General features: G+C 60.3%; 54 protein-coding genes (2 of these 54 cut by a window edge). 32 read left to right on the forward strand and 22 right to left on the reverse strand.

Going from position 1 to position 55793, the window contains the following annotated elements; all coding sequences use genetic code 11:
- Together J3P92_RS09495 and J3P92_RS09500 are read left to right on the forward strand one after the other, a co-directional pair.
- Positions 1-297, forward strand: partial view of a DUF6586 family protein gene (locus tag J3P92_RS09495; RefSeq protein ID WP_434650526.1) — the 3' portion only. 228 nt of this gene lie to the left of the window's left edge; the window shows 297 of its 525 coding nt (coding positions 229-525); its start codon lies beyond the left edge, outside the window; its stop codon occupies positions 295-297.
- Between the two features lie 92 nt (positions 298-389).
- Positions 390-623, forward strand: a complete 234-nt coding sequence (locus tag J3P92_RS09500) for a hypothetical protein (protein WP_003183419.1) — start codon at positions 390-392, stop codon at positions 621-623.
- 67 nt (positions 624-690) lie between these two features.
- Here J3P92_RS09500 and sulA read toward each other — a convergent pair whose 3' ends face one another.
- Positions 691-1164, reverse strand: coding sequence for an SOS-induced cell division inhibitor SulA (gene sulA, locus J3P92_RS09505; RefSeq protein WP_434610571.1), 474 nt, complete (start codon positions 1162-1164; stop codon positions 691-693).
- Positions 1165-1174: 10 nt separating this feature from the next.
- A complete protein-coding gene (lexA, locus tag J3P92_RS09510) occupies positions 1175-1783 on the reverse strand; it encodes a transcriptional repressor LexA (RefSeq protein WP_420764680.1) in 609 nt (202 codons plus the stop codon).
- A gap of 240 nt (positions 1784-2023) precedes the next feature.
- Between lexA and J3P92_RS09515 the strand changes: the two genes are divergently transcribed.
- The 3 genes from J3P92_RS09515 (at position 2024) to J3P92_RS09525 (ending at position 4664) form a co-directional block, all read left to right on the forward strand.
- The gene (locus J3P92_RS09515) at positions 2024-2731 is read left to right on the forward strand and encodes a TetR/AcrR family transcriptional regulator (protein ID WP_420764679.1); all 708 of its coding nucleotides are present in this window, start codon (positions 2024-2026) and stop codon (positions 2729-2731) included.
- Between the two features lie 171 nt (positions 2732-2902).
- Positions 2903-3913 carry a beta-N-acetylhexosaminidase gene (nagZ, locus tag J3P92_RS09520; RefSeq protein ID WP_434650528.1) on the forward strand — a complete coding sequence of 337 codons (1011 nt, stop codon included), beginning with the start codon at positions 2903-2905 and terminating at the stop codon, positions 3911-3913.
- A gap of 10 nt (positions 3914-3923) precedes the next feature.
- Positions 3924-4664 carry an S-methyl-5'-thioinosine phosphorylase gene (locus J3P92_RS09525; RefSeq protein ID WP_420764677.1) on the forward strand — a complete coding sequence of 247 codons (741 nt, stop codon included), beginning with the start codon at positions 3924-3926 and terminating at the stop codon, positions 4662-4664.
- A 66-nt stretch (positions 4665-4730) separates the two neighbouring features.
- On the opposite strand, the gene J3P92_RS09530 is transcribed toward J3P92_RS09525, so the two are convergent.
- The 3 genes from J3P92_RS09530 to mfd are packed head-to-tail and all read right to left on the reverse strand — an operon-like array spanning position 4731 to position 11462.
- A complete protein-coding gene (locus J3P92_RS09530) occupies positions 4731-7424 on the reverse strand; it encodes a DEAD/DEAH box helicase (protein WP_434610580.1) in 2694 nt (897 codons plus the stop codon).
- A gap of 11 nt (positions 7425-7435) precedes the next feature.
- Positions 7436-8002, reverse strand: a complete 567-nt coding sequence (locus J3P92_RS09535) for a CsiV family protein (RefSeq protein WP_420764675.1) — start codon at positions 8000-8002, stop codon at positions 7436-7438.
- 10 nt (positions 8003-8012) lie between these two features.
- Positions 8013-11462, reverse strand: a complete 3450-nt coding sequence (mfd, locus tag J3P92_RS09540; protein ID WP_434650530.1) for a transcription-repair coupling factor — start codon at positions 11460-11462, stop codon at positions 8013-8015.
- A gap of 168 nt (positions 11463-11630) precedes the next feature.
- On the opposite strand from mfd, the gene J3P92_RS09545 reads away from it, so the two are divergent.
- Positions 11631-13094 carry a glyceraldehyde-3-phosphate dehydrogenase gene (locus tag J3P92_RS09545; protein ID WP_420764673.1) on the forward strand — a complete coding sequence of 488 codons (1464 nt, stop codon included), beginning with the start codon at positions 11631-11633 and terminating at the stop codon, positions 13092-13094.
- A gap of 59 nt (positions 13095-13153) precedes the next feature.
- Here J3P92_RS09545 and J3P92_RS09550 read toward each other — a convergent pair whose 3' ends face one another.
- Entirely contained in the window at positions 13154-14452 is a 1299-nt protein-coding gene (locus J3P92_RS09550; RefSeq protein ID WP_434650532.1) for an MFS transporter, read from the reverse strand.
- A 227-nt stretch (positions 14453-14679) separates the two neighbouring features.
- On the opposite strand from J3P92_RS09550, the gene J3P92_RS09555 reads away from it, so the two are divergent.
- Positions 14680-15666 (forward strand): FAD:protein FMN transferase, encoded by a 987-nt coding sequence (locus tag J3P92_RS09555; RefSeq protein WP_434651113.1) that lies wholly within the window; start codon positions 14680-14682, stop codon positions 15664-15666.
- A 415-nt stretch (positions 15667-16081) separates the two neighbouring features.
- Positions 16082-17476, forward strand: coding sequence for a Si-specific NAD(P)(+) transhydrogenase (gene sthA, locus J3P92_RS09560; protein ID WP_304553302.1), 1395 nt, complete (start codon positions 16082-16084; stop codon positions 17474-17476).
- A gap of 42 nt (positions 17477-17518) precedes the next feature.
- Here sthA and J3P92_RS09565 read toward each other — a convergent pair whose 3' ends face one another.
- Together J3P92_RS09565 and J3P92_RS09570 are read right to left on the reverse strand one after the other, a co-directional pair.
- Entirely contained in the window at positions 17519-18241 is a 723-nt protein-coding gene (locus tag J3P92_RS09565; protein ID WP_434563286.1) for a glycerophosphodiester phosphodiesterase, read from the reverse strand.
- Complete coding sequence (locus tag J3P92_RS09570) at positions 18238-18834, reverse strand: PilZ domain-containing protein (protein ID WP_434563288.1); 597 nt, start codon at positions 18832-18834, stop codon at positions 18238-18240. Before J3P92_RS09570 ends, J3P92_RS09565 begins: the two co-directional genes overlap by 4 nt.
- Before the next feature lie 94 nt (positions 18835-18928).
- On the opposite strand from J3P92_RS09570, the gene J3P92_RS09575 reads away from it, so the two are divergent.
- From J3P92_RS09575 to queF, 5 genes are all read left to right on the forward strand, one after another.
- Positions 18929-20179: a lipoprotein-releasing ABC transporter permease subunit gene (locus J3P92_RS09575; RefSeq protein ID WP_434563290.1), complete on the forward strand. Its 1251-nt coding sequence runs from the start codon at positions 18929-18931 to the stop codon at positions 20177-20179.
- 7 nt (positions 20180-20186) lie between these two features.
- Positions 20187-20870: a lipoprotein-releasing ABC transporter ATP-binding protein LolD gene (lolD, locus tag J3P92_RS09580; RefSeq protein WP_434563292.1), complete on the forward strand. Its 684-nt coding sequence runs from the start codon at positions 20187-20189 to the stop codon at positions 20868-20870.
- Between the two features lie 63 nt (positions 20871-20933).
- Positions 20934-22178 (forward strand): lipoprotein-releasing ABC transporter permease subunit, encoded by a 1245-nt coding sequence (locus J3P92_RS09585; protein ID WP_434628411.1) that lies wholly within the window; start codon positions 20934-20936, stop codon positions 22176-22178.
- 265 nt (positions 22179-22443) lie between these two features.
- On the forward strand, positions 22444-22965 hold the full coding sequence (copI, locus tag J3P92_RS09590) for a copper-resistant cuproprotein CopI (RefSeq protein ID WP_434650534.1): 522 nt from the start codon (positions 22444-22446) through the stop codon (positions 22963-22965).
- 61 nt (positions 22966-23026) lie between these two features.
- The gene (gene queF / locus J3P92_RS09595) at positions 23027-23857 is read left to right on the forward strand and encodes an NADPH-dependent 7-cyano-7-deazaguanine reductase QueF (RefSeq protein WP_420764666.1); all 831 of its coding nucleotides are present in this window, start codon (positions 23027-23029) and stop codon (positions 23855-23857) included.
- A gap of 84 nt (positions 23858-23941) precedes the next feature.
- Here the strand turns inward: queF and J3P92_RS09600 are convergent, their stop codons facing one another.
- Positions 23942-24208, reverse strand: a complete 267-nt coding sequence (locus J3P92_RS09600) for a DUF4404 family protein (RefSeq protein ID WP_420764665.1) — start codon at positions 24206-24208, stop codon at positions 23942-23944.
- 109 nt (positions 24209-24317) lie between these two features.
- Positions 24318-24938: an HAD family phosphatase gene (locus tag J3P92_RS09605; RefSeq protein ID WP_434650536.1), complete on the reverse strand. Its 621-nt coding sequence runs from the start codon at positions 24936-24938 to the stop codon at positions 24318-24320.
- A gap of 201 nt (positions 24939-25139) precedes the next feature.
- Between J3P92_RS09605 and J3P92_RS09610 the strand changes: the two genes are divergently transcribed.
- The 3 genes from J3P92_RS09610 (at position 25140) to rssC (ending at position 27834) form a co-directional block, all read left to right on the forward strand.
- Positions 25140-25829 (forward strand): MlaA family lipoprotein, encoded by a 690-nt coding sequence (locus tag J3P92_RS09610; RefSeq protein ID WP_420764663.1) that lies wholly within the window; start codon positions 25140-25142, stop codon positions 25827-25829.
- Between the two features lie 341 nt (positions 25830-26170).
- Positions 26171-27352, forward strand: a complete 1182-nt coding sequence (rssB, locus tag J3P92_RS09615) for a two-component system response regulator RssB (RefSeq protein WP_039589103.1) — start codon at positions 26171-26173, stop codon at positions 27350-27352.
- Positions 27352-27834: an anti-sigma factor antagonist RssC gene (gene rssC / locus J3P92_RS09620; RefSeq protein ID WP_420764662.1), complete on the forward strand. Its 483-nt coding sequence runs from the start codon at positions 27352-27354 to the stop codon at positions 27832-27834. The genes rssB and rssC overlap by 1 nt, the downstream gene beginning before the upstream one ends.
- Before the next feature lie 144 nt (positions 27835-27978).
- Here the strand turns inward: rssC and tal are convergent, their stop codons facing one another.
- The 5 genes from tal to J3P92_RS09645 all read right to left on the reverse strand — a co-directional run bounded on the left by tal (position 27979) and on the right by J3P92_RS09645 (position 31733).
- Complete coding sequence (tal, locus tag J3P92_RS09625) at positions 27979-28905, reverse strand: transaldolase (protein ID WP_420764661.1); 927 nt, start codon at positions 28903-28905, stop codon at positions 27979-27981.
- A 178-nt stretch (positions 28906-29083) separates the two neighbouring features.
- Positions 29084-30079 (reverse strand): tRNA dihydrouridine(20/20a) synthase DusA, encoded by a 996-nt coding sequence (dusA, locus tag J3P92_RS09630; protein WP_434650538.1) that lies wholly within the window; start codon positions 30077-30079, stop codon positions 29084-29086.
- Positions 30080-30170: 91 nt separating this feature from the next.
- Positions 30171-30893 carry a metallophosphoesterase gene (locus tag J3P92_RS09635; RefSeq protein WP_434650540.1) on the reverse strand — a complete coding sequence of 241 codons (723 nt, stop codon included), beginning with the start codon at positions 30891-30893 and terminating at the stop codon, positions 30171-30173.
- A 64-nt stretch (positions 30894-30957) separates the two neighbouring features.
- Positions 30958-31563: a putative adenosine monophosphate-protein transferase Fic gene (locus tag J3P92_RS09640; protein WP_434650542.1), complete on the reverse strand. Its 606-nt coding sequence runs from the start codon at positions 31561-31563 to the stop codon at positions 30958-30960.
- A complete protein-coding gene (locus J3P92_RS09645) occupies positions 31563-31733 on the reverse strand; it encodes a YhfG family protein (protein ID WP_085987050.1) in 171 nt (56 codons plus the stop codon). Before J3P92_RS09645 ends, J3P92_RS09640 begins: the two co-directional genes overlap by 1 nt.
- 161 nt (positions 31734-31894) lie before the next feature.
- On the opposite strand from J3P92_RS09645, the gene J3P92_RS09650 reads away from it, so the two are divergent.
- From J3P92_RS09650 to J3P92_RS09665, 4 genes are all read left to right on the forward strand, one after another.
- Complete coding sequence (locus J3P92_RS09650; RefSeq protein ID WP_434563302.1) at positions 31895-33115, forward strand: putative DNA modification/repair radical SAM protein; 1221 nt, start codon at positions 31895-31897, stop codon at positions 33113-33115.
- Positions 33106-33975: a TIGR03915 family putative DNA repair protein gene (locus J3P92_RS09655; protein ID WP_434610610.1), complete on the forward strand. Its 870-nt coding sequence runs from the start codon at positions 33106-33108 to the stop codon at positions 33973-33975. Before J3P92_RS09650 ends, J3P92_RS09655 begins: the two co-directional genes overlap by 10 nt.
- Before the next feature lie 122 nt (positions 33976-34097).
- Positions 34098-34784 (forward strand): cysteine hydrolase family protein, encoded by a 687-nt coding sequence (locus tag J3P92_RS09660; RefSeq protein WP_420764655.1) that lies wholly within the window; start codon positions 34098-34100, stop codon positions 34782-34784.
- A gap of 7 nt (positions 34785-34791) precedes the next feature.
- A complete protein-coding gene (locus J3P92_RS09665; protein ID WP_434650544.1) occupies positions 34792-35685 on the forward strand; it encodes a LysR family transcriptional regulator in 894 nt (297 codons plus the stop codon).
- A gap of 162 nt (positions 35686-35847) precedes the next feature.
- Here the strand turns inward: J3P92_RS09665 and J3P92_RS09670 are convergent, their stop codons facing one another.
- Complete coding sequence (locus J3P92_RS09670; protein WP_434650546.1) at positions 35848-36765, reverse strand: AraC family transcriptional regulator; 918 nt, start codon at positions 36763-36765, stop codon at positions 35848-35850.
- A gap of 258 nt (positions 36766-37023) precedes the next feature.
- Here J3P92_RS09670 and J3P92_RS09675 point away from each other — a divergent pair, with 258 nt between their 5' ends.
- Together J3P92_RS09675 and J3P92_RS09680 are read left to right on the forward strand one after the other, a co-directional pair.
- A complete protein-coding gene (locus J3P92_RS09675) occupies positions 37024-38247 on the forward strand; it encodes an MFS transporter (RefSeq protein WP_434650548.1) in 1224 nt (407 codons plus the stop codon).
- A gap of 109 nt (positions 38248-38356) precedes the next feature.
- Positions 38357-38599: a hypothetical protein gene (locus J3P92_RS09680; RefSeq protein ID WP_434610621.1), complete on the forward strand. Its 243-nt coding sequence runs from the start codon at positions 38357-38359 to the stop codon at positions 38597-38599.
- A gap of 32 nt (positions 38600-38631) precedes the next feature.
- On the opposite strand, the gene J3P92_RS09685 is transcribed toward J3P92_RS09680, so the two are convergent.
- Positions 38632-39111 (reverse strand): hypothetical protein, encoded by a 480-nt coding sequence (locus J3P92_RS09685; RefSeq protein WP_420764651.1) that lies wholly within the window; start codon positions 39109-39111, stop codon positions 38632-38634.
- Positions 39112-39198: 87 nt separating this feature from the next.
- Positions 39199-40347 (reverse strand): mechanosensitive ion channel family protein, encoded by a 1149-nt coding sequence (locus tag J3P92_RS09690; RefSeq protein WP_434563318.1) that lies wholly within the window; start codon positions 40345-40347, stop codon positions 39199-39201.
- Between the two features lie 286 nt (positions 40348-40633).
- Between J3P92_RS09690 and J3P92_RS09695 the strand changes: the two genes are divergently transcribed.
- The 5 genes from J3P92_RS09695 to J3P92_RS09715 all read left to right on the forward strand — a co-directional run bounded on the left by J3P92_RS09695 (position 40634) and on the right by J3P92_RS09715 (position 48443).
- Positions 40634-42205, forward strand: coding sequence for a sensor domain-containing diguanylate cyclase (locus J3P92_RS09695; RefSeq protein WP_434610626.1), 1572 nt, complete (start codon positions 40634-40636; stop codon positions 42203-42205).
- A 199-nt stretch (positions 42206-42404) separates the two neighbouring features.
- Positions 42405-44981 carry a bifunctional diguanylate cyclase/phosphodiesterase gene (locus J3P92_RS09700; RefSeq protein ID WP_434650550.1) on the forward strand — a complete coding sequence of 859 codons (2577 nt, stop codon included), beginning with the start codon at positions 42405-42407 and terminating at the stop codon, positions 44979-44981.
- Between the two features lie 70 nt (positions 44982-45051).
- A complete protein-coding gene (gene xth / locus J3P92_RS09705) occupies positions 45052-45846 on the forward strand; it encodes an exodeoxyribonuclease III (protein ID WP_420764647.1) in 795 nt (264 codons plus the stop codon).
- Between the two features lie 115 nt (positions 45847-45961).
- Positions 45962-46792: an arylamine N-acetyltransferase family protein gene (locus J3P92_RS09710; RefSeq protein WP_434650552.1), complete on the forward strand. Its 831-nt coding sequence runs from the start codon at positions 45962-45964 to the stop codon at positions 46790-46792.
- Positions 46793-46922: 130 nt separating this feature from the next.
- Positions 46923-48443 carry a nucleobase:cation symporter-2 family protein gene (locus tag J3P92_RS09715; protein ID WP_420764645.1) on the forward strand — a complete coding sequence of 507 codons (1521 nt, stop codon included), beginning with the start codon at positions 46923-46925 and terminating at the stop codon, positions 48441-48443.
- A gap of 86 nt (positions 48444-48529) precedes the next feature.
- On the opposite strand, the gene J3P92_RS09720 is transcribed toward J3P92_RS09715, so the two are convergent.
- On the reverse strand, positions 48530-48880 hold the full coding sequence (locus tag J3P92_RS09720) for a hypothetical protein (RefSeq protein ID WP_039589121.1): 351 nt from the start codon (positions 48878-48880) through the stop codon (positions 48530-48532).
- A 245-nt stretch (positions 48881-49125) separates the two neighbouring features.
- Here J3P92_RS09720 and J3P92_RS09725 point away from each other — a divergent pair, with 245 nt between their 5' ends.
- Positions 49126-49947 carry a shikimate 5-dehydrogenase gene (locus J3P92_RS09725; protein ID WP_420764644.1) on the forward strand — a complete coding sequence of 274 codons (822 nt, stop codon included), beginning with the start codon at positions 49126-49128 and terminating at the stop codon, positions 49945-49947.
- 6 nt (positions 49948-49953) lie between these two features.
- Here the strand turns inward: J3P92_RS09725 and J3P92_RS09730 are convergent, their stop codons facing one another.
- Positions 49954-50601 carry a YceH family protein gene (locus J3P92_RS09730; RefSeq protein ID WP_420764643.1) on the reverse strand — a complete coding sequence of 216 codons (648 nt, stop codon included), beginning with the start codon at positions 50599-50601 and terminating at the stop codon, positions 49954-49956.
- Positions 50602-50730: 129 nt separating this feature from the next.
- Between J3P92_RS09730 and J3P92_RS09735 the strand changes: the two genes are divergently transcribed.
- Entirely contained in the window at positions 50731-51240 is a 510-nt protein-coding gene (locus J3P92_RS09735) for a DUF1993 domain-containing protein (protein WP_434650554.1), read from the forward strand.
- Positions 51241-51319: 79 nt separating this feature from the next.
- Here the strand turns inward: J3P92_RS09735 and sstT are convergent, their stop codons facing one another.
- The gene (gene sstT, locus J3P92_RS09740; RefSeq protein ID WP_420764641.1) at positions 51320-52552 is read right to left on the reverse strand and encodes a serine/threonine transporter SstT; all 1233 of its coding nucleotides are present in this window, start codon (positions 52550-52552) and stop codon (positions 51320-51322) included.
- 280 nt (positions 52553-52832) lie between these two features.
- Between sstT and J3P92_RS09745 the strand changes: the two genes are divergently transcribed.
- Positions 52833-53993: an MFS transporter gene (locus J3P92_RS09745; protein WP_434563331.1), complete on the forward strand. Its 1161-nt coding sequence runs from the start codon at positions 52833-52835 to the stop codon at positions 53991-53993.
- Here the strand turns inward: J3P92_RS09745 and nhaR are convergent.
- Entirely contained in the window at positions 53990-54886 is an 897-nt protein-coding gene (nhaR, locus tag J3P92_RS09750; RefSeq protein ID WP_420764639.1) for a transcriptional activator NhaR, read from the reverse strand. The two genes, J3P92_RS09745 and nhaR, sit on opposite strands and share 4 nt — an antisense overlap.
- A gap of 136 nt (positions 54887-55022) precedes the next feature.
- Between nhaR and J3P92_RS09755 the strand changes: the two genes are divergently transcribed.
- Both J3P92_RS09755 and J3P92_RS09760 read left to right on the forward strand, forming a co-directional pair.
- The gene (locus J3P92_RS09755; protein ID WP_434650556.1) at positions 55023-55286 is read left to right on the forward strand and encodes a hypothetical protein; all 264 of its coding nucleotides are present in this window, start codon (positions 55023-55025) and stop codon (positions 55284-55286) included.
- Between the two features lie 27 nt (positions 55287-55313).
- On the forward strand, positions 55314-55793 hold the 5' portion of the coding sequence (locus J3P92_RS09760; protein ID WP_434650558.1) for a TerC family protein. It continues 270 nt past the right edge of the window; only the first 480 of its 750 coding nucleotides appear in the window; it begins with the start codon at positions 55314-55316; its stop codon lies off the right edge, out of view.

The following is a 55793-nucleotide window of genomic DNA, read 5'->3' on the forward strand; positions in this document are numbered from 1 at the left end:
ATGCTGATGCCAGAAGTACTGGACAGCCTTGCGATTCCCGAGTTGGCGGAAATGGTCGAGTTGGCGCAGAACCGCGAGACCTGGCTGGCCAAGTTGCTGGCGGCTCATGCCGCGTTATTCCAGCCGCCACGGGCCCCCCGTAAACCGAAGGGTGATGTTACCCAGCCGTTGATTGTCGCGGTCAATCTTGACGAGCAGGAACCAGAGCCAGAGCTGAGTCGGGAAGAGTTGGAGAGCTGGCGTCAGAATCTCAAAAGCCTGGCGATTCGGTTCCGTGACGGCTTGAACGAATGCTGACGTGATGGCCGTCGGTAACGCTTGGTCAAGATCCTGAGCGAAGCTTGGCCGATGACTATATAATCCCCGCCTTTCGTGGAGAACAGACTTTTATGCCTACGTCCTTTCTAGAAATTGTCGAACTTCCTGATGGTCGCATTGAGCTGCGCCGGGCTGAAGACGAGGGTTCGCTGGTTACCCTGAACTTCTCCGAGGATGCCAAGGTGTTTCTTCAGGGCCAACATGTCGAGGTCGCCAAGGCGATGCTCAGCGTGGGTGTCCAGATGGCAGGTCGCCTGGTTGAAGGCGAATTCAACAAGGAAGAGGGGCCGCGGGTTCTACATTGATCCCCGTTTGTCGGCTTTTGAAGTAATGTGACTGGTCTGGCTTCTCTGTCCTGGAGAAGCCCTGCGTTTATCCCAATCGAATATTCAGGCTTTGTGCATCGCCGGTGCGCGCGGCGCTGATCAATTGCTGACGCGCGGTCGCGGTCAAGGGATTGAGCCAGCTGACCACCGTATGACTGCGCCCCAGGCGCAACGCTTCGCAGGTCAACTGCTGGGCGCTCTGGCTGCCGCGCGGCTGCAATAGCAGGATTCGCTCGCGATTGAGACCAGCGTCTCGCAACCAGGCCTGCGTTACGCTGGCCGGTGGTGCGATCAGCGTTAGCCAGCGAGCGTCCTGGTCCTGGCTCAGTTCTCTCAGGATCGGCGCTAGCAGGTTCAGGCAATTTCCCGCCGCACCACGCAACGACAGCTCGCTGAAGGCTTCGGGTTCGACGCTCCAGGGCGACTCGATGACCTCGTTCAGGACTGGAACCAGCGGTTGGGCCATGAATGCCTCGAACAGCGGAAGTTGTGTGTGCTGTGGTGTAAGAGGAAATTGCATAAAGCCTCCTTTAGCGGCGAATGACGCCAACGCTCAAGCCTTCGATAACCAGGTCCTGGTCTTTCAGGTCCACTTCGATGGGGGCGAATTCCGGGTTCTCGGCGATCAACCAGACCTTGCTGCCCTCGCGCTTGAAGCGCTTGACGGTGACTTCATCGCCGATCCGCGCCACCACGACCTGGCCGTTACGGGCTTCACGGGTGGTGTGGACAGCCAGGAGATCGCCATCGAAGATACCGATGTCCTTCATACTCATACCGTGCACGCGCAGAAGATAATCGGCCCTCGGGTGAAAGAATGAAGGATTGATGTTGCAAGACTCCTCGACGTGCTGCTGGGCGAGGATAGGCGCGCCGGCGGCCACGCGCCCGATGATAGGCAGGGTGGTGTCGTCGGCCTTGGCTTCGAAGCCGGGGATGCGAATCCCCCGGGATGCTCCGGGCGTCATTTCTATTGCACCCTTGCGGGCCAGCGCCTTGAGGTGCTCTTCAGCCGCGTTGGGGGATTTGAAACCCAGTTCCTGAGCGATTTCCGCACGGGTCGGCGGATAGCCGTTGTCTTCTAGGCAGCGTTTGATGAAGGCCAGAATCTCTGCTTGGCGTGGCGTCAGCTTTAGCATATCGATCGCTCTGTCTTTTTATACAGTGACTGGGATTATATACAGTACGAGTCAGTTGGCAATCCTCCTTTTTCGCCAGGCTGCCAGACGGTAGATGGAACCGCTGGCAGGGACTGTGCTACAGCTCGCCAAAGGTGTGGTTAAATACCTGACCGGACGTTCGCAAAATGCCCCGGCAGGCTTGACAAGCCCCAGGCTGAAACGTATGTTTCAAACAAGTGTTTGTCAGGCGGAGTAGCCATGGCCCAGTCGGAAACCGTTGAACGCATTCTCGATGCTGCCGAGCAATTGTTCGCGGAAAAAGGTTTCGCCGAAACCTCTTTGCGTCTGATTACCAGCAAGGCCGGGGTGAACCTGGCGGCGGTGAACTACCACTTCGGCTCGAAAAAAGCCCTGATCCAAGCGGTATTTTCGCGCTTCCTCGGGCCGTTCTGTATCAGCCTCGATCGCGAGCTGGAGCGTCGCCAGGCCAAGCCTGACGTCAAGCCCACTCTGGAAGAGCTGCTCGAGATCCTGGTCGAACAAGCCCTCGTGGTCCAGCCACGCAGCGGTAACGACCTCTCCATATTCATGCGTCTGCTGGGCCTGGCATTCAGCCAGAGCCAAGGGCACTTGCGGCGCTATCTCGAAGACATGTACGGCAAGGTGTTCCGTCGCTACATGCTGCTGGTCAACGAAGCCGCGCCGCGCATACCACCTATCGAATTGTTCTGGCGCGTGCATTTCATGCTTGGTGCCGCGGCATTCAGCATGTCGGGCATCAAGGCGCTGCGGGCTATCGCCGAGACCGACTTCGGCGTGAATACGTCGATCGAGCAGGTGATGCGCCTGATGGTGCCGTTCCTGGCAGCGGGCATGCGCGCCGAAAGCGGCGTCACCGATGAAGCAATGGCGGCCGCGCAGCTGCGTCCGCGCAGCAAATCGACGCCGGCGCTCGCCAAGGCATAGGCACACGGGTGGGCGCGGATGGCTACATCCGCTAAGCTAGCCGCCCATGCCGATTCTCCTTTTGAATTCGTCTCAATATTCTTCGCCCGCGCGGTCTGCCGGCCCTTCAGCCTGGCGGTGCCGGGGCGGATGCAGCATCGCGCGCGTCCCTCGTTATTAAAAGGAACTGTTATGACTGGTGCCCTTCAAGGCTCGTTGATGGTGGACGTCGCCGGAACCTGGCTGACGGCTGAAGATCGCCATCTGTTGCGTCAGCCCGAAGTGGGTGGATTGATCATTTTTGCCCGCAATATCGAGCATCCCCGCCAGGTGCGCGAGCTGAGCGCCTCGATCCGGGCCATTCGCCCCGATCTGTTGTTGGCTGTCGACCAGGAGGGCGGCCGGGTGCAACGCCTGCGCCAAGGCTTCGTGCGTCTGCCGGCGATGCGGGCCATAGCCGATAACCCGAACGCCGAGTACTTGGCCGAGCAGTGCGGCTGGATCATGGCCACCGAAGTGCTGGCGGTCGGCCTCGATTTGAGCTTCGCCCCCGTGCTGGACCTCGATTACCAACGCAGCGCGGTGGTAGGAAGTCGTGCCTTCGAAGGCGACCCCGAGCGCGCCACACTGCTGGCAGGTGCGTTTATCCGTGGCATGAACGCCGCGGGAATGGCGGCCACAGGCAAGCATTTTCCGGGGCATGGCTGGGCCGAGGCAGACTCCCATGTCGCCATTCCTACTGACGAACGCAGTCTCGAACAGATCCGAGCCTGCGACCTGGTACCGTTTACCAAGCTGAGCAAGAAGCTGGCGGCCGTCATGCCCGCCCATGTCATTTATCCCCAGGTGGATGCCAGCCCGGCAGGGTTCTCCCGTCGTTGGCTGCAAGACGTCCTGCGCGGCGAGTTGCAGTTTGATGGAGTGATCTTCAGCGATGATCTTTCGATGGCCGGCGCCCACGTGGTCGGCGATGCCGCCAGTCGGATCGAGGCTGCCTTGACCGCGGGCTGCGACATGGGGCTGGTCTGCAACGACCGCGCGGCCGCCGAGCTCGCCTTGAGCGCTGCCCAGCGCCTGAAGGTCACGCCGTCGGCGCGGATTGCCCGTATGCGTGGCCAGGCCTTCGCCAGTACCGAGTACCGTCAGGATCCGCGCTGGTTGACAGCGATCGGCGCGTTGAAAGCCGCTCAACTGATTGATTAAGGATGTTTCGATGACTGTTTACGCAATTATCGGCGGCACCGGCCTGACCCAGCTGGAAGGCCTGACCATTCGCCAATCCCTGGCGGTGGAGACGCCCTACGGCGCGCCATCAGCCGAGGTGCAGATCGGCGAATACGCCGGGCGTGAGGTGTTGTTTCTGGCACGCCATGGCCATCCCCACCGTTTCCCGCCGCATCAGGTCAACTATCGCGCCAATCTCTGGGCGCTGAAGCAGGCGGGCGCCGAGGCGGTCCTGGCGGTCAACGCCGTCGGCGGGATCCACGCCGCGATGGGTACCGGTCATTTTTGCGTGCCCCACCAGCTGATCGATTACACCAGCGGTCGCCAGCATACGTATTTCGCCGATGACCTGGAGGCGGTGACCCACATTGATTTCAGCTACCCCTACACGGAATCGCTGCGCCAGCAATTGATTGCGGCCCTGGCTGCCGAAGGCTGCGGCTATAGCAGTCACGGTGTCTATGCCTGCACGCAGGGGCCGCGCCTGGAAACCGTGGCCGAAATCGCCCGCCTGGAGCGCGATGGCTGCGATATCGTCGGTATGACGGGTATGCCGGAGGCGGCGCTGGCCCGTGAGCTGGAACTGGACTACGCCTGCCTGGCGCTGGTGGTGAACCCGGCGGCGGGCAAATCCACTGCGGTGATTACCATGGCGGAGATCGAGCAGGCCCTGCATGACGGAATGGGTAAAGTGAAGTCGACCCTGGCGCGGGTGTTGATGGCGGGCTAGAAAGTCCGGTTTATTGGAGAATGATCTTGTGGGAGCGAGCCTGCTCGCTCCCACAATCAAGGAGTTTCAGCGCTTCTCCAGCTTGTCCGGCAGCGGCGCAAATAGCGCCTCGATGTCTTCATTCTGCAGTTTCCAATCCCCAGCCACACGCCCATCCAGCACGCCGGCCGCCAAGTCAGACTTTTCTTTTTGCAGCAGCTGGATCTTTTCTTCCACCGTGCCGCGGGCAATCAGTTTGTACACGAACACCGGTTTTTCCTGGCCAATGCGATAGGCGCGGTCGGTTGCCTGGTTTTCGGTGGCGGGGTTCCACCAAGGATCGTAGTGAATCACCGTGTCCGCTTCTGTCAGGTTCAGGCCCACGCCGCCGGCCTTCAGGCTGATCAGAAAGATTTGACGCTTGCCGCTTTGGAATTCCTTCACTGGCGTGCGTCGGTCTCGGGTCTGGCCGGTGAGGATGGCGTAATCCACGCCGCGTTTTTTCAGTTCATCTTCAATCAGCGCCAACATGGAGGTGAACTGTGAAAACAGCAGCACCCGCCGACCTTCTTCGAACAATTCCTCAAGCATTTCCATCAGGCTGTCGAGCTTGCCCGAGGTGCTGCCGCGGGTGGGCAGGGTGGCATCACTGATCAGGCGCAAATCGCAGCACACCTGGCGCAGCTTGAGCAGCGCTTCCAGGATGATGATCTGGCTGCGCGCCACGCCTTTGCGGGTGATCTCGTCGCGCACCTTCTTGTCCATCGCCAGGCGCATCGTCTCGTAGACATCCCGCTGGGCGTCGCTGAGTTCCACCCAATGGATGATTTCGGTCTTGGGTGGCAGCTCCGTCGCCACTTGCTCTTTGGTACGGCGCAGCAAGAAGGGTTTTATCCGACCGTTCAGGTGTTGCAATCGTACGTCGCTGCCGCGCTTTTCGATCGGTACGCGGTAGTCGCGATTGAAGCTTTTGACGTCGCCAAGCCAGCCCGGCAGCAGGAAGTGAAACAGCGACCAGAGTTCACCAAGGTGGTTTTCCAGTGGTGTACCGGACAGGCACAACCGTTGCCTGGCATCGAGTTCCCGGGCGGCTTGGGCGGCTTTGCTGGTGGGGTTCTTGATGTACTGGGCTTCATCCAGGATCAGTACATGCAGCGGCTGCGCCTTGAGGCGTTCGACATCCTTGGGAAGCAGCGCATAGGTGGTCAGGATCAAGTCGTAATCGGCCAGGCGCTCGAAGTGTTTCTTGCGCCCGGCACCGTACAGCGCCAGTACCTTAAGCTGCGGAGTGAAATGCGAGGCTTCGTCGAGCCAGTTGGGAATCAGGCTCGTCGGCATCACCACCATGCACGGTCGGTCCAGGCGCCCAGCGTTTTTTTCGCTGAGAATGTGCGCCAGGGTCTGTAGGGTTTTGCCCAGTCCCATGTCGTCCGCGAGAATCCCGCCTACTTCCAGCTGTCGTAGCGATTGCATCCAGCTCAAACCTTCGAGCTGGTAGGGTCGCAGCGTGGCGTTCAAGCCCTGCGGGGCGGTGGCGGTGTAGTCCTTGATGTCCCGCAGGCGTTGGGCCAGGCTGCGTATGTGCTCGCCACCTTCCCAGCGCAGCGGCATGTCCTGCAATGGGTTCAGGCGCAGGGCATCGGCGCTGTTGAGGCGCAGTTTGGTGGTGCCGGGCTCTTGCAGGTAGAACTCGCCGAGGGTCGCCAGCACGGGCTTCAACCGCCCGTACGGCAGGGCAACTTGCTGAGGGCCGAATTCCGAGTTGGGCCGGTGCGGCAAGTTGACCAGGATAAGTTCGTCATCGCGGCGCCTGGCCAGTCGTTCCGGGTTGAATAGCTCGATATGCGAGCGCATCAGGTTCAACAGGATAGGCAGCAGGCTCAGTCGCTCGCCGTTGACGATGATGCCCAGCTCCAGGTCGAACCAGTCACGCTCCGGAGTCTCATCGACCGTGGCGTACCACTCATCCACCGCCGTCAGGTCGAAGCCGAAGTCTTCATCAATCTGCAATTCCCAACCCTGGGTGCGCAGCTTTGGCAGGTCATTGAGGGTAAAGGTCAGCCAGGCGCTGTCGTTGACCATTTCGTACAGTTCGCCAGCGCTCTCCGGTAGAGCCTTGCTTTGTCGGGTCGCAACCTTGAATCCAAGAATTCGCAACTGCTCGCGGTAGGACTGTTCCACTTCGATCTGGCGTTTTATCCGCAGCGTCTGGGTTTCCTGGCGAATCAGTACGTCGGTGTTGCGCTGGCCGCTGACGTACTCGTCCAGATAACTGAAGGACAAGGCGGCGCGGTGCTGGATATAACGCTGCATCTTGCCGTTGCGCGGCTCGAAGGCGCTGAACTCGACACTTGCCAGCCAAAGCCGTGGCACCGGCTGCACGTTTTCCACCAGGACTTGCGGCGGGGCCTTGGGGCTGCGGTTGTCCAGCACTGCCTGGAGCTTTTCCAGCAATTGCGCGTCTTTTTCGGCGGCCGGGTAGGCCAGGGTTTCCTGAACTTGCAGCAGCACCGCTGCGCAATGCTTGCAATTGATGCGCACCGGGCAGGAGCACGCGGCGTCTAGCAGGATCAATGTGCCTTTGGCTGACTCCTTGAGGCGAATGGTCTGACGGTAGACGCTGCCGCCCGAGCCTTCGCAGCTGGCGATGATGGTGCTGTCGCCGGCCTCGACGACCCTCACGCGGTTTTCCAGCGCGTATCGGCGCCCACGCTCCAGGCTTTGTTCCTTGAATCGATTGACCCAGGAAGGTGCCAGCGGTTTGCTCAGGGGCGAGGGCATGGGCGCGCCGATCAGTCTGGAATGACGTCAGGTGCCTGCCGAGGCGCAGGCGCAGTCAACGAGGTGATCTTGATCAACAAGCCAAGGTGGCCGTTATCGAGGAAGTTCAGCTGGCCGTTCTTGGTATGGCTCTGTTGTTTCAAGCGCTCGCTGGCCGTGACCAGCCCATTGGCGTCGATCTGGTTGATCCAGAAGTCGGCGTCTACGTCAGTGAAACGGCCCAGTTTCAGTTCCAGGGTGCCCTCGATGGGAAACTGGCCGAACTGCTCGGCGCCATCACTGACGGCAATCTTGCTGCCCTGTTCGCCCAGGTTCTGTTGCCAGGCCTTGTGCATCAGCACGGTGTATTGACCGCTGGCGTTGAGTTTCTCGACGATGTTGCCCATCGCCGGCGTGCGCTGGCTGTCCGCGCCCAGGCGTTGTGCGCCGGCGTCCCAGTCCTCCGGCGCGGCGCGGCTGATAATGGCCGGCTCGGCATTCTGGCGGACCAGAATCATTTCAACCTGGTACAAGTCGTCAGCAACCGCCAGGGGAGCGATCAGCGTCATCAACAACGTCAAGGAGCGAAACAGGCGCATTGGGCGTCCTTCAAGCAGTGGTCGGATTGAGGCGCTCGAACAGCGCCTCTACGGTGTTGAAGCGCTCTTCCGGGCGTTCCATGGGCACCATGAACTTGAACATCGTGGCGCCTTCGAATTTGTAGCGTTTGGGCTGGCCCTGGATCAGCTTGATCAGGACCAGCGGATCAACCGGGGTCTGCGCCTCGAACTCGATCCGGCCGCCGTTGGGGCCGCCGTCGACTTTCTTGATGCCCAATTGCTCGGCCTTGAGCTTGAGCAGCGTTGTGCGTATCAGGTTCTTGGTCGGCTCCGGAAGCAGGCCGAAGCGGTCGATCATCTCCACTTGCAGGTCCTTCAGGCCTTCCTCGTCGGTGGCCGAGGCGATGCGTTTGTAGAGGATCAGGCGTGCATGAACATCCGGCAGGTAATCCTCGGGGATCAGCGCTGGCACCCGCAGGTTGATTTCCGGGCCGCCGCCGAGGGGCTGGTCGAGGTTCGGTTGCTCGCCCTTGCGGATCGACTTGACCGCCCGTTCAAGCATTTCCATGTACAGAGTGAAACCCACTGCCTGGATCTGCCCGCTCTGGCCATCGCCAAGCAACTCGCCAGCGCCACGGATTTCAAGGTCATTGGTGGCCAGTACGAAGCCGGCGCCCAGGTCCTGGGTGTTGGCAATGGCTTCCAGGCGTTTTTCCGCGTCCGGGGTGATCTGCTGGCGCGGCGGTGTCAGCAGGTAGGCGTAGGCCTGGTGGTGACTGCGTCCGACCCGGCCACGCAATTGGTGCAACTGGGCCAGGCCGAATTTGTCGGCGCGCTCGATGATAATCGTGTTGGCGCTTGGCACGTCGATGCCGGTCTCGATGATGGTCGAGGCGATCAGCACGTTGAAGCGCTTGTGGTAGAAGTCGCTCATCACCTGTTCGAGCTCGCGCTCACGCATTTGTCCGTGGCCGATGCCGATGCGTGCTTCCGGCACCAACTCGGCCAGGTCGGCGGCGCATTTCTCGATGGTCTTCACGTCGTTGTGCAGGTAATAGACCTGGCCGCCGCGCAGCAGCTCGCGTAGCAAGGCCTCCTTGACCGTGCTCTTGTTCTGCTCCATGACGAATGTGCGCACCGACAGGCGCCGGGCCGGCGGCGTGGCGATGATCGACAGGTCGCGCATGCCTGAAACGGCCATGTTCAATGTGCGCGGGATCGGCGTGGCGGTCAGGGTCAGGATGTCGACTTCGCTGCGCAGGGCCTTGAGCTGTTCTTTCTGGCGTACGCCAAAACGGTGCTCTTCATCGATGATCACCAGCCCGAGGTTCTTGATCTTCACATCGTCCTGCAGCAGCTTGTGCGTGCCGATGACGATGTCGATCTTGCCTTCGGCCAGGTCGGCCACGGCGGCGTTTACTTCCTTGGCGGATTTGAAGCGGCTCATCACTTCCACGGTCACCGGCCAATCGGCGAAGCGGTCGCGGAAACTGTTGTAATGCTGTTGGGCGAGCAGGGTAGTCGGCACCAGGATCGCCACCTGCTTGCCGCCATGCACGGCAATGAACGCAGCACGCATCGCCACTTCGGTCTTGCCGAAACCCACGTCGCCACACACCAGCCGGTCCATGGGCTTGGGCGCGAGCATGTCGGCGCGCACGGCTTCGATGGTGGTCTGCTGGTCGACGGTTTCTTCGAAGGGGAAGCCGGCGCTGAAGGTTTCGTAGTCGGCTTTCGGGTCTGCGAATGCATAACCCTCGCGTGCGGCCCGGCGAGCATAGATATCCAGCAATTCCGCTGCCACGTCGCGGACCTGTTCGGCGGCCTTGCGCTTGGCTTTCTGCCAGGTTTCCGAGCCCAGGCGATGGAGCGGGGCCAAGGCGTCGTCGCTGCCGGTGTAGCGGGCGATGAGGTGCAGGTTGGCCACCGGCACGTACAGTTTCGCGCCCTCGGCGTATTCGAGGGTCAGGAACTCGGCGGCCTGGTTTTCGATCTCCAGGGTCGCCAAGCCCAGGTAGCGGCCCACGCCGTGGTCAATGTGCACCACCGGCGCGCCTTCACGTAGTTCCGTGAGGTTCTTGATAACTGCGTCGTTGGCTGCGTCGGCGCGTTTTTCGCGACGACGACGCTGCATGACACGCTGGCCGAACAATGGGCTTTCAGCCACCAGGCCCAAGGCCGGATCGTCAAGGATCAAGCCGTCGTTAAGCGGTGCGATGGTGATCGCCAGGCGATCCTTGCCCGCGACAAAGTCAGGCCAGCTGTCGACGGTCTTCGGACGCAACTTCAGGCGTTCGAGCAGCTCCAGCAACACTTCGCGGCGGCCCGCGGACTCGGCGGTAAACAGCACACGGCCAGGGAAACCGTCGAGGAAACCGGCCAGGGCCGCCAGCGGTTGCGTGGCCTTGGCTTCGATTGCCAGGTCCGGCAAAGGCTTGGCAGGGAAGCGTTCACGCCCGGCGCCGGTTTCCACGTCCTGCTGGCTCGCCACCACACGGGGCCAACTCTTGAGGCGGGCGAAGCAGTCTTCCACCGGCAAGAACAGCTCGGCAGGCGGCAACAAAGGGCGAGACGGATCGACGCGACGTTCTTCGTAGCGATTACGTACATCGTTCCAGAAGTTTTCCGCCGCCTGCTCGATGCCCGGAAGGGAAAACACCTGGGTGTCCTGGGGCAGATAATCGAACAGCGTGGACGTTTCTTCGAAGAACAGCGGCAAGTAATACTCGATGCCGGCCGGCGTGATTCCGCTGCTCAGGTCCTGGAAGATCGGGCAACGGCGGAAGTCCACGTCGAAACGCTCGCGAAAACGCGCTTTGAACCGGGTGACCGCGTCTTTTTGCAGCGGGAATTCCTTGGCGGGCAACAGGCGGATCGATTGGACCTTGTCGATGGAACGCTGGTTTTCTGGATCGAAAGTGCGCAGGGTCTCGATTTCGTCATCGAACAGGTCGATGCGATAGGGCAATTTGCTGCCCATCGGGAAGAGGTCGATCAGGGCGCCACGGACCGCGAATTCACCGTGCTCGTAAACGGTATCGACGTAGCGATAGCCACTGGCCTCGAGCCGGCTGCGCATCTGCTCGACGTCAAGCTTCTGGCCGATGTCCAGCACCAGGCTGCTGCCCAGCAGGAACTGAGTCGGTGCGAGGCGATGTAGGGCTGTAGTGATCGGCACTACCAAAACGCCATGACTGAGCTCCGGCAGCCGGTAGAGGCTAGCGATGCGCTGGGAAATGATGTCCTGGTGCGGCGAAAAAAGGTCGTAGGGCAGGGTTTCCCAGTCCGGGAAATGCAGCACTGGCAAATCCGGGGCGAAGAAACCCAGCTCCTGTTCCAGCCGCTCGGCGCTCTGGCTGTCGGCGGTCAACAACAGGGTGAAGCGCTTTGCAGCGCTGGCGGCCTCGGCGATAGCCAGGCTCAGGGCGGCACCGGGCAGGTTGCCCCAGTGCTGTTTACCTGCCGCGGCAGGGAGAAGCGGAAGACGCAGAACGGGCACGGAAGGTTGAGCTCCAGCGTTGCGACAAAGTCGACAATTGTAGCGGGGGAAGTGCCCGGCTGTCAGTCGCGGACTACTCTGTCAGAACGCAAAACCACGGCGCGACGGGCGCGCATTGCTCCGCAGAGGACTCGGCGGCATAATGTAGCCCCTTTTTTCAGCCCCTACATGTGGAAGGTTACCGTGACTCAGAAGCCCGACCAGTGTCTTGGTGAATGGATTGATCGTGAAGCACTCGCAGAAGCGATGATCCCTCTCATCGGTCAGCTCTACCGCAATAACAATGTGGTGAGCTCGATCTATGGCCGCAGCCTGATCAACCAGTCTGTCATCGCGATCCTCAAGGCCCACCGCTTTGCTCGCCACCGTTCTTCCGACGACAGCGAACTCTCCGTCCACGAAACATTCCCCCTGCTCAAGGCCATGAGCGAGCTCAAGCTCGGCGCGGCTTCGGTGGACCTGGGCAAGTTGGCGTTCAAATTCCGTAACGAAGGCAATGGCCGTAGCGCCGAGCAGTTCGTTCGCGAAGAGATGGCCGATGTGGTTGGTCAACAGAACGCTTCGCCGCGCAAAGGCACTGACGTCGTGCTCTACGGCTTTGGCCGTATCGGCCGTCTGCTGGCGCGCATCCTGATCGAGAAAACCGGTGGTGGCGACGGCCTGCGCCTGCGTGCCATCGTCGTGCGCAAAGGCGCCGAGAACGACCTGACCAAGCGCGCCAGCCTGCTGCGTCGCGATTCGGTCCACGGTTCGTTCAATGGCACCATTACCATCGACGAAGAAAACAACACCATCACCGCCAACGGCAACCTGATCCAGGTGATCTACGCGAAGAACCCGACCGAGGTGGATTACACCCAGTACGGCATCAAGGACGCGCTGCTGGTGGACAACACCGGCGTATGGCGTGACGCCGATGGCCTGGGCCAGCACCTGGCGTGCCCGGGTATCGACCGCGTTGTCCTGACCGCGCCTGGCAAGGGCAAGCTGAAGAACATCGTTCACGGTATCAACCACAACGAAATCACCGCTGACGACAAGATTGTGTCCGCCGCGTCCTGCACCACCAACGCCATCGTGCCGGTGCTCAAGGCCGTGAACGACAAGTTCGGCATCATCAACGGTCACGTCGAAACCGTTCACTCGTACACCAACGACCAGAACCTGATCGACAACTTCCACAAGGGCGATCGCCGTGGTCGTAGCGCCGCGCTGAACATGGTCATCACCGAGACCGGTGCCGCCACTGCTGCAGCCAAGGCCCTGCCTGAGCTGGCCGGCAAGCTGACCGGTAACGCGATCCGCGTGCCGACGCCGAACGTGTCGATGGCCATTCTCAACCTGAACCTTGAGAAAGCCGCGACTCGCGAAGAGATGAACGACTACCTGCGCTACATGGCGCTGCACTCCGATCTGCATAAGCAAATCGACTTCGTCAACTCGCAGGAAGTGGTGTCCACCGACTTCGTTGGCTCCCGCCACGCCGGTGTCGTCGACGCAGAAGCGACCATCGTCCAGGATAACCGTGTTGTCCTTTACGTCTGGTACGACAACGAGTTCGGTTACAGCTGCCAGGTGGTTCGCGTGATGGAAGACATGGCTGATGTGAATCCGCCTGCATTCCCGCGCTAAGCGTTAACTGCTTGTGAAAACGCCCCGACTTGTCGGGGCGTTTTTTTGCCTGGGATTTGTCAGGCGCCACTAACGGCAGAAGCTTGGGCGGTCCGCAGCTCATGCCGGTTACCCTTGAACAGCACCAAGGTCGCAATCAACCCCAACACCGCCGCGCCGCTGAGCCAGATTCCCGGTGCAGCCTTGTTGCCGAGCACGTGGATCAGGTAGGTGCAGGCCGCTGGGGTAAATCCGCCGAAGGTCGCGGTGGCGAGGCTATAGGCCAGGGAAAAACCAGTGGTACGCACCTCGACTGGCATGATTTCCGTCAAGGCCACGACCATTGCGCCGTTGTAGGATCCATACAGGAACGATAGCCACAACTCGACGATCAGCAGATGGCTGAAACTGGGGTTCGCCACCAGCCAGGACAGTGCTGGGTACGCGGTCAGGATCGCCAGGATCGTCGCACCGAGCAGTAGGGGTTTACGCCCGATCCTGTCGGAAAACGCGCCCATCACGGGCAGCCAGAAGAAGTTCGACAAGCCGATGCACACGGTGACTAATAGCGCGTCCAGGTCCGAAAGGTTCAACTCGGCCTTGCCGAAGGTCGGTGTGTAAGCCGTGATCAGGTAGAACGACACTGTGGTCATCACTACCAACGCCATGCCTGCCAATACGATGCCGAAGTTCTGACCGATGGAGCGGACAATTTCTGACAGGGTAGGGCGGTGTTTTCTGGCCTGGAATTCAGCCGTCTCCTCCAGGGAGCGGCGAATCACGAAGATGACCGGTACGATCAGACAGCCGACCAGGAACGGCACGCGCCAGCCCCATTCGCCCATCTCCTGGGGGCTCAACCAATGATTGAGACCGACCCCCAGCAGACCGGCGAACACCACCGCGGCCTGTTGGCTGGCGGACTGCCAACTGACGAAAAAGCCCTTGCGCCCTGGCGTGGAAATTTCCGCCAGGTACACCGACACCCCACCCAGCTCCACGCCAGCGGAAAAGCCTTGCAGCAATCGACCCAGCAACACCAGTAACGGTGCCGCCACGCCCAATGTGGCGTAGCCCGGAACGCAGGCGATCAGCACCGTGCCGGCGGCCATCATCGCCAGGGTGATGATCAGGCCTTTGCGGCGGCCGTGGCGGTCGATGTAGGCGCCGAGGAAAATCGCGCCCAGCGGACGCATCAGGAATCCCGCGCCGAACGTGGCCAGGGACAGCATCAGCGAGGCAAAGGCGCTGTCTGTTGGGAAAAATGTCTTGGCGATGGCCGTGGCGTAGAAGCCGTAGACCATGAAGTCGAACATCTCGAGGAAGTTGCCGCTGACGACGCGGAAAATCGCCTTGCCGTTGCTCGTGTTGGAAGACATGGTTAAGTACCCACTTTGGCAAATCTTGTATGAAAACGCTGCAGCCCCTGTGGGAGCGAGCTTGCTCGTAATAGCGGTGTGTCAGGTAGCGCATTGTCGATGAGCTCCCGCCGCCGCGAGCAAGCTCGCTCCCACAGGTTTTTTGCGCGTGTCTGTAGCCCATAATGGCTGGCGCGGTTTTGTCGGGAGATGAAGATTTGTTAACTGGACGATGGATAGGGGGTGTGATGCTTGCTGGCGTGTTATCCGCTTGCGGCAACGGCGACACCTTGGAGCGCTTCGACGGCCCGACCATGGGCAGCCGCTATTCCATCCAGTACGTCAGGCATGTCGCTACCCCCGGTCCGAAAGTGGTGCAGGGCGAGGTGGAAAAGATCCTGGCCGAAGTAGATAGACAGTTGTCCACCTATCGCAGTGACTCGGACATCGAGCGTTTCAATACGATGCCTGCTGATAGTTGCCGAGTGATGCCGGAGCCAGTGCTCGAGCTGATCCGAGCGGGCGAGCAACTCTCCTCGCAAAGCGCAGGTGCCTTCGATTTGACGGTTGAGCCTTTATTGAACCTGTGGGGGTTCGGTCCGCAGTCCCGGGAAGAACAGATGCCGAGCGCCGAGGCCCTGGCTGAAACTCGTCAGCGCGTAGGTCATAGACATCTGCGCATTGAGCGCGACCAACTGTGCAAGGACGCCGCGGTGGAAGTCGATTTCAACAGCATCGCGGCCGGTTACGCCGTCGACCGCATCGCCGCCAGGCTTCAGGCCCTGGGCATCGACAGCTACCTGGCCGAAGCCACCGGTGAACTCAAGGCTATCGGGCGCAAGCCGGATGGTTCGCCCTGGCGCATCGCTCTGGAAGAACCACGGGACGACCGGCAAGTGGCGGAGCGGGTCATCGAGGTCAACGGCTACGGGATTTCAACGTCAGGTGATTACCGAAAATACTTCGAGCAGGGCGGCAAGCGTTATTCCCACACCTTTGATGCGCGTACTGGTGCGCCGGTCCTACACAACCTGGCGTCCGTCACGGTGATTCATCCTTCGGCGATGATGGCCGATGGACTATCGACGCTGTTGCTGATTCTCGGTCCTGAACGAGGTTGGGACTATGCCCAGGAACAAGGCGTCGGGGTATTTTTCGTATTGCGGGATGGGGAGCGTTTCGTCAGCCGCACCAACGACATCTTTGAACGGATGACCCGTGGAAAAAACCAATGATCATTGAAGTGGAATTACCGTGGCGAGGGAGCTTGCTCCCGCTTGAGTGCGAAGCGCTCACAAAAATGGAGGGGGCGCTACGCACCCCAGCGGGAGCAAGCTCCCTCGCCACATGATCCAAGCGTACTTGAGATCAGTGTCATGCAATGACAGGGTGCTGAAAGGCTCCCGTGGCGAAATAGCGCAGGCAAAGGGGGCATTCTCAATTAATTTACCCACAACGCGGTGGGGAAACTAATTGAGAACGCCCCCTAGCCTACGACGCGACCAAGGGGTAATGTGCGCGGCGTTGACGCTTCTATAGACTGTGGCCGGGCGCGTGAACCGGCCCCAAATTGTTCCTTCATGTCGCCGGTCGGCATGATTTAGCCGTCGGTGCCAAGCGTGGCATCGCGGCCTGTTCTGAGGAGTACGCATGGCTGTCTACAACTACGACGTGGTAGTACTGGGTTCCGGCCCTGCCGGGGAAGGCGCGGCAATGAACGCTGCCAAGGCAGGGCGCAAAGTGGCGATGGTCGACAGCCGTCGGCAGGTCGGCGGCAACTGCACCCACTTGGGCACCATCCCGTCCAAGGCCTTGCGTCACTCGGTCCGGCAGATCATGCAGTTCAACACCAACCCGATGTTCCGGGCCATCGGCGAGCCGCGCTGGTTCTCCTTTCCGGACGTGCTCAAGAGCGCCGAGAAGGTGATCTCCAAGCAAGTGGCCTCGCGTACCGGCTACTACGCTCGCAACCGTGTCGATGTGTTCTTCGGCACTGGCAGCTTCGCCGACGAGCAGACTGTCGAAGTAGTCTGTGGCAATGGCGTGGTCGAGAAACTGGTGGCCAAGCACATCATCATCGCCACCGGTTCGCGCCCATATCGTCCGGCTGATATCGATTTCAACCACGCACGTATCTACGATAGCGACACTATCCTGAGCCTGGGTCACACCCCACGTAAGCTCATCGTCTACGGCGCCGGGGTGATCGGTTGCGAATACGCCTCGATCTTCAGCGGCCTGGGCGTGCTGGTGGAGCTGGTGGACAACCGCGGCCAGTTGCTGAGCTTCCTTGACTCGGAAATCTCCCAGGCCTTGAGCTACCACTTCAGCAACAACAACATTACCGTGCGCCACAACGAGGAATACGACCGCGTGGAAGGCGTCGACAACGGTGTGATCCTGCACCTCAAGTCTGGCAAGAAGATCAAGGCCGACGCCTTGCTCTGGTGCAACGGCCGTACCGGCAACACGGACACCCTGGGCCTGGAGAACATTGGCGTAAAGGTCAACAGCCGTGGCCAGATCGAGGTCGACGAGAACTACCGCACCTGCGTACCGAATATCTACGGTGCCGGTGATGTGATCGGATGGCCGAGCCTGGCCAGTGCCGCCCACGACCAGGGCCGTTCGGCCGCCGGCAGTATTGTCGACAACGGCAGCTGGCGCTTCGTCAACGATGTACCGACTGGCATCTACACCATTCCGGAGATCAGCTCGATCGGCAAGAACGAGCAGGAACTGACCCAGGCCAAGGTGCCTTATGAAGTGGGCAAGGCCTTTTTCAAGAGCATGGCGCGGGCACAGATCGCCGGCGAGCCGCAAGGCATGCTGAAGATCCTCTTCCATCGCGAGACGCTGGAAGTGCTCGGCGTGCACTGCTTCGGCTATCAGGCGTCGGAGATCGTTCACATCGGCCAGGCGATCATGAACCAGCCGGGCGAACTGAACACGTTGAAATACTTCGTGAACACCACGTTCAACTACCCGACCATGGCTGAAGCCTATCGGGTAGCCGCCTATGACGGGCTCAACCGGCTTTTTTGAGCGGCTCCGGCCGGTGGCCTGAGCCGGCCGGGGAGACCGATTTCAGCAATTCTCGAGGGTGGCAGTGGCCAAACCGGGAAAGTCTGTAATCAGGCTGTCAGCGCCAAAGTCGGCGAGCCTGCGCATGAGCGCGGGCTCGTTGACCGTCCACACCGACACATGCAGCCCCTGGCGCTGCGCCTTGATAAGGCGTTCCGGCGTGCACAGGGTCCAGTTCAGCGCCAGAATCTCGCAGCCATAACTCTGGGCGACCTTCAACGGGTCGAGCCAGGCGTATTCGGCCACCAGTCCGCGGGAAATGTCCGGGGTCAGGTCCAGGGCCGCCTTGAGCACTTCCCGGGAACTGGAGGTGATGGTGATCTTATCCAGCAGCCCGAAGCGTTGGGCCATCTCGCGAATGCCCAGCACGGTTGCGGCGGCGCGGGTGCGTGACGCGCTTTTCACTTCAAGTTGCCAGTGCTCGAAATCGCATTGCTCGAACAGCTCTTCCAGCCGTGGAATCGGGCACGGCTTGATCCAGCCTGGGCCACCTTTGCGCGCATCGTAGGTCACCAGTTCGGCGGCGGTGTGTTCGACGACCTTGCCCCGGCGATCTGTGGTGCGCTTGAGGGTCGGGTCGTGGATCACCATCAATTCGCCGTCCATGGACAGGTGCAAGTCCAGCTCGCAACGGCGCACGCCGTGCTTGAGGCATTCCTGGAACCCGGTGAGGGTATTTTCCGGTGCTTCGCCCTTGGCGCCGCGGTGGCCATAGATGAGGGTCACGGTTCTTCCTTATTGATGCCAGATTCGTTCAGTTCCCGCGCCAGGCGCCGTTCTTGCGCCTGTTTTTGCAGGATGTAGCGGGCCAGCAATTGGCGCTGGGCGTCGGTCGGGTGTTCAAACTCTGTTCCCACGTCGTAGCCATCGCCCTTGGGATCGCAATGCGTGACGCGGGCTCGGAGCAACAGGCCCAGGGCCTGGGGCATCAGCACCAGCTTGATCGACAGGTGCGCGCCGACCGCAACGGGGGAGGGGTATTGGAAATCAATGCCGCCTTCGGAGATGATCACAGGCTGTGGTTCGCCGATTTCGCCAAGCACGGTCACCGCGATGACCTGGCTGAGCAAGTCGATGCGTTTGTTCATGGCCTTCAGGTAGGCGGCGATGCTGCGTTCGCGCTCGCTGATCTGGCGCAACAGGTGCTGTGACTCGAATTCGCTCAGGTGCAATTCGCTGAGCAGATTGAACAATGGGGACTCATCCTGCAACACTTCCTGGCTGGCGGCTTCAGGAACGGACAGGGGCCGAATTTCCAGTGCGATCGTGTCCTCGATACGGTAGTATTCGCGGCGATCTTCTTCATCTAATGTCGACATGGCGAACCCATGGTAGCGGCGGTGGTCTGAGTGTAAAGCTGGTTTGTGACCCCCGCCACAAGGACGTTCCTTTTCCCTCCGAACAAGCCCCGACATGTTCAGACCTCTCTTCGTATTCATCGGCACGCGTTATACCCGTGCAAAGCGTCGCAATCATTTCGTATCGTTCATCTCCCTGACGTCCATCATCGGGCTGGCCCTTGGCGTGGTCGTGATGATCGTCGTGTTGTCGGTGATGAACGGCTTCGATCATGAAATGCGCACCCGCGTGCTGGGCATGGTGCCCCACGCGACCCTCGAAACCGGCGAAGCCATCAGCGATTGGCCGAGCCTGGCCGCCAACGTCAAGCGGAACCCGCAGGTGCTGGCCGTGGCGCCTTTCACGCAGATGCAGGGGCTGCTGACCAACGACGGCAAGGTTTCCAAGGTCTTGCTCAACGGCATCGACCCCGGGCTGGAGCGGCAGGTGTCGATCATCGACAACTTCATGAAGCAGGGCAAACTCGACGACCTGGCGCCAGGCAGCTTCGGCATCGTGATCGGTGACAAAGCCGCGGCCAAGCTCGGCGTGGCCATCGGCGACAAGCTGACCTTCGTCGCGCCGGAAGTCACCGTCACCCCGGGCGGCATGTTCCCGCGCATGAAACGCTTTACCGTGGTAGGCATCTTCCACGTCGGCGCCGGCGAGCTGGACGGCTACCTGGGCGTGACCAATCTTCAGGATCTCGCCCGCCTGCATCGCTGGAAACCGGACCAGGTCCAAGGCCTGCGATTGAAGTTCGATGACCTGTTCCAGGCGCCACGTGTTGCCTGGAACATTGCCCAGCAACTCGGCGAAGACCGTTACTACGCCCGCGACTGGACCCGCACACACGGCAACCTGTACCAGGCGATCCGCATGGAAAAAGCCATGATCGGCCTGCTGCTGTTGCTGATTGTCGCCGTGGCGGCGTTCAACATCATCTCGACGCTGGTGATGGTGGTGAACGACAAGAAGGGCGATATCGCCATCCTGCGTACCCTCGGCGCCACGCCGGGGCAGATCATGCGCATCTTCATGGTCCAGGGCACCGTCATCGGCGTTATCGGTACGTTCGTCGGGGCCCTGGTCGGAATGTTCGCCGCGCTGAATGTCAGCGCCGCGATTGCCGGTCTCGAAACCCTGATCGGGCACAAGTTTCTCAACGCCGACGTGTACTTCATCGATTACTTGCCTTCGCAATTGCAGGCCGATGACGTGTTGATGGTCTGCGGCGCCGCGTTGATCCTGAGTTTCCTCGCCACCCTGTATCCAGCCTGGCGTGCCGCGCGCACCCAGCCTGCGGAGGCGTTACGTTATGAGTGAGTCGGGCATGAGTGAAAAAGCAATCTTGAGTTGCCGCGACCTGGGCAAATCCTACGAGGAAGGCCCGGAGTCGGTGGTGGTGTTGTCGGGCCTGCAGCTGGAGCTGCATCCCGGCGAGCGCGTGGCGATCGTCGGAACTTCCGGCTCGGGCAAAAGCACCTTGCTGAACCTGCTCGGTGGCCTCGATACGCCCACCGCCGGCAGTGTCTGGCTGGCGGGCGAAGAACTCTCGGCATTGAATGAGAAAGCCCGTGGCCTGTTGCGTAACCGTTCCCTGGGTTTCGTCTATCAGTTCCACCATCTGCTGCCCGAGTTCACGGCCCTGGAAAACGTCTGCATGCCGCTGTTGATCGGTCGCACGGCGATTCCCGAGGCCCGTCAGCGCGCCACTGCACTGTTGGAGCGGGTAGGGCTGGGGCATCGCCTGGAGCACAAGCCGGCCGAACTGTCCGGTGGCGAGCGCCAGCGCGTGGCGATTGCCCGCGCCCTGGTCAACAAGCCCGGCCTGGTGATGCTCGACGAGCCGACCGGCAACCTCGATTCCCACACCGCCCAGGGCATCCAGGACTTGATGCTGGAGCTCAGCACCTCGATGCGCACGGCGTTCCTGGTGGTGACCCATGATATGAACCTGGCCCGCCAGATGGACCGCGTCCTGCATTTGCAGGAAGGTTGCCTGACGCCCATCTGATCGACCGAAACCCGGCGCTTGCCGCAAGCGCCGGGTCTTTTATTTTCATACGGTGCCCAACGAATGTTCAGACCGTTATCGATTTTCATCGGCACGCGCTATACCCGCGCCAAGCGCCGCAATCGTTTTGTCTCGTTCATTTCCATGACATCGATGATCGGCCTCGCCCTTGGCGTACTGGCGATGATCGTCGTGTTGTCGGTGATGAATGGCTTCCAGCGCGAAATGAGTTCGCGCATCCTCGGCATGGTTCCGCACGCCACCATCGTTGGCGTTAACCCGATCGATGACTGGCAGCCAGTGGCCGCCGCCGCATTGAAAAATCCTGAAGTCCTCGCGGCCGTTCCGTTCACCGAGATGGAAGGCATGCTGAGCCATAAAGGATCGATGCAGCCGATCCAGATCAGCGGCGTGGACCCGGCCCAGGAAGGCAAGGTTTCCATCGTCGCCCAGCACATCGTCCAGGGCCGTCTCGACGCCCTGAAACCGGGGGAGTTTGGCGTGGTGATCGGCGAGATCACTGCCCGGCGCTTCCGCCTGAACGTGGGCGATAAACTGACCCTGATCGTGCCGGAAGTCAGCACCGCGCCTGGTGGCATCACACCACGGATGCAGCGGCTGAATGTGGTCGGCGTGTTCAAGGTCGGCGCCGAGCTGGACGGCTCCATGGCGCTGATCCACCTGGCTGACGCCGCGCAGATGCAGCACTGGCAGCCGAACCAGGTGCAAAGCGTGCGCCTGGCGGTGAAGGACTTGTACGCAGCGCCGAAGGTTTCCGGTGACATCGCCACCGGTCTCGGCGCGAACTACAAGGCCGACGACTGGACCCACACCCAGGGCAGCCTGTTCAGCGCCATGAAAATGGAAAAGACCATGATTGGCTTGCTGTTGCTGATGATCGTCGCGGTGGCGGCGTTCAACATCATCGCCACGTTGATCATGGTGGTGAACGATAAAGGCGCCGACATCGCCATCCTGCGCACCATCGGCGCCACGCCGCGGCAGATCATGGCGATCTTCATGGTCCAGGGAACGGTGATCGGTATCGTCGGCACGCTCATTGGCGGCGTGCTGGGCGTGATCGCCGCGTTGAACGTCAGTGAGTTGGTGGGTTGGCTGGAGCGGGTCAGCGGTCAGCACATTTTCAGTTCCGATGTGTATTTCGTCAGCAACCTGCCGTCTGAGCTTCAGCGTGGCGACGTGGTGCTGATCTGTTCTGCCGGGTTCATCCTCAGCTTCCTCGCCACCGTGTACCCGGCGTGGCGCGCGGCGAAGATCGAACCGGCGCAGGCGTTGCGGTATTCTTGAGGCTGAACCGGCTTACGTGGCGAGGGAGCTTGCTCCCGCTGGGCTTCGCCGCAGCCCAAAAATCTCACTCATCGAAATGATAAGCAGCGTTTGGATTTTGGGAGCGCTTCGCCCTCCAGCGGGAGCAAGCTCCCTCGCCACCGGGATTGAGTCCGGCAGGCGGGTTCGTGGCACAACCTGACAAAGTTGTAATCGAGTTGTAAGCCGACTGGCAGGCCTGCGACGATGGATTTTCCCACACGCTGAATCTGACTGGAGTATGGACATGTTGATGGGAGTACGCTTGATCCTGGCTGTTTGCGCATTGACCCTCAGTGCGCTGTCGTGGGCATCGCCGGGCCATTTTGATTTCGGTCAGCCTGCGCCAGCGGCCAAGGCCGGTCGCAGCATCGATGTGGTGATGGGCGACATGACGTTCGATCCCGGTGCGCTGGGCGTCAAGGCCGGCGAGACGGTTCGATTCGTACTCATCAACAAAGGCCAGCTGCTTCATGAGTTCAACCTCGGCAACGCTGCAACGCACGTGGAGCACCAAAAGCAAATGCTCAAGATGCAGCAGAGCGGCCAGTTGATGCCGACCACGATGAAGTCGGGGTTGGATCATGCCGCCATGGGCCACGGCGAGGCGAAGATGCGCCACGATGATCCCAACAGCGTGCTGGTGGAGCCGGGCAAGACCGCCGAGCTGACCTGGACCTTCAGCAAGGCCACGCGCCTGGAATTCGCCTGTAATGTTCCCGGCCATTACCAGGCTGGCATGAGGGGCGAGCTGACAGTCAGTCAGTAAGCACTCAAAGGCTGCGGCAAAGACTGGTAGAATCCGCTGATTCTTCAGTCAGGTTTCCGTCATGCATCCCGCAGCCGAACATTCGCCGCTGGGCAAATCCAGCGAATACATCGCCACGTACACGCCGTCATTGCTGTTCCCGATTCCGCGCGCCGCGAAGTGGGCGGAGCTGGGCCTGACGGCCGAGACCCTGCCGTACAAAGGCGTGGATTTCTGGAACTGTTTCGAATTGTCCTGGCTGTTGCCTTCCGGCAAGCCGGTGGTGGCCATCGGCGAGTTCGCCATCGCGGCGGATTCGCCGAACATTATCGAGTCCAAATCCTTCAAGCTTTACTTGAACTCGTTGAACCAGACCCCATTCACCGACACCGCGAGCCTGGAAGCGACCTTGCGCCAGGACCTTTCGGCGGCTGCCGGCAAGCCAGTGGGTGTGCGGATCCGCAGTCTCAAGGATGTGGAAAACGAAGGCATCGTGGCGCTGCCCGGTGCGTGCATCGACGAATTGGACATCAGCGTCGATTCCTATGAACACCCGCGCCCGGAACTGTTGCGTTGCGATGACTCGCGCATCGTCGAGGAAAGCCTGCACAGCCATTTGCTCAAGTCCAACTGCCCGGTGACGAGCCAGCCGGATTGGGGCAGCGTAGCGGTGGAGTATCGCGGCGCTGCGTTGGATCATGCGAGCTTGTTGGCCTATATCGTTAGCTTTCGCCAGCACTCGGATTTCCATGAGCAGTGCGTGGAGCGGATCTTCCTCGACCTGCAGCGCTTGCTCAAGCCGGAGAAACTGACGGTGTATGCGCGGTATGTGCGGCGTGGTGGGCTGGACATCAATCCGTATCGCAGCACCGACGAGGTGCAATTGCCGAACCATCGGCTGGTCCGCCAATGACATCTTGATTGTGGGATTGCATTTCAATTCGTAAACATTAAAAAGCCCTGCTGGCGATAGCAGGGCTTTCTGCGTTTCAAGGGTTTAGATCCCCATGCCGCCCAAGGTAATGACGATATTGCGCAGTGTTCCGGCGATCGTTGGGTGCTCCACTTCAAAACGCTCTACGGCCAGGTTTACGCCGTCGACCAGGTTGTTGTCCTGAAGCTGGTTTTCCAATTCGATCTGAGATTCGATCTCTGCCATCAACTTGTGCAGATGTTCGCGATCTGGCTCAGACAGCGGCGGGTCCTGTTCCAATTGCTCGCGCAAGGTATCGAGTTGTTCTTGCAATTCCCGGCTGGCAGGCATTGGCGTACTCCCTTTATTGATAGGCACAGACATGGACCGCGACGCTGCGTCAAAGGTCCTTGGCCTGCCTTAAGAGTAATCCACACTCACGCACCCTGCATGATCCGGCTCAGGGCTTCTCGCCTTTTTGTCTGCGCAGGCTGATGTCGGTCAGGCAAGTGTCCAGTTCGCCCAGGTGGTCGATCACCGAATGCACGCCGAGGCTGAAGAGCTGCACCGTGGCCTTGGCCCGTTTGATTTCCCGTTCCTGCTGGCTCAGGGCTTGCCATTCGGAAGGGGACAGCCCGCACAATGAGCCGCAGGACGCCAGTCCAATGGTCCACAACCCGGCGTTGAGCCCGGACTGCAACAACTTGGGTTCGCCACTGACCAACACGCAGCCGTCCAACTGTTGGACGTTCAGCGCCATGAGGGCTTGCCAGCAGGCATGCGGCGCCGGCCAAGGTTGATTTGTTGCGGGAAGTTGCGGCGCCTTGATGGACGCAGGCAACGAAGTCGCCAGGCCATGGCTGACGGCGGGGGGCAGGTCGTCGAGCCAGGCGCAGGGGATATCCAGATGCTGCAAGCGTTGCAGGCTTTCCAGCGCGCCTGGGGTCGGATGGGCATGATCCGATGGCTGGGTGCCTGGCTGGCGTATGCGCGCCCCGAAATCCACCAGGCATCCACTCAGGCCAAACAGTACGGCGGTAAGGCTGGGGGCAGGGAGGGGCAGTGCTTCGGCGCGCGGCATGGGAACGTCCTTGAAATAACCAGCAGCCTAGCGAGCGCGGATGACAGTCCGGTGACAGCACCATGATGCGAGTTAGTTGTGGAATATTCCTACAGCGAGCTTCTTGCTTCAGTGCTGCCTATCCACGTTTTCCGTCTTATACTAGCGGCCTTACCGCCTGGGCTCGGCGCCCTTGCCTGAATAATCCAAGGAGTTTTCCCTATGCGCTGGAGCCATCGTCTAGCTCAGCTGTGTCTATCTGCCAGTATCCTGCTGGTACCGTTTGCCGCCCAGGCCGCCACGGAAGAAGATCCATGGGAAAGCATCAACCGTCCAATCTTCACCTTCAACGACACCATTGATACCTATGCGCTCAAACCGCTGGCCCAGGGTTATCAGTACGTGACGCCGCGATTCCTCGAAGACGGCATCCACAACATGTTTCGCAACATCGGTGACGTGGGCAACCTGGCCAACGACCTGTTGCAAGCCAAACCGGCCGCTGCGGGAGTCGACACAGCCCGTTTGATTTTCAATACCACGTTCGGTCTCCTGGGGTTTTTCGACGTGGGCACCAAGATGGGCCTGCAACGTAACGACGAAGATTTCGGCCAGACCCTCGGGTATTGGGGGCTGGGCAGCGGACCGTACCTGATGCTGCCGCTGCTGGGGCCGAGTACCCTGCGTGACGCGCCGGCCAAGTGGGTCGACAGCTACGCCACCCCTTACCCTTATATCGATAATGTCTCGGTCCGCAATTCGATCTGGGGCCTGAACATCGTCGACACCCGTGCCAGCCTGCTCTCGGCGGAAAAGCTCGTCAGCGGCGACAAGTATGTGTTCATCCGCAATGCCTTCCTGCAAAACCGCGAATTCAAGGTCAAGGATGGTCAAGTCGAAGATGATTTTTAATTTCCAATTGTAAGTTGCGGAGGCGGCCCAGATGGCCGCCTTCTTTGCTTTGGTAGGGTTCAAGCGCAGATTTGTCCTTCCATTGAGTTACGCTTCGCTCGGTTCTTATAACTCTCCGTGCTTTGACAAATAAAGACGGCAAGCGACGATTCGCATGAGCTTGAAACGCCCCGCGGATGGGAGTACCGTCTGCGCCTTAGAAGGGCACCTCTGGTGTAACCGTGTGTAGGGCGAAGGCCTGAAGCCGGTACGGCAGAGAGGCTAGAAAGCGAATCCAGTAGTGCGCGCAGGCCCAACGCCAAGCCCGCTACGCCAACCTAATTCTGGCGCCGTTTGCCCACATGCCAAAAACCAGTGCCACGCTGCTGATAATCGATGATGACGAAGTGGTGCGAGCCAGTCTCGCGGCCTACTTGGAAGACAGTGGTTTCAGCGTCTTGCAGGCCAGTAACGGCCAACAGGGTCTTCAGGTATTCGAGCAGGAGAAGCCCGACCTGGTCATCTGCGACCTGCGCATGCCGCAGATGGGCGGACTCGAACTCATTCGCCAGGTCACCGAGCTGTCGTCGCAGACCCCGGTCATCGTCGTTTCGGGCGCGGGTGTGATGAACGACGCGGTCGAGGCGTTGCGCCTGGGCGCGGCGGACTACCTGATCAAGCCCCTCGAAGACCTCGCGGTGCTTGAGCACTCGGTGCGCCGAGCCCTGGATCGCTCGCGACTGCTGGTGGAGAACCAGCGCTACAGGGAAAAGCTGGAGACCGCCAATCGCGAGCTCGAAGCCAGCCTGAACCTGTTGCAAGAGGACCAGAACGCCGGGCGCCAGGTGCAAATGAACATGCTGCCGGTGAGCCCCTGGACGGTCGATGGTTTCCGTTTTGCCCATCAGATCATCCCGTCGTTGTACCTGTCGGGGGACTTCGTCGATTATTTTCGTGTAGATGAGCGTCGCGTGGCGTTCTACCTGGCGGACGTTTCCGGGCACGGTGCTTCGTCGGCGTTCGTCACGGTGTTGCTGAAGTTCATGACCACGCGCCTGCTGTTCGAATCCAAGCGCAACGGCACATTGCCGGAATTCAAGCCTTCGGAGGTCCTTGGGCATATCAACCGGGGCCTGATCAGTTGTAAGCTGGGCAAGCACGTCACGATGGTCGGTGGAGTCATCGACGAGGAGACTGGTTTGTTGACCTATAGCATCGGCGGTCACCTGCCGTTGCCTGTGTTGTATACACCAGACAGTGTTCGTTACCTGGAAGGGCGTGGTTTGCCGGTAGGCCTGTTCAACGAGGCGACCTATGAGGACCACGTATTGGAGCTGCCACCGACATTCAGCCTGACGCTGATGTCTGATGGCATTCTGGACCTTTTGTCAGAGCCTACACTCAAAGAGAAAGAAGCGGCCTTGCCCGAGCGGGTGAGTGCAGCGGGCGGCAGCCTGGAAGGCCTGCGGCAAGTGTTTGGATTAGCCACGCTAGGGGAGATGCCGGATGATATCGCCCTGTTAGTGTTGAGCAGGAACCTTTGATGAGTACCGGTAGAATCCAGTTCGCCGAGCAGGACGGCACTTTTGTCCTGAAGTTTGTCGGTGAGGTGCGCCTGACCTTGTGTTCGGCGCTGGATGCGACAATAGAAAAGATCTTCACCGCGCTGAATTTCAGCGCCATCGTGATCGACCTGACCGAAACCCGCAGCATCGACAGCACTACGCTGGGCCTACTGGCCAAGCTGTCGATACTGTCGCGGCAGAAAGTCGGCCTGCTGCCGACTGTCGTCACTACCCACAACGACATCACCCGTCTTCTGCAATCGATGGGTTTCGACCAGGTGTTCAACATCGTCGGCGATCCGGTGCCATGCCCCGATTGCCTGGACGACCTGCCTGACCAGGACCAATCCGAGGAAGAAGTGCGGATCAAGGTACTCGAAGCCCACAAGATCCTCATGGGGCTGAACGACTCCAATCGCGAAGCGTTCCATGACTTGGTGAATGCGCTGGAGCGGCCTTGATTCTTGAGCCTGCGTAGGCCGGACTGACGCTTTCGCGAGCCTGCTTGCGAATGGCCTGGTCAGACGCCAGATTTCTCAGGCCGAGCCGCATAAAAAAGGGCGAACCCATCAGGGTTCGCCCTTTTGCATGCCTTGCGAATCAGCTCAAAGCTTGGCTTGCAGCAACGCTTCCAGCTTCTCCTGGTCACGAGCGAACTGACGGATGCCTTCAGCCAGTTTCTCGGTCGCCATGGCGTCTTCGTTGGACAACCAGCGGAACTGGGGCTCATTGAGGCTCAGGCGAGCTTCTCCAGCTTGCCCAGGTGCCAGTTTGCGCTCCAGCTTGCCTTCGTCGGCGGCCAGTTTCTCCAGCAGCTCAGGGCTGACAGTCAAGCGATCGCAACCGGCCAATTGCTCGATCTGGTTGAGGTTGCGGAAGCTCGCGCCCATAACCACGGTCTTGTAGTCATTGGCCTTGTAATAGTTATAGATGCGCGTCACGGACTGCACGCCCGGATCATCGGCGCCGGTGTAGTCGTTGCCGTTGGCCTTCTTGTACCAATCGTAGATACGGCCCACGAACGGCGAGATCAGGAAAACCCCGGCATCTGCACAGGCAGCGGCCTGGGCGAAGGAGAACAGCAGGGTCAGGTTGCACTGGATGCCTTCGCGCTCCAGTTTCTCGGCAGCGCGGATGCCTTCCCAGGTCGAAGCGATCTTGATCAGCACGCGGTCACGGCCAACGCCGGCCTTTTCGTACAGATCGACCAGCCGATGCGCGCGCTTGAGCATGGCTTCGGTATCGAACGAAAGGCGTGCATCCACTTCGGTGGAAATGCGCCCCGGAATCACTTTCAGGATTTCCTGGCCCACCGCAACACCAAAGCGGTCGCTGGCCAGGCCCACGTCGCCCTTGCAGTCCGCCACGCAAGCGTTCAGCAGCTCGGCATAACCGTGGATGGCCGAAGCCTTGAGCAGCAGGGATGGGTTGGTGGTGGCGTCGACGGGTTTGATGCGGGCGATGGCTTCGAAGTCGCCCGTATCGGCCACGACGGTGGTGAACTGCTTGAGTTGTTCCAGCTTGGAAGTCATGAGCGTGCTCTGTCCTATGGGTCCGTTGACATTACCCGAGGGCCGGCAGCCACTCAAGGGCGTGAAGAGGTATCGATGGCCCCAGCGGCAACAACCTGAAAACGGGTGTTTGAAAGGCCGGGGCAACTACCGGTAGATACGATGCCAAAACAGCGCGCAGGTTCAAAGCAAGTGATGGTTAACGCCCTTCCAGCAACTGGCCCGCCTGATCGAGCAAGGCCAACGGATCCTTGGTCTTGTGGATATCCACCGACAATAACTGCCGGAACCGCCGCGCGCCCGGGAACCCAGTGCCCAGCCCCAGCACGTGACGGGTGATGTGGTGCATGGCACCGCCTTGTGCCAAGTGATCGGCAATATAAGGCCGCAGCTGTGCCAAGGCCTCGGCACGAGTAATGAGCGGCGCAGTGCTGCCGAACAACTGTTGGTCCACTTCGGCCAGCAGATACGGGTTGTGGTACGCCTCGCGGCCCAGCATGACACCATCGAACGTTTGCAGATGTTCGTGGCAGGCCTCCAGTGTCTTGATTCCACCGTTGAGTACGATCTCCAGCTCAGGGAAGTCCGCTTTCAATCGGGCCACCACGTCATAGCGCAATGGCGGAATGTCGCGATTCTCCTTCGGCGACAACCCCTCCAGGATCGCAATCCGCGCATGCACGGTAAAACTGTTGCAACCGGCGTCACGCACGGTCCCGACGAACTCGCACAATTGCTCATAACTGTCGCGACCATTGATCCCGATCCGATGCTTGACCGTCACCGGAATCGACACGGCGTCGCGCATCGCTTTCACGCAATCGGCCACCAATTCCGGATGCCCCATCAAGCAGGCGCCGATCATGTTGTTCTGCACCCGGTCGCTTGGGCAGCCGACGTTGAGATTCACCTCGTCGTAGCCATGTTCCTGGGCCATTCGGGCGCAGGCCGCCAAGTCGCCGGGGACGCTGCCGCCCAGTTGCAGGGCCAGCGGATGCTCGGTTTCATGGTGGCGCAGGAAGCGTTCGTGGTCGCCGTTGAGCAAGGCACCGGTGGTGACCATTTCGGTGTAAAGCAGGGCGTGCTTGGAGAGGATGCGTAGGAAGAAGCGACAGTGGGCGTCGGTCCAATCCATCATCGGGGCCACGCTGAAGCGGCGGGAAACGGACTGTCGCAAAGTTTCTTGAAGAGGCATGGGAATCTGGAGGCAAATGCGGAGGCCGCACAGTTTATCAGGTATGGGGCGGCAGCGAATGCATTCAGCCCGGACTAGGCAGCCCACCCATTCACTGCGTCATGCCTATGCTGAAAACCGATTGGCTGCCGATTTCCATGAGGCTCAGTGCTCCGTCGGAAAAGGAGCAGCCAGTATCCATGTAGACAACGTTGCCGAGGCGGGTGACGCGCGGGACTGATGAGTGTCCGACATAAACTTCGTGGATGCCTTTGATTGGAGTCGGGTCCTGCTGTTCGATTTTGTCCCGGACATAAAGGGCTTGCGCCAAGGCTTGTTGTTCGGACTGCTTTCCTCGCGTTCCGGTAATGGCTTCCTTCGCATTCTGCCATTCATTTTCAAGCCCGACAGCTGGCGCTTGGGCATGTACTATCCCAACTGTTTTATCGTCGGATAACTTAACTTCGATAATGATCGGAAGTTGCTGAAGCGCTGCTAGAAGTTGCTCCTGGGTGGTCGGGCTCAACTCATAGAGCCAGGCGCCGCCGTTGCGGATGTGCCTGTGTCTGTCTCCGTGGCCGCAGATACCATCGATAACCATTTGCTCATGGTTGCCGCGTACCGCATGAAACCAGGGTTGCCCAAGCCAATTCAATACGTCCTCTGAGTCGGGACCGCGATCGATGAGGTCCCCCACGGAAAAAACCCGGTCTACTTCGGTATTGAACTCGAGTTTCGCCAAGGCCCTTTCCAGAAGCTTGAAATGCCCGTGGACGTCGCCCACGACAAAGTCTCGGCCTCGTTCATTCGGGGGGAACGAGGCGGTCTGGTTCATACATCGTCTTTCGGCAGGGTTGGCTGGCACGGAATGTATCGCTTAAGCAAAGAGCGCAGGTAACTTATGGTCGAGATTGTATCGGCTGTCCAATACACTTCTTGAAAACGGTTTCCATGGGATCGAGCACGCAGTTATAAGCCGCGATATTGGCATTGATCCATTCGTCTTTTTCGATTCCCCACCAACTTATTTCGAACCCGACATTCATGATGAGGTGCTCGAACAGGATGCGTTGGGCGCGGCCGTTGCCTTCACGAAAGGGATGGATGACGTTGATATCGGAATAGGCGTCCGCCACGGCGACTATGAGTTCATCCCGGCCCATTGCTTCGAACCAATTCGCTGCCGCCATGCGGGCGAAAATCTTTTCGGCTTCCTTCTCCATGTATTCCGGTTGGCAGAAGCGAGTGTCCTGCTTGGCCATGCCAACGGTCCGCAGCTGTCCGGCCCATTCGAACAGGTCTGCGAACAATGCGTGATGGATGTTCTGAAGGTAAGCCAGGCCGTAAGGGGGCGGGTTGAATTCAACACTGCTCGCCGCGATCGCCGAAAGCTGTTGTTCGGCTTCGCCCAGGGTGGGTTCGTCGTGTATATCGAGTTTGTTGCGCAGGACCGTGGAGCCGGGATAGCAGTAGGCGTCCTCGCCGACGCCATATTTGTCGGGCATCAGGCTCGGGTCTTGGTGAAGGTCTTCAACACGTCTTCACGGGATGGCAGCTTGCGTTCGCCGTCCTCGAAAGACACCTTGAAGCCCTCCAGGCGCAGGCTCGCTGCGTAGTTGGACCTACGAGTCCTGGCCGCGTAGGCCTTCTTTGTTTCAAGGCTGACAGTGCCCATGGGGTTGGACCTCGAATCACGTGGGTGAGCGGATTATAGCCCATCGCGTAGCCAATGAGCCCATCTGTCACTGTCGGTTCGGCGGCTGGATTGACCAACGGAGCTTGCAACACGGCGCATCTGCGAATACTGTTCATGCATCCAGTGTTCGAGTGTTTTCCATGCAACTCATTGCCAAGCTAGGCATTCTTGCCGATGCCGCCAAATATGACGCATCCTGCGCCAGCAGTGGCGCCCCCAAGCGCAGTTCGCGGGGGCGGGACGGGCTTGGGGCCACGGATGGCATGGGTATCTGCCATAGCTACACGCCAGATGGTCGCTGTGTATCGCTGCTCAAGGTGTTATTGACCAATTTCTGCCTGTACGACTGCCAGTACTGCGTGAACCGCCGCTCCAGCAATGTGCCGAGGGCGCGATTCTCACCCGAAGAAGTGGTCCGGCTGACCCTGGATTTCTATCGACGTAATTGCATCAGCGGCCTTTTCCTGAGCTCTGGCATCATTCGCTCGGCCGATTACACCATGGAGCAGTTGGTTCGAGTCGCGCGGTTGCTGCGCGAAGAGCACCAGTTCCGTGGATATATCCATCTCAAGACCATTCCCGACGCCGACCCGCTATTGATCGAAGAGGCCGGGCGGCTGGCGGATCGCCTGAGCGTGAATATCGAATTGTCCTCGGAGATCAGCCTCAAGCGCCTGGCGCCGGAGAAGCAACTGGCTACCATCCGTCAGGCGATGGGCACCATCCACGACGGCCAACAGGCGGTGGCGGGCGAGCCGCGGGCGCCTCGTTTTGCCCCGGCCGGGCAGAGCACGCAAGTGATCGTCGGGGCCGATGCCACTGACGACCACGCCATCCTCAGCAACGCCGAGTCGCTTTACCAGGGCTACGGCCTGCGGCGAGTCTATTACTCCGCCTTCAGCCCGATCCCCGAGAGCCCCGCCAGCGTGCCACTGGCCGCGCCACCTTTGCTGCGGGAGCATCGGTTGTATCAGGCCGACTTCCTCATGCGAGGCTACGGCTATAAGGCAGGCGAACTATTGAGCACATCCACCAACCTGGACCTGGACATCGACCCCAAGCTGGCCTGGGCATTGGCCAATCGTGATGTGTTTCCACTCGACCTCAACCGCGCCGAGCCGGCTTTGCTCGCGCGCATTCCCGGCATCGGCCTGCGCAGTGTCCAGCGGCTGGTGACACTGCGCAGGGAGCGGCGGATTCGCTACGACGACTTGGTGCAGTTGCGTTGCGTGTTGGAAAAGGCGCGTCCGTTTATCGTGACCAGCGATTACCGCCCCGCTGACGGCCAAGTGCGCAGCGGGCTGCTCCGAGCGCGCTTGCGCGACCCACAGCGGCCGGTGCAAATGGGGCTGTGGGCATGATCGCCCTCGATTGTGACGACGTTTTCAGCACCTGGCGTGACCAGGCCCGAACGCTGCTGGGCCACGGAATCGACCCCAGCGACGTGACATGGGCCCAGGGCCCGATCGCCGACCTGCTGGCTGTGCCGACGCCGCTGCCACAGGGCCCGGGGCCGTTCCAGACGCGCGTGCCGGCGGGGTTGTTGGGGCAATTGGAACAGGCCAGCCGCTACCAGGGCGAACAACGCTGGAATCTGCTGTACGAAGTGCTCTGGCGCGTCGCCCATGGCGACCGCACCGCAATGCTCGCTGGAGATCGATTGGGCAGCGAATTGCAACGGCGTATCAAACAGGTCAGCCGCGAAGCCCATCACCTTCATGCGTTCGTGCGTTTCGTACCGCTGCCGCCGGCGGTCGCCGAACAACTGCAGTTGGATCTTGTGGCTTTCCACCAGCCCGCCCACGACATCCTTGAAAGCGCGAGCGGGCATTTTGCCGAGCGATTGGGCCGGCAACGCTGGCTGATCGCAACGCCCCGCGATGGCATTCGTTTCGATGGGCATTCGCTGGACTATCAACGCCGTTGCCCTGAGCAATGGCAACAATGGGCTCGCCACGCCGAAGATCCCGGCGCGGAACTGTGGCGCACCTATTATCGACACATCTTCAATCCGGCGAGGCTCAACCCCACCGCGTTGCGCCAGCACATGCCGGGGCGATTCTGGAAGCACTTACCGGAAGGGGGTTTGATTCCTCAGCTGGTGGGGCAGGCGCGGCAGGGCAAGCAGAGGGATGGGCAGGCATTGGAAGTGGGGGAGAAAGTGGGGAAGCGGATAATCGCGGGCAGTGGGGCAGAGGTACGGGGCTGTAGACAGTCCTGAGCGCTCGATCACGGTTCACTTGTGCAGATTCCAAACAAGTTCTGTGCCGTCCGCGCTGTGTTCCGGCGCCAGCCATCCACCTAGGCTTCCCTTCATTCACTCCATGAAAGAAGGAACTGCCCATGCAAAGCTTTACCCGTCGATTGCTCACCGCCTGTGTATTCTCAGGCGTTCTCGCCAGTGCCGGCGCCTCGGCCGAGAGTCATCCAACCATTCGTGCAATGTCTGGCGCAGTGCCCGTGAGCCAGTTGCCTGCCGGTAAAACCGCGTTACTGGTGATCGATTTTCAGAATGAATACTTCACCGGTAAGATGCCGATCCCTGACGGCCCGGCAGCGCTGGCCAACGCCCGGAAGCTGATCGAATTCGCCGATGAACACAAAATGCCGGTCTACCACGTTCAGCACATCGCACCCGCCGGCTCCCCTGTGTTTGCCATCGACGGTGAAACCGTGAAATTCCATCCTGATATGCAGCCCAGGCCCAATGACCCGGTCTTGCAAAAAACCACCGTCAGCGTGTTCGGCAGTACCGATCTGGACAAGCGTCTGAAAGCCGGGGGTATCGAGAACGTGATCGTCTCCGGCCTCATGACCCATGCGTGCGTGGCGGGCGCTGCTCGGGATGCGGCACCGCTGAGCTATAACGTGTTGGTGGCGGCCGATGCATCAGCTACGCGTGCGATTACCCGGGTCAATGGGGAATCGATCGACAAGGACGCCTTGCACAAGGCTGCCCTCGCCGAGATTGAGGATACGTTCGGCGATGTGATGAACACCACCGAAATCATCAAGCTACCGGTGCGCTAAGCCCCCTATGAATCAGATGGTCGCCATGCGTGTGTTCCGCTGCATCGCTGAGGCCCAGGGATTCTCAGCCGCCGCTGAGCGGCTGAACACCACGCACTCGTCGGTTTCCCGGCATTTGCATCAGTTGGAATCCACGTTGGGCGTGCGTCTGGTCAATCGCAATACCCGCCGCATGAGCCTTACGGCAGCAGGGGAAAGGTACTACGCAGCCTGCGTGGATATCCTTGACCGAGTCGATGCCGCGTCCCAAGCCGTCGCGCTGGAACACGAGCGTCCCTTCGGGCTGCTTCGGATCAGCGCGCCGCTGGTGGTAGGCACCTTGGAGTTGGCGCATTGGTTGCCGGCCTTCCAGGCGCGGTATCCGGAGATCCAGATCGATTTGTCTTGCTCTGATCCGTTGGTCGATCTGGTGGCCGATGGCTTCGACGTCGCGTTGCGGATTTGCGGGCCCTTGGCCGACAGCAGCCTGGTCGCCCGTTTGCTCAGCGTTTCACCGCTGGTGCTGGTAGCGGCGCCGGCCTACGTGTTCAAGTGCGGTTTGCCTCGCAGTGCTGCCGAACTCAACGAGCATCGGTTGCTGACGTATGGGGCGACTCCTCAGTGGACGCTCACCAGCGCCAGGGAAGGCCCCGTCACTCTGGATTGCCAGGGCATTTTTCATACAGACACCATCACTGCCTTGCACGCTTATGCCTTGGCAGGCGGCGGCATAGCCGCGTTTACCCTGGCGACGGTGCAAGATGACCTGCTGGCCGGCAGGCTGGTGCGAATCCTGCCTGAGCACACCCTTGGGGAGCGGCACTACTACGCGCTTTACCCTCATGCCCGGCATCTGCCGGCCAAGGTGCGCGTGTTCGTGGAGTACATGACGCAGTATTACCGCGCGGTGTCAGGCGGATGAGCACAACGAAGCGCGCTCCAAGGTATTCCATGGCTTGCGCATGGTTGGCTTGCGGTTGGTGTAGGTGCAATGCAATCCCCCTGATCCTGGCGCGCAAATGTATTGCGCTGGCGGACCCGCAGGATGAGGCCGAGTCACCAAGGTGGAGCCGGGCACCACGAGTCAATCAGCTTTAATGGCATTTGCCGGCCTGCGCAACGCCGCGATATCCCGCTTCGGGGACGCGCCGAAGAGACGGCTGTATTCTCGGCTGAACTGCGAGGGGCTTTCATAGCCCACCTGGTAGGCCGCGCTCGCCACGTCCAAGTGCTCGTTGAGCATCAGGCGCTTTGCTTCGTTCAACCGCAGCCATTTCTGGTATTGCAGTGGGCTCATAGCCGTGAGCTGGCGGAAATGGTGATGGAACGTCGGGGCGCTCATCTGCACGCGCGACGCGAGGTCCTCCACACGTACAGACCCGGTGTAGTTGAGCTTCAACCAGTCGATGGCCTTGGCGATCCGGTAGCCTTGGCTGTCGACGGAGGCAATCTGCCTTAGCCGCGCGGCCTGGTCGCCCATCAACAACCGATAGTGAATTTCTCGCTGGATCAAGGGCGCCAGCACCGGGATGGCGTCGGGTTCATCGAGCAGGGCCAGCAGGCGCACGAACGGCTCGAGAAAATCCTGGGTGGCGGTGCCGATCCCCGCACCTATCCCGACGGCGCGCTCGACCCGTGGTATCACGCTGCCCTGGGCGATCAGATCCGCCACCATGCGCAAATCGAGTCGCATGACCAGCCCCAGGCAGGGCTGTTGCGGGCTGGCGGCCAACACTTCCGAGTTCGCAGGCATATCCAGCGAAGTCATAAGGAAACGTGCGGTGTCGTACCCATACGCCTGCCCCCCAATCCACACCTGTTTCATCCCTTGGGCGACGAGGACGATGCTCGGTTCGATCATGCAGGTCATGGGTGGGGCAGGGGCGTCGCGGCGGAAAAAACAAAGACCGGCAATTGACGTGTCAAAGTCGCCCGGTCCTGTCGTCCGGTTATCGATGAGGTTGGCGAGCCTCTGTTGGAGCGATCTGTCTTGGGCGGTCATGTCGATATCTGCGGGATTGAGAGCTATAGGCAGAACATTACCCCGCCAAGCGAAGCGTTGCCTATGGCAAACAGGCGGGTTCACAGGATCGGGCAAGAACTCCAGCGAAATGTTCTACCGGTCGCCCTTGCCGGTCGTTAAAACTGCACGTCACATTAAGCTCATCCGGAACGGCGCTCGCTCGCCGGGTCCATGCTCGGTGCAATCACTAGACCCAAGAGAGGGGCTCCGAGCCCATCAAGCAATTTCAGGATTTTCATGACCGATACCTCATTGCCAAAACCACAGGGCAAACCTGCATGGGGCGCTGTGCTCGCCATGTCGTTGGCGGCCTTTGCACTCGTTGCGTCGGAATTCATGCCGGTCAGCCTGCTCACACCGGTGGCCGCAGACCTGCACATCAGCGAAGGGCAGGCTGGTCAGGGCATCGCCGTTTCCGGTGCCTTTGCGTTAGTCACCAGCCTGTTCATCGCGTCGATCGCGGCGCGCATCGAACGCAAGTGGCTGCTCTCGGCGCTGACGCTGTTGATGATCGTCTCCGGAACGGTGGCGGCACTGGCGCCCAGTTATCTGGTTTTCATGGTCGGGCGGGCACTGATCGGCGTTGCTATTGGCGGCTTCTGGTCGTTGTCGGCGGCAACGGCCATGCGCCTGGTGCCGCAGGATAAAGTTCCCCGGGCCCTTGCCATCGTCAACGGGGGCAATGCCTTGGCCACGGTCGTGGCCGCGCCGTTGGGCAGTTTCCTGGGAGCGATCATCGGCTGGCGAGGTGCGTTTTTCTGCATCGTGCCCGTCGCTGCGCTCGCCCTGGCATGGCTGCTGATGAGCCTGCCGTCGATGCCCATCCAGGCGAAACGGGGCGCCGCCAATCCTTTCAGGCTGATGGCCCGGGCGCCGGTTGCGTTGGGCATGCTGGCGGTCAGCACGTTCTTCATGGGCCAGTTCATGTTGTTTACCTACCTGCGGCCGTTCCTGGAGAGCGTGACGCGGGTGGACGTCTCGTTGCTTTCGCTGATGTTGCTGGCGATTGGTCTGGCGGGATTGCTCGGCACCTTCCTGATCGGTGCGCTCCTCAAAAAAGGCCTGTATCGCACGCTGATCATCATCCCGCTGCTCATGGCCGCGATCGCCCTGGCCTTGGTGGGGTTCGGCAGTTCCGTGTCCATCACAGCCTTACTGCTCGGCCTCTGGGGCCTGGTGGCCACGGCCGCGCCTGTGGGCTGGTGGACCTGGCTGGCAAGGACGTTGCCGGACGATGCCGAGGCAGGGGGTGGGTTGATGGTCGCGATCGTTCAACTCGCCATTGCATCGGGGGCCACGGTGGGCGGCGTGCTGTTTGACTTGAGCGGTTATCGCGCGACCTTCGAGACCAGTGCCGCAGTCTTGGTCGTAGCCGCAATCCTCACCATTCTGGCAGCTCGGGCGGCGGCTCGACCATCGACACAAGCGTCGCCCACCGTGACATACAGCACGGGGCGTTGACTTGGGAGCCGTTGGGCGGCTGCGGTTGGTGGCACATTGATATCTTGGTAGACTTTGGACTCGTTATCTACCGAGTTGGTTAGTTGTGTCTACTGAGAGAATTCAACCCTTGGAGCAGGCCCTTCTGGCGGTAATAGCTGCTGCGGGAAAAATGGGCATCAGTTGCGATGAGTTATGCGCCCAGGCGGTGGGCGGCCTGGTGTCCGAACAACACTGGACCTGGGCGGATGCCCAACATGCGGAGCGTGCCGCCGACGAGATCGACAATGCCATGGCGATCCTCATTGACCGGCAAACAGGGACGCCAATCAAAAGCGGGCCCGATGCGGCATTTGAATCGAATCGACTCTGAGAACGGGCAATCCGTTGAATCCCCGTTTGTGCTTAAAGGCCCAAGCCTTCCTCGATGAACGACAGGAAAGTGTCTTCATCGAGGGTCACGGGTTCGGGCTTCTGCTGGCCGGTTGGCCGCAGATGCCAATGGGATTCGCCATGCATCCCCACCGTGCGCAGGATGCAGCGCTCCAATCCCTTCGTATGGATTTCGATGCATCCCTCGGCATCGGGGGAAAAGCGAGCGATCGGGTCGAGCAAGATGCGGCGGTGATTGCCCTCGATCACCAATTGGTCGATGGCATAGTTGTAAGTCGACCCGCTGGAATGGCTTTCAAACACATGGGTGGGGTTACGCCGGATAACCAGGCCCGCCTCACAGACCGGCGCCAGCCAGCTTTCAATCTGGCGGTACAGCTCGTACACCTGGCCAGGCCAGTGTTCAATCGCCAGATCGGCGCAATGGTCAGTGTCGGCCGGCGCGCGTTGGGCCTGCCTCAGCTTTGCTGCGAGTTCGTCTGCCTTGCTCATGTCGATTCCCTGTCGTGGTGATGGGTTGAGCTTAGCCGAAGGGGCAGGTTGGGCGTTTGCGCTGGGTCATGGAAGCGCAATTGACGGTTAATGCTTGGCGCCTGCCCCATCGGTTCGTAGCGGCATCCTTTCACTGTTCCCCCTGGCGAATTGCTCAGGCATCTCCGGCAACGAAGCCACGTGCACGGCGCGGGACGGCATGGCGAAGCGCACGCCGATCTTGGCGAACTCGTCCATCATCCCCAGGTTGATGGCTTGCTGGATGTCCATATAGACGTTGTAGCTGGGGTCCAGCACGATGTAGACCGTTTCGAATTCCAACGTGCTTTCGCCGAAACCGCGAAAGTGCGCGCGGTCGAAGCGGGTTTTCTCCTGGGCCTTGATGATGTTTTCGACGATGACGGGCACTTGCCGAAGTTGTTCGGTCGAGCATTCCTGAGGCAGGGCGAATTCGAAGACGATGCGGCGCTCCTGCAGGCGTTTGTAGTTCTGGATGGTGGTGCTGATCATCCCCGCGTTGGCCATGACGATCTGCTCGCCGCCCAGGCTGCGGATCCGGGTGGTCTTCAGGCCGACATGTTCCACGGTGCCCGCCAGGGAACCGACCACGATGAAGTCGCCGACTTCGAAGGGTTTGTCCACGGCAATGGACAGCGAGGCGAACAGGTCGCCGAGAATGTTCTGCACGGCGAGCGCTACGGCAATGCCGCCAACGCCGAGGCTGGCAACGAATGCTGTGATGTTCACGCCCAGGTTGGAAAGCATCGCCAGCAGCACCACTGCCCACAGGAACACTTTTGCGCCCCAGAGGCTCAAGGTGGCCAAGGCGCTTTTCTGATGGATGTCGCTGTGGCTGTGGCGCGCGAAATAGTGCAGCAAGGCCAGGGCGATCGCCCGGTTTGCCCATAACCCCACCTGCAAGGCGGCGACGACGAACCAAAGGCTGCTGACCCGACCCAGCCAGCGTTCCGGCAGGTCCAGAACACCGATGCCGATCAGAATCGAGGCCAGCAATAGCAGGGTGTTGCTGGTGCTGGACAAGACCTCGACAGCAATATGGCTGACGTAGGCATCGGGCCTTTGCGCCCGTGCCCGTACGTTTTTCAACAGGAAGCCGATGCCGGCTCTGGCAACGATGAAACTCACCGTCATCACGCTGAGTGCCAGTAACCAATTGGCGATGGAAATGCCGAGCAGTTGGGTGTCGGTAAAAATGTCGAGAGAGCTTGAATCCATGGGTCGGGATCATCTGTGCCATTGCTGTTCAGGTTGTGCCCTGGCCGATTCGCGCAAGGCACGGGCCGGGCCATGAACTTTGTTAGTTCATGTGGGCCAGGGGCCGTTCAAATTTATTCTCCGGGCGCGGCGCGTGCCTTGCGCTTGGCTTGTTTTGGATCCATTGCGCCATCCATCGACTTACTCCTAAAGGCAAATTGCCGCCCCCCAAGCGGTACGCTAAGCTCGCGATTATTGGGGGCTTTTGAGCGACTCGCTCACTGTTTTGCCCTCCCCAGGATTTCGCTTGCCTATCCCCATCCACGATCCGAACCATGCGCCTGGCGGTGCCTTGAAACGCCTGCCTTTGCTCAAGGCCGCAGTGATGTTCATCGCAGCCGTGTGCCTGTGCCTCTGCGGTTTGCTCTTCTTGCAACTGGAGCAGTCCCGTCGGCATGACCTGGAGTCGGCGCGCCTCGCTTCGGCCAACCTCACCCGGGCCATGGCCCAACAGGCCCAGGACACATTCCTGCAAGCCGACCTGGCGCTTGCCAGCCTGGCCGACTGGATTCAAAACGACGGGTTCGGTCCGTCGACACGTCCACGCCTGCACCAGACATTTGCCCGGCGGGTGCAGTCCCTGGAGCAGTTGCATGGTCTGTTCCTGTTCGACAAGAACGGCCAGTGGATCATTACTTCTTTCGAACACCTGCACAGGGGGGCGGGGGTGGCCGATCGGGACTATTTCAAGTTCCACCAGCAGAACGCCTCGCTGATCGCCCACGTCGGCCCAGCGGTTCGAAGCCGACAGAACGGTGAATGGATCATTCCGGTTTCCCGTCGATTGAATGACCAGAAGGGCAACTTCCAGGGCGTGCTGCTGGCTGGCATCAAGATGTCCTATTTCGATCAATTCTTTAAAAGCTTCAGTCTCGACGCCAAAGGCGAAATGTCTTTGGCGCTGTCCGACGGTACGTTGCTGGCGCGTCGTCCTTTCGATGAGGGACAGATCGGTCGTCCGCTTGCCGATGAGTACGTTTACGAACACCAGCACGCAAGCATGGGCGCCGGCGATACGGTGCTCCGCCCGGCGCCCGACGGCATCGTCCGGTTATATGGGCACCGGCATCTGCAGGCTTATCCGCTGATGGTGACCGCCGCGATGTCCGAACAAGCGATCCTGGCGGGCTGGTACGACAGGGCGTTCCAGTCCAGCCTTATCGTGGCCTTGGTGGTGTTGGGCGTTTGCCTGTTTGGTTGGGTCTTCGTGCGCCAGGTGCGCAACAGCGAGCGGATCGAGGCAGACTTGCGCAAGGCCCAGGAAGCGCTGGAGCTGATAGCCACCCACGACAGCCTGACCGGCCTGGCGAATCGGCGTTTATTCGAACGTGCCCTGGACATCGAATTCGGGCGAGGCGCTCGCCAGCGCAGCCCCCTGAGCCTGATCATGCTCGACATCGATTTTTTCAAACGCTACAACGACACCTATGGGCATGTTGCGGGGGACCACTGCCTGGCCGAGGTGGCGAAGGTGCTCAAGAGTTGCTGTCATCGCAAGGCCGACCTGGCGGTGCGCTACGGCGGCGAGGAGTTCGCCGTCCTGCTGCCCGACACCAACCTGCACGGTGCCATGGCATTGGCCGAGCAGATCCGCAGCTGTGTCATCGACAAGCACATCAGCCACTCCGCTTCCCCCTCTGGCTACCTGACGGTCAGCCTCGGCTGCTATGCCTTCGTGCCGAGCAGCCTGGACAGTACCGAAGTGTTTATCCAACGGGCGGACGCTGCGCTCTATCAGGCCAAGCACAGCGGTCGCAACTGTGTCGCGGTCCTATCCAGGGAAGGCGCGCTGGATGCGCTGGAGCGTTCCGACCGTTGAGATCCGTTGGAATCATCGGCGGCGGATAACGGTCCATTGGTCAACATGCAGGCTAGGCGTGGGCCCTTTCGTCAAATCTTGTGGCTCATCATCTGGCTGGACGATGGCTGCTAAGGTTATGAAAGCGCAACGGTCCGATGCGGTTCACGCCGTGACCTTTGCACGGCGAAGCCAGCGCCGAAAGGATAGGAACAGGTCAATGGATACCACTGCCGATACCCCCTCTGATGTCTCGCGTCATACGCCGATCACCCGTCGCCTGGTGGCGGCCCTTGGCGTGTTGTTTGTCCTGGGGGTTCTGGTGGCCGTCGCCGCGCTGTTCAACATCGCGCAAAAGCTGGATGCACAGGATGTGGATGAGACCCGCTTCTATATCCAGCGTGCCCTCGATAATCGCATCACAGCCACGAAAAACTACATCACCAGCTACGCCTACTGGACCACTGCCTACGAGCACCTAAGCGGCGAGGTCGATGTGCAGTGGGCCTATGCCGACCAGAACATGGGCAAGACCCTGTTCACCAACGATGAACTAGAAGGTGTGTTTGTCATTGACCGTGAGCGCACCAAATATGCCGTGGTGCGGGGCCAGCAGGTCCAGGCAGACGCGGCGGCGTTCATGAATATGCCGCTGAAGGACCTCGTGGATGAGCTCCAGGCACAACCTGACCTGACCAGGCCGATGATCCGCTACACCTTGTTCGAAGGCTGGCCGGCCGTCGTCACGGCTTCGGTGATTGTGCCCAACGACGAACGTCCCCAGGTCAACGCCAGGGAGACGTCGATCCTGCTGTTCGTCGACCAACTGACGCCGGTGAAACTGCGCAAGGTGGGCATGGGTTACGGCCTGACCGACCTGAACCTGGTGAAAGACACCACATTGGAGCCCGGCCAGCCCGCGGTGCCGTTGGACAGTACCGGCTACAGCTTGATATCGCAGCTGCAGCGGCCGGGCCAGCATTTGCTGTGGTCACTGGCTCCGCCGTTGGGAGGCGCATTGCTGATCCTGGCGTTGCTCACCGCCTATTTTTTCCGGTATGCCATGCGCACGGCTCGACAGGTGGACGCCAGCTACGACAGCCTTGAAAAATCGAAACAAGCGCTCGAGGCCAGCGAAGAACGTTTTCGCGCCGTGGCCGAGGCTGCGTCCGACTGGATATGGGAGATCGACAGCCAGCAACACATCACCTATCTATCGGCTCGCTTTAATGCCGTCACGGGTTTTTCCGACCAGCAGTGGCTGGGCCAGGAGATCGAGCAGTTGCTGTTCTGCGACACCCTGCCCATTGCTTCCTGGCTGGGCAACCTGGTCGAAGAACAGAACGCCAGCAACCTGCGCTGCTCTTACCGCGATCATTCCGGGCAATTGCGATTCTGTCGGGTCTCGGCGCGACCGATCCAGGACAAGGCAACCGTGACGGGCTATCGCGGCACGGCCAGCGACATCACCGATGAGGTGGCCGCCCACGCTCAAGTCCAGCATCTGTCGCTGCATGATGCGCTGACCGGACTGCCGAATCGCAACAAGTTGGCGCGACACCTGGACGACGCGTTGATCGCCAAGGAGCATTCCGCGCCGTTGGCCCTGCTGATGGTGGACCTGGACAACTTCAAGCCGATCAACGATTCCCTGGGCCATGCGGCGGGCGATGCTGTGTTGCTGGAAGTCGCCCAGCGCCTGCGCGACAGCACGCGTGAACAGGACCTGGTGGCGCGCCTGGGAGGGGATGAGTTCGTGATAGTGCTCAGTGGCGCGGAGCACTCCACTGAAATCGACCGATTCTGTACGCGGCTCATCGACAGCCTGCAGCAACCGATCCACTACGAGTCCCATTCCCTGCACATTGGTGCGAGCATCGGCGTTGCCGTGAGCCGACGACAAGGCTACGTACCAGGCGAGTTGATCCGCTGCGCCGACATAGCCCTGTACCAGGCCAAGTCCGAGGGTAAAAAGACCTGGTGCTATTTCGCCTCGCACATGAACGATCAGATCCAGCATCGTCGTCAGTTGGAAAACGACCTGCGCCAAGCGGTGAAGAACAACGAATTCATCCTGCATTTCCAGCCTCGCTACACGGTCGACGGCCAGGAGATCGTCGCGGTGGAATCGCTGGTGCGCTGGCAACATCCAACCCAGGGTCTGTTGAGCCCCGATGCCTTCATTCCGCTGGCCGAGCAAACCGACCTGATCGTCCCGCTGTCGCGCTGGGTACTGCGCGAGGCGTGCGAAACCGCGCTCACCTGGCCGGGATCGCTGATGGTTTCGGTCAACCTGTCACCGGCGCAATTCGAACGCAGCGATGTGGTCGAGGATGTCCGCCAGGTATTGATCGAAACCCACTTCCCGGCGAGTCGCCTGGAGCTGGAGATCACCGAAAACGTCATGCTGAACGACGTGGATGGCGCGCTCCAGGTGATGAATGCGCTCAAGGAATTGGGGGTGCGCTTGAACATGGACGATTTTGGTACCGGTTACTCATCCCTCGGCTACCTGCGCACATACCCGTTCGACGGCATCAAGATCGACAAGCGCTTCATTGCCTCGATGAGCAATAGCAGCAGCGACCGCGCCGTGGTCCAGGCGATTATCAACCTGGGCAAGGCGATGGGCTTGACGGTCACGGCGGAGGGCGTGGAGACCCTGGCACAATTGGGTTCATTGGGCACCGATGAATGCCACGAAGTGCAGGGCTATTTCCTTAGCCGGCCAATCGACAAGCAGGCATTTGCTGCCTTGCTTGAAAGCAGCCAGTCCATGTCAAGAACCGGTTCCTGAGCAATGATTGCAACCCCCGAGGCCTGTCGCCGGTCACAGCTATGTCTTGGCATTCAGGAATTATTCGCCCATGAAGAACCTGCGGATCGCGACGTTCAACATCAACGGCATTCGGGCGCGGTTGCCTAACCTGCTGGAATGGCTGGAGCGGGAAAAACCCGATATTGCCTGCCTGCAAGAGCTCAAGGCTGCGGACAAAGACTTTCCCGCCGCCGAGTTGGAGTCGGTGGGATATGGATCGATCTGGCATGGCCAGGCTTCATGGAACGGTGTGGCGATCCTGGCCCGTGATGCGCAACCCCTGGAGAGTAGACGCGGGCTGCCAGGAGGAGAGGAAGACAGTCACAGTCGTTATCTGGAGGCGGCGGTGCATGGCGTGCTGGTGGGCTGCCTCTATTTGCCCAATGGCAATCCCCAGCCCGGTCCGAAGTTCGACTACAAGCTGGCATGGTTCGAGCGCCTGATCGACTATGCGCAGGCACTCCAGGCGAGTGATCATCCGGTGGTGTTGGCTGGGGACTACAACGTGGTGCCAACCGACATGGATATCTACAACCCACGCTCCTGGCTCAAGGACGCGTTGTTGCAGCCCGAAAGCCGGGAGTGCTACCAACGACTGCTGGACCAGGGGTGGACGGACTCCCTGCGTCACCTCTACCCAGAAGAGCGGATCTATACGTTCTGGGACTATTTTCGCCAGCATTGGCAAAAGAACTCCGGGCTGCGCATCGATCACCTGCTGCTCAACCCCGTGGCCAGTGCATACCTGAGCGACGCGGGCGTGGATGCCTGGGTCAGGAACCAGGAGCATCCCAGTGACCATGCGCCTACCTGGATTCGCTTGTCTTCGCGCAAGCGACGCTGAAGGGGCGAGCGGACCAAGCACTCGTGGGATTTGTCCGTAGGAAGGAAATGCCTTATACCTGCCCAATCGCAGCGCGCTAACCCAAAGCCCTGCCTTGACAGGAAAGGACATCCCCATGAGCCAACCTCGACTGAGCGACACCGGTCGCTATCTACGACGCCTGGGCTTTGACACGGCGCCGCCTCCAACGCTGGAAACGCTGCGTCAGCTTCAAAAGCGCCATACGGCCGAGTTTCCCTTCGAAACCCTCTCGACACTGTTGCGCCAGCCGGTCGCCATCGACCTTGAATCCGTCGAGCGGAAGGTTTTCGAACAGGGCCGTGGCGGTTATTGCTATGAACTCAACCAGTTGTTCCTGGCGCTGTTGCAAACCCTGGGCTTTGATGCCCAGGGCATCACTGGACGCGTTGTGATGAACGCCGCCGAGGGCGCCTGGACAGCCCGCACCCATCGCTTGAGCGTGGTGACGCTCAGTGGCGTGCGCTATATCACCGACGTCGGTTTCGGCGGTATGGTGCCCACCGCGCCGCTTTTGCTGGATAGCCGCGATATCCAGCACACGCCCCATGAGCCGTATCGCATCGACGTCAACCCGGGTGGCTACCTGCTGCGCGCCCAGGTCGGCGATGAATGGCGCCCGATGTATCTTTTCGACCTGCAACGCCAGGAGGAAATCGACTATACCGTGGGCAATTGGTACGTCTGCTCCCATCCCGAATCACCGTTCATGGGAAGGCTGATGGTCGCCCGTACCGGTGAGGGACTCCGTAGGACGCTCAACGGCAACAGCTATGCCGTGCACCGGATCGGGCACGAAAGTGAACGACGCACCATCAACGACGCGGATGAGCTGATCACGTTGCTGGAAAATGAATTCAGCCTCACGGTGCCGCCCCGGGAACTGCTGCGACCCGCAATCGAAGGGCTGTTGGGTGTGATGCCTTGAGCGTTTTGGTTTAGCAATTGCATTCCCTGTCAGCGACGGATGCGCAACAAGTTGTATACAACTCTATGGACATTTGTCCTGGCTTTTGAATACAGTGTGCGCATAACAAAAAACAGGGAACCCCCGAACCATGAAAACGCCCCATGTTTCACTCCCACGGCCCGAGGACGAAAACCTCGGGGTCGGCGCGAATATGGCTTACGGCCTGCAACATGTCCTGACCATGTACGGTGGCATCGTCGCGGTGCCGTTGATCATCGGCCAGGCGGCCGGGTTGTCCCCGGCCGACATCGGTCTGCTGATCGCGGCTTCGTTGTTTGCAGGGGGGCTGGCGACGTTGTTGCAGACCCTGGGCCTGCCGTTTTTTGGTTGCCAACTGCCGCTGGTCCAAGGCGTTTCGTTCTCCGGCGTCGCAACCATGGTTGCAATTGTCGGCACCGGTGGGGAGGGCGGCTTCCAGGCCATCCTCGGCGCGGTGATTGCCGCCTCCTTGATCGGCCTGCTTATCACTCCGGTGTTTTCCCGCATCACGCGTTTTTTCCCACCTCTGGTGACCGGCATCGTCATCACCACCATTGGCCTGACGTTGATGCCGGTGGCGGCACGCTGGGCAATGGGCGGCAACAGCCATGCGCCGGATTTTGGCAGCATGGCCAACATTGGCCTGGCCGCGGTGACCCTGGTGTTGGTACTGGTGCTGAGCAAGATGGGCAGCGCGACGATTTCGCGGTTATCGATCCTGCTGGCGATGGTCATCGGTACGGTCATCGCGGTGTTCCTCGGCATGGCCGATTTTTCGTCAGTGGGTGAGGGGCCAATGTTCGGCTTCCCGACACCTTTTCACTTCGGCATGCCGACCTTTCATATCGCCGCGATTCTGTCGATGTGCATCGTGATCATGGTGACGCTGGTGGAAACCTCGGCCGATATCCTGGCAGTGGGCGAGATTATCGACACCAAGGTCGATTCCCGGCGTCTGGGCAACGGCCTTCGAGCAGATATGTTGTCGAGCATGATCGCGCCGATCTTCGGATCGTTCACCCAGAGCGCCTTTGCCCAGAACGTCGGCCTGGTGGCAGTGACTGGAATCAAGAGTCGTTTCGTGGTGGCGACAGGGGGTGTGTTCCTGGTGGTGCTTGGGCTGTTGCCCTTCATGGGCCGGGTAATCGCCGCCGTGCCGACCTCCGTGCTCGGAGGCGCTGGTATCGTGTTGTTCGGTACCGTTGCCGCCAGCGGAATCCGGACGCTGTCGAAGGTCGATTACCGCAACAACGTCAACCTGATCATTGTCGCCACGTCCATTGGCTTCGGCATGATTCCCATCGCCGCACCGAACTTCTACGATCATTTCCCGAGCTGGTTCGCGACGATCTTTCACTCCGGCATCAGCTCATCGGCCATCATGGCCATCATGTTGAACCTGGCCTTCAACCACTTCACCACCGGCAACTCCGATCAACAATCGGTATTCGCCGCCGGCACCGAGCGGGTGCTGCGTTATCAGGACCTGGCGGCGCTACGGGAAGGTGACTATTTCAGCGACGGCAAGTTGCACGACTGCGACGGTAACGAAATCCCCGTCGTAGCCGCACCTGAGCATCCCACTGGGGATCATGGCCCGGTGCGATTGAAAAGCGGTGAGCACGTCTAGCCTTGGCGAAAAACGCCAGCCCAACAAAAAGCAGCCTGTGATGATAAATCACAGGCTGCTTTTTTGTTTCGCTTTAGAGGGGCCGTTTACCAGCGCCCGTAGTGCCCACGTGGCGGACCGTAGTAATAGCCCCTCGGTGGCCCGTAATACACCGGGGCCGGGCGATAATAGATCGGCTGCTCGATATACACCGGCTGTGGCTGGTAGTAGACCGGTGGAGGTTGCTGCACGTAGACCGGCTGTGGCTGAACGTAGACGGGCTGTTGTACGTAAACCGGCCGGTCTCGGTTGATGAGCGCGGAGCCGACAATGGCAGAGCCGACGATGGCGCCGAACACTGCGGGCCCCTCCCAACCACCGCGACCATGGGCGGATGCCTGGCCGGTGACCGCGAGTGCCCCCACGAGCAGGGCGATGATAGGGAGTTTGCGTTTCATGGCGTTTCCTCGTTCCGACCCCGGCGCCTGTGGCCTGCTACAGACCCGAATAAGGGCGCGGGGATACTTGCTATGACAGCGATTTTCCCAGGATTTGCGGCGCTGTTGGGTAAAGGTTGTGTAAGGTCTGCGACAGATTTTTTTTACGAACACCGAGTCGGTTCGCTGCGCACGGTGTCTGATCATCGATGAACCGGTCGGGACGACACTCCCGTCCATCCGAAAGTGGCTTGAAGGAGACGCACATGCAGATGAACCCCAACAAAGACACCCAGCTATGCATGTCGCTATCGGGGCGCCCGGGCAATTTCGGCCTGCGTTTTCACAATCACCTGTATGAGCAGTTGGGGCTCAACTTCTACTACAAGGCGTTCACCAGCCAGGACCTGGCCGGGGCAGTGGGCGGTATCCGTGCCCTGGGTATCCGCGGGTGCGGTGTGTCGATGCCATTCAAGGAGGCCTGCATTGCCTTGGTCGATGAGCTGGATCCTTCCGCCGCTGCCATCCAGTCGATCAACACCATCGTCAATACCAATGGTCATTTGAAGGCCTACAACACGGACTACATCGCCATCGCGCAACTGTTGCAAAGCCATGCCGTGCCCAAGGAGTCAACATTTGCCTTGCGCGGCAGCGGTGGCATGGCCAAGGCAGTCGCCAGCGCCTTGCGCGACGGCGGCTATACAAACGGCTTGATCGTTGCCCGCAACGAAACCACCGGCCGAGCGCTGGCCGACACGCTGGGTTACGAATGGCAAGCCGAGTTGGGTGACCGACGGCCGCAGATGCTCATCAACGTCACGCCGATCGGCATGACCGGCGGGGCGGAAGCGGACCTGTTGGCATTCGAGCCCGCCGCCATCGCTGCCGCCGACACTGTGTTCGATGTCGTGGCGATTCCTTCGGAAACGCCGTTGATCGTGCATGCCAGAGCGGAAGGCAAACGGGTGATCACCGGCCTTGAGGTCATTGCGATCCAGGCGTTGGAGCAGTTTGTCCTGTACACCGGCGTTCGGCCCAACCTGGAACAATTCGACAAGGCCGTGGCGTTTGCCCGAGCGGTGTAGGCCCTGTCATTCCAATCGTGCCAGCCGTTCTTCCAGCGCTGCGATTCGCGCTTCTAGCTCTTCGATACGCTCCAGCGATACGCCGCCGGCCGCGCTGCGTTCGGTCGGCTGGTGACGCGCGGCGAGGATCGCCTCGATGTCTGCCGGGTCGCCCATGGCATGCATGTAACGGTCTTCCCGTTGGCCGGCCTGGCGCGGCACCAGCAACGCCAGGCCACGAGCGATCAGGCGCTCCAGCTGATGCACCACCTGCTCGGTGTCCTCGAAATCATGCATGCGGCCGCTGCGGGTCAGCAGCTCATTGACGGTCTGCGGGCCGCGCAGGAACAGCAATCCCATCAGGATCACCTGGGCCGGCACCAGTTCCAGCGCCTTGTCGACCCGGTGCTCCCAGCGGTCGGCGCGACTGCCCATCACCAACCGGGTAAAACCACGTCCTTCCAGGGCTCGCAGGCTTTGGCCGACTGGCCCCGGGTTGAGGTTCATCACCGGTTCGCGGCTGGTTTTCTGGTTGCAAGCCAACACCAGCGCGTTGAGGGTGAGGGGGTAAGTCTCGGGATTGGTGGCCTGCTTTTCGATCAGGGCGCCAAGAATGCGGATTTCCGTGCTGTTGAGCCGCGGTTCTTCGGCCGGGCTTTGTTCTTCGATGCTCATCGCGCGTTCCCTATGCTGTGGAAGCCGCCTAGCCTAATCCTTGCGCAATAAAAGACAAGGTGCGCAACAAGCCGTGGCTATAATCGCCCACGTTTGATTCGTTTCCTTCCATTACTCCATGAGATCGCCATGACTATTTCCCTGTACGCTGCCTCCGTCCCGGTTTTCAAGCAAATGCTCAATGCCCTGAGCGATGTTTTGAACAAGGCCGAGGCCCACGCCACCTCCAAGAACATCGATCCGAACGCGCTCTTGCAAGCGCGCCTGTTCCCGGACATGTTCCCGTTGGTACGCCAGGTGCAAATTGCCGTGGACTTCGCCAAGGGCGTGTCCGCGCGCCTGGCGGAGATCGAAGTGCCGAAGTATGACGACAGCGAGACCACCTTCGCTGAGCTGCAGGCATTGATCGCCAAGGTGCTGGCTTTCATCGATGGCATCAATGCCCAGCAGATTGACGGCAAGGAAGGCATCGAAATCGTGACCCGTCCGGGCACGCCGAAGGAAAAACGCTTCACTGGCCAGAATTATCTGCTGACCTACGGCTTGCCGCAGTTCTTCTTCCACGTGACCACCGCATATGCATTGTTGCGTCACAATGGCGTGGAAGTAGGCAAGCGCGATTACATGGGCGCGTTCTAACTCCCGCAGGCATGAAAAAGCCCGGGGCGGTGGAGCCGTCCCGGGCTTTTTTATGGCTGGCTGTCAGGCCACCAAGCGTTTACGCCGCGCCCCGCGCCCGCTCTTCTTCACCCAGGCAAGCCGCCGCCGTGAACAAGACATCGGTGGACGAATTCAACGCCGTTTCAGCCGAATCCTGCAGCACGCCGATGATGAACCCTACGGCGACCACCTGCATGGCGATTTCGCTGGGAATGCCAAACAGGCTGCACGCCAGGGGAATCAACAACAGCGACCCGCCCGCGACCCCGGAAGCACCGCAAGCGCAGACGGCGGCAACGACACTGAGCAGCACGGCGGTGGGGATATCCACCACGATACCCAGGGTATGCACGGCGGCCAGTGTCAGGACCGTGATGGTAATGGCGGCGCCCGCCATGTTGATGGTCGCACCCAGCGGGATCGAAACCGAGTACGTATCCTCATGCAGGCCGAGGCGTCTGCTGAGCTCCAGGTTCACGGGGATGTTCGCCGCGGAGCTGCGGGTGAAGAACGCGGTGATGCCGCTTTCACGCAGGCAGGTAAACACCAGCGGGTAAGGGTTGCGACGCAGTTTCCAGAACACGATGAGTGGGTTGACCACCAGCGCCACGAACAGCATGCAACCGATCAGTACGATCAGCAGATGCAGGTAGCCGAGCAGGGCGCTGAAGCCAGAAGTGGCGAGCGTCGAGGCCACCAGCCCGAAAATCCCCAGCGGGGCGAAGCGGATGACCAGGCGCACGATCACGGTCACGCCGTTGGACAGGTCTTCGAGCACAGTGCGCGTGGTTTGGCCGGCATGGCGAATGGCGATGCCCATGCCGATGGCCCAGGCCAGGATGCCGATGAAGTTGCCGGTCATCAATGCACGGACCGGGTTGTCAACGACGCTCAACGCCAGGCTTTGCAGCACTTCGCTGATGCCACCCGGTGCGGTGACCGCAACGTCCTGGGTGCTCAGCACAAGGCTGGAGGGAAACAGCGTGCTGGCGATGACCGCGACCACCGCGGCCGCGAAAGTACCCAACAGATAAAGGAACAGGATCGGCCGGATATGGGTCTCCTGGCCGTGCTTATGGTTGGCGATAGAGGCCATGACCAGCACGAACACCAGGATCGGTGCCACCGCCTTGAGCGCGGACACAAAAACCTTGCCGATGAATTCAGTGGATTTCGCCAGGTCCGGCGCCAGCCATGCCAGGACAATACCGGCGATCAGGCCAATAATGATCTGCGTGACCAGGCCAGTGCTTTTGAGGCGGTGCAATGGAGAAGGGGAGACAGCTGTCATAACGGTATCTCTGATTTTTTTATGTGTAACGGTCAGCCGAACGGGGCTATAAGCCGGCAGGCCACATGGACGGGACCGAAAGAAGGTAGAGCGTTTGCAGGTCGCGGACTTTATCACAGCCCGACGAAAAATCTGACGGACCCGTGACGATCCGTCACCCCCATGTTTGAGCACGTTTTTCTGACGGGCACATTCTGGTAGGCTTTGTCCTTCTCACTTTTCAATACCGCCAGCGGGCCTATGGCTATCGCTGGTGTCGTCGTTTTCCCCGGAGTCGCGCATGCTGTTACCCATTTTCCTGTTGTCCGCCGCCGGTTTTACGGTGTTGACCACGGAATTCATCATCGTCGGCCTGCTGCCTTCCATTGCCCGCGACCTGCACGTCACCATTCCCCAGGCGGGGCTGTTAGTGACGCTGTTTGCGTTTACTGTCGCGGCGTTCGGGCCGTTCCTCACCGCCTGGTTCGCCCGGGTTGAACGGCGCAAATTGTTTATCAGCGTGCTGGTGATGTTCGCGTTGGCCAACACCCTGGCGGCGCTGGCGCCCAACATCTGGGTCATGGCAGTTGCCCGATTGATCCCGGCCCTAGGCTTGCCTGTGTTCTGGGCATTGGCCAGCGAAACGGCAGTGGACATAGTCGGGCCGCAGTTCGCCGGGAGGGCCATCGCCCGGATCGGCTTCGGTATCGTCTGCGCCACGGTGTTTGGTATCCCGGTGGGTACGCTGATCAGCGATGCATTCGGCTGGCGAAGCGCCTTTGCGATCCTGGCCGTCATTGCGTTCGCCAAGGCGCTGCTGCTGTTCATCTACTTGCCTAGGACAAACCTGCATCAACACCAGGTGAGCTTTCGCTCGCAATTCAAGATCCTGCACAGCCCGTTGATGCAAGGGCATGTGTTGTTGTCGATCCTGGTGTTCAGCGGCATGTTCACCGCCTACACCTACCTCGCGGATATCCTTGAACGCCTGGCCGGCTTCGATGGCACGCTGGTGGGCTGGTGCCTGATGGGTTTTGGCGCGGTAGGCCTGCTCGGCAATTCCCTGGGCGGTCGCGCGGTGGACCGGCATCCCTTGATCGCCTCGATGGTGTTCTGCCTGTTCATGATCGGCGGCATGGTCGCGCTGGTGCCGAGTATCCATTCGACTCTTGGGCTAGCCGCCGCCCTTGGCATATGGGGCGTGACCCAGGCGGCGCTGTTTTTGGTCAGCCATGTCCGGCTGATGAAGGCCGCACCAGAAGCTCCGGCCTTTGCCGCGTCGCTGAATATCGCGGGGGCGAACCTGGGTATAGGCCTGGGCGCGATGGTTGGCGGTCGGGTCATCGATACCCTTGGGCTGGGTAAGGTCGGTTTCGCCGCGGCCGGGTTCATTCTGGTGTCGATCCTGCTGGCGTTATTGCTGATGACGTTCAAGCCCCGCGCCGCCTGTGTGCAGCACTAAGCGCTGAACAGCTCGCGCCGCGCCCCCTCGGCGATCGCGACGATGCCCGGGTGGCTGACCTTGCGCTCCACGGAGATGGCGTAGAAAGACTCGCTCACCGCATCGGTCTGGCCGATCACCTGTACCCCGTATTGCTGTTGGACTTCTTCAGCGATCACGCTGGGACCGATGAAGATCCCGCTGCCGGATTGCCCAAACGCCTGCATCAATGCGCTGTCATCGAATTCACCGACGATGCGCGGTTGGATCTGCTGTTCAGCGAACCAGCGTTGCAGCCGGCTGCGCACGACTGTCTCCGGCCCGGGGATCAGCAGCGGGGCGTCATGCAGGCCGTGGGGGAAGTCCTGCCCATGATGTTCGGCCAACGCCGGGGTGGCGAAAAAGCTGATTCCGCATTCCCCCAGTTTCTGGCTGTAGCCCTTGATATCCAGATGACTTGGCATCGGACTGTCGGAAATCACCAGATCCAGGCGCTGGATCGCCAGGTCAGCCAATAGCCGTTCGAGCTTGTCTTCCCGGCAGGTAATGCGCAGCGGCTCGCTCAATTCCATGGTAGGTGCCAACAGCCGATAAACGATGGATTTGGGCACGACGTCCGCCACCCCGACCCGGAACAGCGTTTGCTGCTCGTTGGGTTGAGCCCGCAGCATCAGCTCCAGTTCGCCGCCCAGTTGGAACATGTGCTCGGCGTAAGGCAGCGTCTGGCGGCCGGCCTCGGTCAGTTCCAACTGGCGTCCGACTCGGCGGAACAGCTTGATGTTGTAGGTCTGTTCAAACAATGAGATTTGCCCGCTGATGGTTTGCGGCGTCAGGTTCAGTTGCTCGCAGGCCCGCACGATGCTGCCGGTTTTCGCCACGACCCAGAAATAATGCAGCTGTCGATAATTGAGCATGATTCTCGCCGCTTCGTAAAAACCGAAGTATAGCCGCTGAAAATACGAATTTTCCTGAAGTATTTCCCTCTCTAGAATTCCGGGCCATCGGTGAGCCATCTTTCGTGCTCCGTCTATTCTCTGAGAGGCAATGTGCATGATGTATAGAACCCTGGGGCTTGCAGCCTTGCTGGCATTTTCCTCGATGGCCCTGGTGGGCTGCGAACAAGCGGAAAAAAGCGCCCAACAATTGGCCGAGCAGTTGAAGGAGCAAGCTGTCGAAACGGCCAAGCAGGCCATCGACGATACGCACAAGGCCGCCGAGCAAGCCCTCAGTGACGCCACCGGCGGGCTGATCAGCCCCAAGAAAGCGCCGGAGAAGGACGCTGAAGAATCCGAACCCGCTACCCATACCCTCTAACCCGTCAAATCGAGTCAGGACTGACCCATGGATTATCTGTTACAGCTCGCCGCCAGCCCCACCGCCTGGATTGCTCTGGCAACCCTCGTCGTCATGGAAATCGTGCTCGGCATCGATAACCTGATCTTCATTTCGATCCTGACCAACAAGTTGCCCGAGCTACACCGTGCCAAGGCGCGGCGGATTGGCATCGGCATGGCGTTGATCCTGCGCCTGGGTCTGCTGAGCACCATCGCCTTCATCGTGCAGTTGACGGAGCCTGTCATCGAGATTCTCGGCCAGGCGTTTTCCTGGAAGGACATGATCCTGATCGCCGGCGGCCTGTTCCTGTTGTGGAAGGCGACCACCGAGATCCATCACAGCATGGACCCGGCGCCCAATGATCCGAAGTCGGCCACTTCCGGCGTGACCCTGGGGTTTGCCGCTGCGATCGGTCAGATCCTGATGCTTGACCTGGTGTTCTCCATTGACAGCATCATCACGGCGGTGGGCATGACCGAGCACTTG

This window comes from Pseudomonas sp. D3-27 (assembly GCF_051132165.1).
In the GTDB taxonomy this organism is placed as follows: Bacteria; Pseudomonadota; Gammaproteobacteria; order Pseudomonadales; family Pseudomonadaceae; genus Aquipseudomonas.

What these genes read in the sequence shown, in the direction of transcription:
- J3P92_RS09525 (WP_420764677.1), top strand. Translation starts at nt 3,924, where the DNA reads ATGACTGTTTACGCAATTATCGGCGGCACCGGCCTGACCCAGCTGGAA.
- J3P92_RS09640 (WP_434650542.1), bottom strand. Translation starts at nt 31,563, where the DNA reads ATGCCCGACAAATATGGCGTCGGCGAGGACGCCTACTGCTATCCCGGC.
- J3P92_RS09600 (WP_420764665.1), bottom strand. Translation starts at nt 24,208, where the DNA reads ATGCCTGCCAGCCGGGAATTGCAAGAACAACTCGATACCTTGCGCGAG.
- J3P92_RS09530 (WP_434610580.1), bottom strand. Translation starts at nt 7,424, where the DNA reads ATGCCCTCGCCCCTGAGCAAACCGCTGGCACCTTCCTGGGTCAATCGA.
- J3P92_RS09690 (WP_434563318.1), bottom strand. Translation starts at nt 40,347, where the DNA reads ATGGATTCAAGCTCTCTCGACATTTTTACCGACACCCAACTGCTCGGC.
- lolD (WP_434563292.1), top strand. Translation starts at nt 20,187, where the DNA reads ATGAGTGAAAAAGCAATCTTGAGTTGCCGCGACCTGGGCAAATCCTAC.
- J3P92_RS09500 (WP_003183419.1), top strand. Translation starts at nt 390, where the DNA reads ATGCCTACGTCCTTTCTAGAAATTGTCGAACTTCCTGATGGTCGCATT.
- J3P92_RS09570 (WP_434563288.1), bottom strand. Translation starts at nt 18,834, where the DNA reads ATGTCGACATTAGATGAAGAAGATCGCCGCGAATACTACCGTATCGAG.
- J3P92_RS09535 (WP_420764675.1), bottom strand. Translation starts at nt 8,002, where the DNA reads ATGCGCCTGTTTCGCTCCTTGACGTTGTTGATGACGCTGATCGCTCCC.
- J3P92_RS09645 (WP_085987050.1), bottom strand. Translation starts at nt 31,733, where the DNA reads ATGGGCACTGTCAGCCTTGAAACAAAGAAGGCCTACGCGGCCAGGACT.
- J3P92_RS09610 (WP_420764663.1), top strand. Translation starts at nt 25,140, where the DNA reads ATGCGCTGGAGCCATCGTCTAGCTCAGCTGTGTCTATCTGCCAGTATC.
- nagZ (WP_434650528.1), top strand. Translation starts at nt 2,903, where the DNA reads ATGACTGGTGCCCTTCAAGGCTCGTTGATGGTGGACGTCGCCGGAACC.
- J3P92_RS09735 (WP_434650554.1), top strand. Translation starts at nt 50,731, where the DNA reads ATGACTATTTCCCTGTACGCTGCCTCCGTCCCGGTTTTCAAGCAAATG.
- J3P92_RS09650 (WP_434563302.1), top strand. Translation starts at nt 31,895, where the DNA reads ATGCAACTCATTGCCAAGCTAGGCATTCTTGCCGATGCCGCCAAATAT.
- J3P92_RS09665 (WP_434650544.1), top strand. Translation starts at nt 34,792, where the DNA reads ATGAATCAGATGGTCGCCATGCGTGTGTTCCGCTGCATCGCTGAGGCC.
- J3P92_RS09685 (WP_420764651.1), bottom strand. Translation starts at nt 39,111, where the DNA reads ATGAGCAAGGCAGACGAACTCGCAGCAAAGCTGAGGCAGGCCCAACGC.
- J3P92_RS09545 (WP_420764673.1), top strand. Translation starts at nt 11,631, where the DNA reads ATGTGGAAGGTTACCGTGACTCAGAAGCCCGACCAGTGTCTTGGTGAA.
- rssB (WP_039589103.1), top strand. Translation starts at nt 26,171, where the DNA reads ATGCCAAAAACCAGTGCCACGCTGCTGATAATCGATGATGACGAAGTG.
- J3P92_RS09715 (WP_420764645.1), top strand. Translation starts at nt 46,923, where the DNA reads ATGAAAACGCCCCATGTTTCACTCCCACGGCCCGAGGACGAAAACCTC.
- J3P92_RS09515 (WP_420764679.1), top strand. Translation starts at nt 2,024, where the DNA reads ATGGCCCAGTCGGAAACCGTTGAACGCATTCTCGATGCTGCCGAGCAA.
- tal (WP_420764661.1), bottom strand. Translation starts at nt 28,905, where the DNA reads ATGACTTCCAAGCTGGAACAACTCAAGCAGTTCACCACCGTCGTGGCC.
- xth (WP_420764647.1), top strand. Translation starts at nt 45,052, where the DNA reads ATGAAGAACCTGCGGATCGCGACGTTCAACATCAACGGCATTCGGGCG.
- J3P92_RS09670 (WP_434650546.1), bottom strand. Translation starts at nt 36,765, where the DNA reads ATGACCGCCCAAGACAGATCGCTCCAACAGAGGCTCGCCAACCTCATC.
- J3P92_RS09675 (WP_434650548.1), top strand. Translation starts at nt 37,024, where the DNA reads ATGACCGATACCTCATTGCCAAAACCACAGGGCAAACCTGCATGGGGC.
- J3P92_RS09605 (WP_434650536.1), bottom strand. Translation starts at nt 24,938, where the DNA reads ATGCCGCGCGCCGAAGCACTGCCCCTCCCTGCCCCCAGCCTTACCGCC.
- queF (WP_420764666.1), top strand. Translation starts at nt 23,027, where the DNA reads ATGCATCCCGCAGCCGAACATTCGCCGCTGGGCAAATCCAGCGAATAC.
- J3P92_RS09635 (WP_434650540.1), bottom strand. Translation starts at nt 30,893, where the DNA reads ATGAACCAGACCGCCTCGTTCCCCCCGAATGAACGAGGCCGAGACTTT.
- J3P92_RS09720 (WP_039589121.1), bottom strand. Translation starts at nt 48,880, where the DNA reads ATGAAACGCAAACTCCCTATCATCGCCCTGCTCGTGGGGGCACTCGCG.
- copI (WP_434650534.1), top strand. Translation starts at nt 22,444, where the DNA reads ATGTTGATGGGAGTACGCTTGATCCTGGCTGTTTGCGCATTGACCCTC.
- J3P92_RS09585 (WP_434628411.1), top strand. Translation starts at nt 20,934, where the DNA reads ATGTTCAGACCGTTATCGATTTTCATCGGCACGCGCTATACCCGCGCC.
- nhaR (WP_420764639.1), bottom strand. Translation starts at nt 54,886, where the DNA reads ATGCTCAATTATCGACAGCTGCATTATTTCTGGGTCGTGGCGAAAACC.
- sstT (WP_420764641.1), bottom strand. Translation starts at nt 52,552, where the DNA reads ATGACAGCTGTCTCCCCTTCTCCATTGCACCGCCTCAAAAGCACTGGC.
- J3P92_RS09730 (WP_420764643.1), bottom strand. Translation starts at nt 50,601, where the DNA reads ATGAGCATCGAAGAACAAAGCCCGGCCGAAGAACCGCGGCTCAACAGC.
- dusA (WP_434650538.1), bottom strand. Translation starts at nt 30,079, where the DNA reads ATGCCTCTTCAAGAAACTTTGCGACAGTCCGTTTCCCGCCGCTTCAGC.
- J3P92_RS09725 (WP_420764644.1), top strand. Translation starts at nt 49,126, where the DNA reads ATGCAGATGAACCCCAACAAAGACACCCAGCTATGCATGTCGCTATCG.
- sulA (WP_434610571.1), bottom strand. Translation starts at nt 1,164, where the DNA reads ATGCAATTTCCTCTTACACCACAGCACACACAACTTCCGCTGTTCGAG.
- rssC (WP_420764662.1), top strand. Translation starts at nt 27,352, where the DNA reads ATGAGTACCGGTAGAATCCAGTTCGCCGAGCAGGACGGCACTTTTGTC.
- J3P92_RS09700 (WP_434650550.1), top strand. Translation starts at nt 42,405, where the DNA reads ATGGATACCACTGCCGATACCCCCTCTGATGTCTCGCGTCATACGCCG.
- J3P92_RS09745 (WP_434563331.1), top strand. Translation starts at nt 52,833, where the DNA reads ATGCTGTTACCCATTTTCCTGTTGTCCGCCGCCGGTTTTACGGTGTTG.
- J3P92_RS09575 (WP_434563290.1), top strand. Translation starts at nt 18,929, where the DNA reads ATGTTCAGACCTCTCTTCGTATTCATCGGCACGCGTTATACCCGTGCA.
- J3P92_RS09755 (WP_434650556.1), top strand. Translation starts at nt 55,023, where the DNA reads ATGATGTATAGAACCCTGGGGCTTGCAGCCTTGCTGGCATTTTCCTCG.
- J3P92_RS09550 (WP_434650532.1), bottom strand. Translation starts at nt 14,452, where the DNA reads ATGTCTTCCAACACGAGCAACGGCAAGGCGATTTTCCGCGTCGTCAGC.
- J3P92_RS09555 (WP_434651113.1), top strand. Translation starts at nt 14,680, where the DNA reads ATGCTTGCTGGCGTGTTATCCGCTTGCGGCAACGGCGACACCTTGGAG.
- J3P92_RS09660 (WP_420764655.1), top strand. Translation starts at nt 34,098, where the DNA reads ATGCAAAGCTTTACCCGTCGATTGCTCACCGCCTGTGTATTCTCAGGC.
- J3P92_RS09710 (WP_434650552.1), top strand. Translation starts at nt 45,962, where the DNA reads ATGAGCCAACCTCGACTGAGCGACACCGGTCGCTATCTACGACGCCTG.
- lexA (WP_420764680.1), bottom strand. Translation starts at nt 1,783, where the DNA reads ATGCTAAAGCTGACGCCACGCCAAGCAGAGATTCTGGCCTTCATCAAA.
- sthA (WP_304553302.1), top strand. Translation starts at nt 16,082, where the DNA reads ATGGCTGTCTACAACTACGACGTGGTAGTACTGGGTTCCGGCCCTGCC.